The organism is Streptomyces sp. NPDC002742, from assembly GCF_042888885.1.
GTDB lineage: Bacteria > Actinomycetota > Actinomycetes > Streptomycetales > Streptomycetaceae > Streptomyces.
Map to the genome: position 1 here is coordinate 1 of NZ_JBIAQF010000029.1, position 55,695 is coordinate 55,695.

General features: G+C 68.2%; 53 protein-coding genes and 10 pseudogenes (1 of these 63 only partly in view). 41 read left to right on the top strand and 22 right to left on the bottom strand.

The features are described 5' to 3' along the window. Positions 1–171: 171 nt before the first annotated feature. The 4 genes from ACFYW8_RS36340 (at position 172) to ACFYW8_RS36355 (ending at position 3,471) form a co-directional block, all read left to right on the top strand. The gene (locus tag ACFYW8_RS36340) at positions 172–1,362 is read left to right on the top strand and encodes an ISL3 family transposase (RefSeq protein ID WP_389088776.1); all 1,191 of its coding nucleotides are present in this window, start codon (positions 172–174) and stop codon (positions 1,360–1,362) included. Positions 1,363–1,408: 46 nt separating this feature from the next. Beyond that, a complete protein-coding gene (locus ACFYW8_RS36345) occupies positions 1,409–1,660 on the top strand; it encodes a hypothetical protein (RefSeq protein WP_389088779.1) in 252 nt (83 codons plus the stop codon). 240 nt (positions 1,661–1,900) lie between these two features. After that, complete coding sequence (locus ACFYW8_RS36350; protein ID WP_389088785.1) at positions 1,901–2,344, top strand: hypothetical protein; 444 nt, start codon at positions 1,901–1,903, stop codon at positions 2,342–2,344. A 740-nt stretch (positions 2,345–3,084) separates the two neighbouring features. Next, on the top strand, positions 3,085–3,471 hold the full coding sequence (locus tag ACFYW8_RS36355; protein ID WP_389088790.1) for a barstar family protein: 387 nt from the start codon (positions 3,085–3,087) through the stop codon (positions 3,469–3,471). A gap of 1,083 nt (positions 3,472–4,554) precedes the next feature. Here the strand turns inward: ACFYW8_RS36355 and ACFYW8_RS36360 are convergent. Continuing rightward, positions 4,555–5,052: a hypothetical protein gene (locus ACFYW8_RS36360; RefSeq protein ID WP_389088795.1), complete on the bottom strand. Its 498-nt coding sequence runs from the start codon at positions 5,050–5,052 to the stop codon at positions 4,555–4,557. A 137-nt stretch (positions 5,053–5,189) separates the two neighbouring features. Between ACFYW8_RS36360 and ACFYW8_RS36365 the strand changes: the two are divergent. Both ACFYW8_RS36365 and ACFYW8_RS36370 read left to right on the top strand, forming a co-directional pair. Beyond that, positions 5,190–5,963 (top strand): annotated as a pseudogene (locus ACFYW8_RS36365) (transposase); the annotation flags it as partial. 227 nt (positions 5,964–6,190) lie between these two features. Further along, the gene (locus tag ACFYW8_RS36370) at positions 6,191–7,195 is read left to right on the top strand and encodes a hypothetical protein (RefSeq protein ID WP_389088799.1); all 1,005 of its coding nucleotides are present in this window, start codon (positions 6,191–6,193) and stop codon (positions 7,193–7,195) included. A 153-nt stretch (positions 7,196–7,348) separates the two neighbouring features. Here ACFYW8_RS36370 and ACFYW8_RS36375 read toward each other — a convergent pair whose 3' ends face one another. Continuing rightward, positions 7,349–8,128 (bottom strand): hypothetical protein, encoded by a 780-nt coding sequence (locus ACFYW8_RS36375; RefSeq protein WP_389088804.1) that lies wholly within the window; start codon positions 8,126–8,128, stop codon positions 7,349–7,351. Positions 8,129–8,454: 326 nt separating this feature from the next. Here ACFYW8_RS36375 and ACFYW8_RS36380 point away from each other — a divergent pair, with 326 nt between their 5' ends. Next, entirely contained in the window at positions 8,455–8,970 is a 516-nt protein-coding gene (locus tag ACFYW8_RS36380; protein ID WP_389088809.1) for a DinB family protein, read from the top strand. A gap of 14 nt (positions 8,971–8,984) precedes the next feature. Here the strand turns inward: ACFYW8_RS36380 and ACFYW8_RS36385 are convergent. Beyond that, positions 8,985–9,230 (bottom strand): annotated as a pseudogene (locus tag ACFYW8_RS36385) (IS5/IS1182 family transposase); the annotation flags it as partial. 113 nt (positions 9,231–9,343) lie between these two features. Next, the gene (locus ACFYW8_RS36390) at positions 9,344–9,694 is read right to left on the bottom strand and encodes a transposase (protein ID WP_389088813.1); all 351 of its coding nucleotides are present in this window, start codon (positions 9,692–9,694) and stop codon (positions 9,344–9,346) included. A gap of 385 nt (positions 9,695–10,079) precedes the next feature. On the opposite strand from ACFYW8_RS36390, the gene ACFYW8_RS36395 reads away from it, so the two are divergent. Then, positions 10,080–11,759 carry a glycoside hydrolase family 27 protein gene (locus ACFYW8_RS36395; protein ID WP_389088818.1) on the top strand — a complete coding sequence of 560 codons (1,680 nt, stop codon included), beginning with the start codon at positions 10,080–10,082 and terminating at the stop codon, positions 11,757–11,759. Positions 11,760–12,035: 276 nt separating this feature from the next. On the opposite strand, the pseudogene ACFYW8_RS36400 reads toward ACFYW8_RS36395, so the two are convergent. Beyond that, positions 12,036–12,452: pseudogene (locus ACFYW8_RS36400) on the bottom strand (IS5 family transposase); the annotation flags it as partial. Positions 12,453–13,466: 1,014 nt separating this feature from the next. Between ACFYW8_RS36400 and ACFYW8_RS36405 the strand changes: the two are divergent. From ACFYW8_RS36405 to ACFYW8_RS36450, 10 genes are all read left to right on the top strand, one after another. Continuing rightward, positions 13,467–15,329: an ABC transporter ATP-binding protein gene (locus tag ACFYW8_RS36405; protein WP_389089124.1), complete on the top strand. Its 1,863-nt coding sequence runs from the start codon at positions 13,467–13,469 to the stop codon at positions 15,327–15,329. Continuing rightward, positions 15,326–15,634, top strand: coding sequence for a hypothetical protein (locus tag ACFYW8_RS36410; protein WP_389088824.1), 309 nt, complete (start codon positions 15,326–15,328; stop codon positions 15,632–15,634). The genes ACFYW8_RS36405 and ACFYW8_RS36410 overlap by 4 nt, the downstream gene beginning before the upstream one ends. A 5-nt stretch (positions 15,635–15,639) precedes the next feature. Next, entirely contained in the window at positions 15,640–16,161 is a 522-nt protein-coding gene (locus tag ACFYW8_RS36415) for an HIT family protein (protein ID WP_389088828.1), read from the top strand. A 267-nt stretch (positions 16,162–16,428) separates the two neighbouring features. Then, positions 16,429–16,782 carry a hypothetical protein gene (locus ACFYW8_RS36420; protein ID WP_389088832.1) on the top strand — a complete coding sequence of 118 codons (354 nt, stop codon included), beginning with the start codon at positions 16,429–16,431 and terminating at the stop codon, positions 16,780–16,782. Further along, positions 16,766–17,224: a hypothetical protein gene (locus ACFYW8_RS36425; RefSeq protein WP_389088837.1), complete on the top strand. Its 459-nt coding sequence runs from the start codon at positions 16,766–16,768 to the stop codon at positions 17,222–17,224. Before ACFYW8_RS36420 ends, ACFYW8_RS36425 begins: the two co-directional genes overlap by 17 nt. Before the next feature lie 126 nt (positions 17,225–17,350). Then, entirely contained in the window at positions 17,351–17,998 is a 648-nt protein-coding gene (locus ACFYW8_RS36430) for a hypothetical protein (RefSeq protein ID WP_389088842.1), read from the top strand. Further along, positions 17,995–18,864, top strand: coding sequence for a class I SAM-dependent methyltransferase (locus ACFYW8_RS36435; RefSeq protein ID WP_389088847.1), 870 nt, complete (start codon positions 17,995–17,997; stop codon positions 18,862–18,864). The genes ACFYW8_RS36430 and ACFYW8_RS36435 overlap by 4 nt, the downstream gene beginning before the upstream one ends. Further along, positions 18,861–20,321, top strand: coding sequence for a phosphotransferase (locus ACFYW8_RS36440; protein ID WP_389088852.1), 1,461 nt, complete (start codon positions 18,861–18,863; stop codon positions 20,319–20,321). Before ACFYW8_RS36435 ends, ACFYW8_RS36440 begins: the two co-directional genes overlap by 4 nt. Next, positions 20,318–21,361 (top strand): GNAT family N-acetyltransferase, encoded by a 1,044-nt coding sequence (locus tag ACFYW8_RS36445; protein WP_389088857.1) that lies wholly within the window; start codon positions 20,318–20,320, stop codon positions 21,359–21,361. The genes ACFYW8_RS36440 and ACFYW8_RS36445 overlap by 4 nt, the downstream gene beginning before the upstream one ends. Continuing rightward, the gene (locus ACFYW8_RS36450) at positions 21,358–22,011 is read left to right on the top strand and encodes a M15 family metallopeptidase (RefSeq protein ID WP_389088861.1); all 654 of its coding nucleotides are present in this window, start codon (positions 21,358–21,360) and stop codon (positions 22,009–22,011) included. The genes ACFYW8_RS36445 and ACFYW8_RS36450 overlap by 4 nt, the downstream gene beginning before the upstream one ends. A 171-nt stretch (positions 22,012–22,182) precedes the next feature. Here the strand turns inward: ACFYW8_RS36450 and ACFYW8_RS36455 are convergent, their stop codons facing one another. Beyond that, positions 22,183–22,647, bottom strand: a complete 465-nt coding sequence (locus ACFYW8_RS36455) for a hypothetical protein (RefSeq protein ID WP_389088866.1) — start codon at positions 22,645–22,647, stop codon at positions 22,183–22,185. A gap of 223 nt (positions 22,648–22,870) precedes the next feature. On the opposite strand from ACFYW8_RS36455, the pseudogene ACFYW8_RS36460 reads away from it, so the two are divergent. Both ACFYW8_RS36460 and ACFYW8_RS36465 read left to right on the top strand, forming a co-directional pair. Further along, positions 22,871–23,061, top strand: a pseudogene (locus tag ACFYW8_RS36460) (IS701 family transposase); the annotation flags it as partial. Between the two features lie 65 nt (positions 23,062–23,126). Then, entirely contained in the window at positions 23,127–23,612 is a 486-nt protein-coding gene (locus tag ACFYW8_RS36465; protein WP_389088871.1) for a nuclear transport factor 2 family protein, read from the top strand. A gap of 140 nt (positions 23,613–23,752) precedes the next feature. Here ACFYW8_RS36465 and ACFYW8_RS36470 read toward each other — a convergent pair whose 3' ends face one another. Beyond that, the gene (locus ACFYW8_RS36470) at positions 23,753–24,565 is read right to left on the bottom strand and encodes a hypothetical protein (protein WP_389088876.1); all 813 of its coding nucleotides are present in this window, start codon (positions 24,563–24,565) and stop codon (positions 23,753–23,755) included. A 119-nt stretch (positions 24,566–24,684) separates the two neighbouring features. Here ACFYW8_RS36470 and ACFYW8_RS36475 point away from each other — a divergent pair, with 119 nt between their 5' ends. The 4 genes and pseudogenes from ACFYW8_RS36475 to ACFYW8_RS36490 form a co-directional block, all read left to right on the top strand. Further along, positions 24,685–25,227: a PadR family transcriptional regulator gene (locus ACFYW8_RS36475; protein ID WP_389088880.1), complete on the top strand. Its 543-nt coding sequence runs from the start codon at positions 24,685–24,687 to the stop codon at positions 25,225–25,227. After that, positions 25,224–26,036, top strand: coding sequence for an ABC transporter ATP-binding protein (locus tag ACFYW8_RS36480; protein ID WP_389088885.1), 813 nt, complete (start codon positions 25,224–25,226; stop codon positions 26,034–26,036). Before ACFYW8_RS36475 ends, ACFYW8_RS36480 begins: the two co-directional genes overlap by 4 nt. 2 nt (positions 26,037–26,038) lie before the next feature. After that, positions 26,039–27,814, top strand: a complete 1,776-nt coding sequence (locus ACFYW8_RS36485) for an ABC transporter permease (RefSeq protein ID WP_389088890.1) — start codon at positions 26,039–26,041, stop codon at positions 27,812–27,814. 118 nt (positions 27,815–27,932) lie between these two features. After that, a pseudogene (locus ACFYW8_RS36490) lies at positions 27,933–28,022 on the top strand (IS5/IS1182 family transposase); the annotation flags it as partial. 143 nt (positions 28,023–28,165) lie between these two features. Here the strand turns inward: ACFYW8_RS36490 and ACFYW8_RS36495 are convergent. Continuing rightward, positions 28,166–29,167, bottom strand: coding sequence for an NAD-dependent epimerase/dehydratase family protein (locus ACFYW8_RS36495; protein WP_389088894.1), 1,002 nt, complete (start codon positions 29,165–29,167; stop codon positions 28,166–28,168). A gap of 174 nt (positions 29,168–29,341) precedes the next feature. Between ACFYW8_RS36495 and ACFYW8_RS36500 the strand changes: the two genes are divergently transcribed. The 3 genes from ACFYW8_RS36500 (at position 29,342) to ACFYW8_RS36510 (ending at position 31,727) form a co-directional block, all read left to right on the top strand. Continuing rightward, positions 29,342–29,674, top strand: a complete 333-nt coding sequence (locus ACFYW8_RS36500) for a hypothetical protein (RefSeq protein ID WP_389088899.1) — start codon at positions 29,342–29,344, stop codon at positions 29,672–29,674. Positions 29,675–29,872: 198 nt separating this feature from the next. After that, entirely contained in the window at positions 29,873–30,280 is a 408-nt protein-coding gene (locus ACFYW8_RS36505; protein ID WP_389088904.1) for a hypothetical protein, read from the top strand. Between the two features lie 886 nt (positions 30,281–31,166). Beyond that, positions 31,167–31,727, top strand: a complete 561-nt coding sequence (locus ACFYW8_RS36510) for an RICIN domain-containing protein (protein ID WP_365874985.1) — start codon at positions 31,167–31,169, stop codon at positions 31,725–31,727. Positions 31,728–31,926: 199 nt separating this feature from the next. Here ACFYW8_RS36510 and ACFYW8_RS36515 read toward each other — a convergent pair whose 3' ends face one another. Further along, positions 31,927–32,361, bottom strand: coding sequence for a pentapeptide repeat-containing protein (locus ACFYW8_RS36515; protein WP_389088913.1), 435 nt, complete (start codon positions 32,359–32,361; stop codon positions 31,927–31,929). A gap of 650 nt (positions 32,362–33,011) precedes the next feature. Between ACFYW8_RS36515 and ACFYW8_RS36520 the strand changes: the two are divergent. The 5 genes and pseudogenes from ACFYW8_RS36520 to ACFYW8_RS36540 form a co-directional block, all read left to right on the top strand. After that, positions 33,012–33,155 (top strand): annotated as a pseudogene (locus ACFYW8_RS36520) (IS701 family transposase); the annotation flags it as partial. A gap of 357 nt (positions 33,156–33,512) precedes the next feature. Continuing rightward, on the top strand, positions 33,513–34,004 hold the full coding sequence (locus ACFYW8_RS36525) for a DUF2975 domain-containing protein (RefSeq protein WP_389088916.1): 492 nt from the start codon (positions 33,513–33,515) through the stop codon (positions 34,002–34,004). Further along, positions 34,004–34,225 (top strand): helix-turn-helix domain-containing protein, encoded by a 222-nt coding sequence (locus tag ACFYW8_RS36530; RefSeq protein ID WP_389088919.1) that lies wholly within the window; start codon positions 34,004–34,006, stop codon positions 34,223–34,225. Before ACFYW8_RS36525 ends, ACFYW8_RS36530 begins: the two co-directional genes overlap by 1 nt. Before the next feature lie 361 nt (positions 34,226–34,586). Next, positions 34,587–35,165, top strand: a complete 579-nt coding sequence (locus ACFYW8_RS36535) for a hypothetical protein (RefSeq protein ID WP_389088924.1) — start codon at positions 34,587–34,589, stop codon at positions 35,163–35,165. Between the two features lie 975 nt (positions 35,166–36,140). Further along, positions 36,141–37,082, top strand: coding sequence for a prohibitin family protein (locus tag ACFYW8_RS36540; protein ID WP_389088928.1), 942 nt, complete (start codon positions 36,141–36,143; stop codon positions 37,080–37,082). 369 nt (positions 37,083–37,451) lie between these two features. On the opposite strand, the pseudogene ACFYW8_RS36545 reads toward ACFYW8_RS36540, so the two are convergent. Beyond that, positions 37,452–37,814: pseudogene (locus ACFYW8_RS36545) on the bottom strand (carboxymuconolactone decarboxylase family protein); the annotation flags it as partial. On the opposite strand from ACFYW8_RS36545, the pseudogene ACFYW8_RS36550 reads away from it, so the two are divergent. Further along, a pseudogene (locus tag ACFYW8_RS36550) lies at positions 37,808–38,381 on the top strand (transposase); the annotation flags it as partial. The pseudogenes ACFYW8_RS36545 and ACFYW8_RS36550 sit on opposite strands and share 7 nt — an antisense overlap. Here the strand turns inward: ACFYW8_RS36550 and ACFYW8_RS36555 are convergent. Beyond that, a complete protein-coding gene (locus ACFYW8_RS36555) occupies positions 38,371–39,141 on the bottom strand; it encodes an MBL fold metallo-hydrolase (RefSeq protein WP_389088932.1) in 771 nt (256 codons plus the stop codon). The pseudogene ACFYW8_RS36550 and the gene ACFYW8_RS36555 overlap by 11 nt on opposite strands. A gap of 778 nt (positions 39,142–39,919) precedes the next feature. Between ACFYW8_RS36555 and ACFYW8_RS36560 the strand changes: the two genes are divergently transcribed. Continuing rightward, positions 39,920–40,480: a hypothetical protein gene (locus ACFYW8_RS36560; protein WP_389088936.1), complete on the top strand. Its 561-nt coding sequence runs from the start codon at positions 39,920–39,922 to the stop codon at positions 40,478–40,480. 295 nt (positions 40,481–40,775) lie between these two features. Here ACFYW8_RS36560 and ACFYW8_RS36565 read toward each other — a convergent pair whose 3' ends face one another. Beyond that, the gene (locus tag ACFYW8_RS36565; RefSeq protein WP_389088941.1) at positions 40,776–41,039 is read right to left on the bottom strand and encodes a hypothetical protein; all 264 of its coding nucleotides are present in this window, start codon (positions 41,037–41,039) and stop codon (positions 40,776–40,778) included. A gap of 67 nt (positions 41,040–41,106) precedes the next feature. On the opposite strand from ACFYW8_RS36565, the gene ACFYW8_RS36570 reads away from it, so the two are divergent. Next, positions 41,107–41,289: a hypothetical protein gene (locus tag ACFYW8_RS36570; protein WP_389088944.1), complete on the top strand. Its 183-nt coding sequence runs from the start codon at positions 41,107–41,109 to the stop codon at positions 41,287–41,289. Here the strand turns inward: ACFYW8_RS36570 and ACFYW8_RS36575 are convergent. From ACFYW8_RS36575 to ACFYW8_RS36590, 4 genes are all read right to left on the bottom strand, one after another. Then, the gene (locus tag ACFYW8_RS36575; RefSeq protein ID WP_389088947.1) at positions 41,270–42,004 is read right to left on the bottom strand and encodes a DUF6193 family natural product biosynthesis protein; all 735 of its coding nucleotides are present in this window, start codon (positions 42,002–42,004) and stop codon (positions 41,270–41,272) included. The genes ACFYW8_RS36570 and ACFYW8_RS36575 overlap by 20 nt on opposite strands. Positions 42,005–42,539: 535 nt before the next feature. Then, complete coding sequence (locus ACFYW8_RS36580; RefSeq protein ID WP_365874963.1) at positions 42,540–42,761, bottom strand: hypothetical protein; 222 nt, start codon at positions 42,759–42,761, stop codon at positions 42,540–42,542. A gap of 872 nt (positions 42,762–43,633) precedes the next feature. Then, the gene (locus tag ACFYW8_RS36585; protein ID WP_389088952.1) at positions 43,634–43,759 is read right to left on the bottom strand and encodes a hypothetical protein; all 126 of its coding nucleotides are present in this window, start codon (positions 43,757–43,759) and stop codon (positions 43,634–43,636) included. A gap of 299 nt (positions 43,760–44,058) precedes the next feature. Beyond that, positions 44,059–44,247: a hypothetical protein gene (locus tag ACFYW8_RS36590; protein ID WP_365874960.1), complete on the bottom strand. Its 189-nt coding sequence runs from the start codon at positions 44,245–44,247 to the stop codon at positions 44,059–44,061. Between the two features lie 607 nt (positions 44,248–44,854). Here ACFYW8_RS36590 and ACFYW8_RS36595 point away from each other — a divergent pair. The 4 genes and pseudogenes from ACFYW8_RS36595 to ACFYW8_RS36610 all read left to right on the top strand — a co-directional run. After that, positions 44,855–45,559, top strand: coding sequence for an SMI1/KNR4 family protein (locus ACFYW8_RS36595; RefSeq protein WP_389088956.1), 705 nt, complete (start codon positions 44,855–44,857; stop codon positions 45,557–45,559). A gap of 93 nt (positions 45,560–45,652) precedes the next feature. Beyond that, positions 45,653–45,947, top strand: a pseudogene (locus ACFYW8_RS36600) (IS701 family transposase); the annotation flags it as partial. A gap of 212 nt (positions 45,948–46,159) precedes the next feature. Further along, on the top strand, positions 46,160–46,951 hold the full coding sequence (locus tag ACFYW8_RS36605; protein WP_389088959.1) for a DsbA family protein: 792 nt from the start codon (positions 46,160–46,162) through the stop codon (positions 46,949–46,951). Between the two features lie 165 nt (positions 46,952–47,116). Beyond that, a pseudogene (locus ACFYW8_RS36610) lies at positions 47,117–47,309 on the top strand (aminoglycoside phosphotransferase family protein); the annotation flags it as partial. A 281-nt stretch (positions 47,310–47,590) separates the two neighbouring features. On the opposite strand, the gene ACFYW8_RS36615 reads toward ACFYW8_RS36610, so the two are convergent. Further along, positions 47,591–48,190, bottom strand: a complete 600-nt coding sequence (locus ACFYW8_RS36615; RefSeq protein ID WP_389088962.1) for a hypothetical protein — start codon at positions 48,188–48,190, stop codon at positions 47,591–47,593. A gap of 184 nt (positions 48,191–48,374) precedes the next feature. Here ACFYW8_RS36615 and ACFYW8_RS36620 point away from each other — a divergent pair, with 184 nt between their 5' ends. Then, entirely contained in the window at positions 48,375–49,016 is a 642-nt protein-coding gene (locus ACFYW8_RS36620) for a hypothetical protein (RefSeq protein WP_365880488.1), read from the top strand. Positions 49,017–49,200: 184 nt separating this feature from the next. On the opposite strand, the gene ACFYW8_RS36625 is transcribed toward ACFYW8_RS36620, so the two are convergent. The 3 genes from ACFYW8_RS36625 to ACFYW8_RS36635 all read right to left on the bottom strand — a co-directional run bounded on the left by ACFYW8_RS36625 (position 49,201) and on the right by ACFYW8_RS36635 (position 52,636). Beyond that, on the bottom strand, positions 49,201–50,001 hold the full coding sequence (locus ACFYW8_RS36625; protein ID WP_389089127.1) for an IS5 family transposase: 801 nt from the start codon (positions 49,999–50,001) through the stop codon (positions 49,201–49,203). Positions 50,002–51,242: 1,241 nt separating this feature from the next. Beyond that, positions 51,243–51,770 carry a hypothetical protein gene (locus ACFYW8_RS36630; protein ID WP_389088967.1) on the bottom strand — a complete coding sequence of 176 codons (528 nt, stop codon included), beginning with the start codon at positions 51,768–51,770 and terminating at the stop codon, positions 51,243–51,245. 452 nt (positions 51,771–52,222) lie between these two features. Continuing rightward, positions 52,223–52,636, bottom strand: coding sequence for a hypothetical protein (locus ACFYW8_RS36635; protein ID WP_389088971.1), 414 nt, complete (start codon positions 52,634–52,636; stop codon positions 52,223–52,225). A 45-nt stretch (positions 52,637–52,681) separates the two neighbouring features. Between ACFYW8_RS36635 and ACFYW8_RS36640 the strand changes: the two genes are divergently transcribed. Beyond that, a complete protein-coding gene (locus ACFYW8_RS36640) occupies positions 52,682–52,966 on the top strand; it encodes a hypothetical protein (RefSeq protein ID WP_389088974.1) in 285 nt (94 codons plus the stop codon). On the opposite strand, the gene ACFYW8_RS36645 is transcribed toward ACFYW8_RS36640, so the two are convergent. After that, entirely contained in the window at positions 52,950–54,176 is a 1,227-nt protein-coding gene (locus ACFYW8_RS36645) for a methyltransferase domain-containing protein (protein ID WP_389088977.1), read from the bottom strand. The genes ACFYW8_RS36640 and ACFYW8_RS36645 overlap by 17 nt on opposite strands. Positions 54,177–54,178: 2 nt before the next feature. Continuing rightward, on the bottom strand, positions 54,179–55,695 hold the 3' portion of the coding sequence (locus ACFYW8_RS36650) for an amino acid adenylation domain-containing protein (RefSeq protein WP_389088980.1). It continues 4,450 nt past the right edge of the window; only the last 1,517 of its 5,967 coding nucleotides appear in the window; the start codon falls outside the window, past its right edge; the stop codon is at positions 54,179–54,181.

A 55,695-nucleotide genomic window follows, 5' to 3' on the forward strand; every position in this document is an offset into this window, starting at 1 on the left:
GACGAACCGCCCCATCCCTCCCGCCTGCAGGTGGAATTCATGCCCACCAACCTCGAACCACACGATCACGTTCGGAAAGCGGAAGCCTTCTGAACGTCGTCCGGGTCGAACCCGGCTCCGTCGATCAGATCCAGTCCGCACCTGGGACACAGCCCCCGCTGACGGTAGGCGTTGAACCTGCTGAGGGCCGTGCCTGATCCTCCTGAAGGACCAGTACGCGTCCTGGGCATGGACGACTTCGCGCTGCGCAAGGGCGACTCGTACGCCACCGTCCTGGTTGACCTGGAGGCCCGCCGACCGGTCCAGGTACTGGCGGGGCGGGAAGCCGAGCCGCTCGCCGCTTGGCTGACCAGACATCCGGAGGTGGAGATCGTCTGCCGGGACCGTGCCGGTGCCTACGCCGAGGAGGCCAGGGCAGGCGCTCCCCAGGCCGTCCAGGTTGCCGACGGCTGGCACCTGTGGCGAAACCTCGCCGGGGCCGTGGAGAAGACCGTTGGATCGCACCATTCATGCATCCGATCCGCCTTCGCGACAACCACGGTCACCGAGCCGGACCCGGCCGACCGCGCGAAGCCCCTCGACCCACCGGACGGAACCCGTGACTGCTTCGGCCGTCCGCGGCGCCTGGTTGCCCGTACCAAGGAACGCTACGCGGCAGTGCAGGAACGGCTGGCCGAGGGAAAGTCCCTTGGTGTGATCGGTCGGGAACTGCGGCTGCACCACTCCACCGTGCGCCGCTTCGCCCGCGCCACGAGCATCGATGAGCTTCTGGTTAAGGCGGTCAACCGGCAGACCATCCTCGACAAGTACAAGCCTTGCCAGCACCAACGCTGGAACGAGGGCTGTCACCACATTCCCCAGCTCCACCGTGAAGTCCAAGCCCTCGGCTTCCCCGGGGACATCCAGACCGTCCGCCGTTACCTACGCCCCTCCAAAAAGCATGGACTGCCGGTGACACCTCGCCCTGCTCCGCGGCCCCGTCGCGTCGTCCACTGGAACATGACCGACCCGGATCGGCTTTCCTCCAGCGACGACCAGGAACTCAAAGAGATCCGCACCGCCTGCTCACACCTCGACGCCACGGCAAGGCACGTCCGCGACTTCGCCGCCATGCTCCACGACCGCCGCGGCGAGCTGCTGCCCGACTGGATGAACCGTGTCCTCGGTGACGACCTACCAGCACTGCATTCCCTGATCACCGGCCTGCGCCGCGACCAGGACGCCGTCATCGTGGGGCCCTCCAGCCCCTGGAGCTCGTGCCAGGTCGAAGGCCACGTCACACGAATCAAACTCCTCAAGCGCAAGGGCTACGGACGGTCCAGCCTCGAACTGCTCCGCAGACGCATACTCCTCGCGACCTGACGTTCGCCCAGGAAGCCCTGAACGCCCACAGGCTAGGTTGGCTCCCATGCCCCTCACTCCTGATGACGAGATACACACACGCGATGAGCTGGTCGCATTCGTCCGCGAGCTGCACCAGGACTATCGCCGACGAGGACATGGCTGGGAGAACCGCACCCTCGACAGCTTCCTCGAAGCCCTCGCCGCGTGGATAGCCGGCTCGGACGGTTGGTACCGGAACTTCGACAAGGAACTTCCAGCCAACGGCGACTGGACCTTCATCGCACGAGCCCTCAGCGCAGCCACCGTTTACGAGTAGGCGAACAGGGCCAATGAGCGTCGAGTCCTATCGACCATCGCTTCGCGCAGCCGCCGCCACAAGATCTTCGACAGAGCCGGTGATTCCACACCTCTGCGTTCACGATTCCCCACCGGGGCACTGACCATCGCTGGTGCTGTTGACCGCGCTCGGACCGGTGTAGGGATGCTGGGGACCGTTGATCAGGGCGACGCTGCCATCTCCTCCTCGGAGGCTCGGGCGCTCGTCTAGGGTGACACGGTGGGATTTGAGCTGCGGGAACGTTGGGGCACACAGCCGTTGTGGGCGAGATGGGTTCTCGCGGTGTACTTGATCGGTTTCACTGAGGGCACGGGCACTCACATCGCAGATCTGGTCCGTGGCGGCATCCACGCCTATGCGTCGTTACCTCAGGTCTCTCTGCAGGTGTTCTTCGTCAGCTTGGTGATCCTCGATCCGTTGGCGGCTGTGCTGGTGGGGCTTGTGCGGCGGGAAGGGATCTGGCTGGCAACTGCGGTGATGGTGTTGGACGTCAGCGCGAACTGGTGGGGCAACCGGCACTGGCTGAGGGACGACCCTGCGCAGTTGCTCTGGCTGTTGCCGATCACTGTCTTCGGCCTGTTCGTCGTTGCGCTCGCGGTCCCCTTGCACCGGGCGGTTGCCGGGGCGGCGAGCAGGTCGCCGGCGGCCCTGCCGACAGCCTGACGGCTCACGATACTCAACCGCTGCTGCGGTCTCAGGGCCGCAGGGACGGTCTCTGATATTCCCTGTTTCAGGTTGTTTGGGGCTCTATTGGGTCTTCCTTGCGAATCGGTCGTGTTCCCCATGAGCATGCCGGTGCCCGGGGTGAGGGTCCTGGCCTCTCGGAGCCGTCGCGGTCCCTTGACCGGCGAGCCGAGAGGTCGACGGACGCACCGCATGGCAAGGAGAACGTTCACCGTGGTCGACATTGCCGAGATCTACGTGCACTGGTACGCGGGCCCGTCCAAGAGGCAGGTGTCCGCCTCGTTGGGGGGACCGCAAGACGGTCAGGAAGTACCCTGCGTCGGCGGAGGCGGCCGGGATCACCCCGGGCGGCCCGCCCATGAGCAAGGCGGACTGGGCCAAGCTGCTCAAAGACTGGTTCCCGGAACTGGCCAGCCGGAGGCTGAACCAGGTGCGGTGGGAGAGATCGAGCCGCACCGCGACACCTCAAGGGCCTGCTGGAGACCACCGCGGTCACCACGATCCACCAACGACGACTTCGCCATGCGCCAGATGTCCGCCTCCCAGCCGACGACCTCTACGAACTCGTCTCCGAACGACAGGGCCGATCCCTGATCATCACCAGCATCCGGGCACCCGGCCAAGCGCACATGTTCCGGCGAGCCCGTGCAAGGCGCTGCCTGAACAGCACGGGCTCAAAATGGCGAGTCACGTCACGGAGCCGCACGTATTCTGCGGTTGTGACCGCGATATACGTGCTGGACGGCACCGAGATCAGGACGCTGGAAGACTTCTGGCGAGTCATCGGTGAGGCGATCAACGGCCCCGGTGGCTACTTCGGCAGAAATCTCGACGCTTTCGCCGACTGCCTCAGCGGCGGCTTCGGGGCGCCCGATGGTGATGACTACGTGGTTGAGTGGCGGGACCATCAGGTGTCTCGCGAGTATCTGGGCTATCCAGAGACTGCTCGCCAGTTGGAGATCCGCCTGTCGCGCTGCCACCCCACGAATCGTCCGGCGGTCAGTGCAGACCTGGCCGCAGCGCGTGAAGAGCGCGGAACTACCGTCTTCGACTGGTTGATCGAGATCTCCGAAGCTCGGGCCCCTGGCGTCCTGCGGCTTCACTGACGGTGGACGCCTCGCTCCCGGGTGCTGCGGATTGCTGACGGTGCGGCGGTCCAGGCCGAGCTCCCGGGCCACGGAGCTGTGGCTCCGACCAGAACGGGTCAGGGCCTGCACGGCCTCGAAAAGTCTTCGGGCGTACGGAGGTGTCCGCCGTTGGTAGCGCACGGTAAGCCCCGGCACTTGCTCAGCAAAGGTCACCTTCGGGCAGGTCGTGTTTTCGCAGTACAGGCGGCGTACGGACCAGTCGATACGCAGAGGCCGGCCGGCGAGCGTGACGTCGGACAGGCTCCGTACATAGCGGCTATGACACCACGCGCTGAGTTGTCCGCATCCCGTACATCCCGCTGGTTCATCGGATCTCGCGCGGGCGCGGACCGCCACCACAGCATCGGAGGTCTCGACCGAGAACACCAGCACATCAGACAACTGCGGCAACAGACTGACCAGTTCAACAGAACACAGTCACAGGCTGCCCGCCCCGTGGACCGGACGACCCTGCCGCCGAGATGATCTCCGCCTACGAAAATCTTGCCAGAGCCCCCAAGCTCCCCAAGCGCGTACGGATGAACGTCCCGAGCTATGTCACGGTCAGGAGCACGGCTGAGGAACCTGGTTGAGATCGTCAGGCCGGCCGGAGACACTCGCACGATGAGTCACAGCGCATCGCCTGGAACGGTCAAACGAAGTTGGGACGGGCCGTGGTACCGGGTTCGCGCGAAGGTCTTCGAGGCCTTGTTCCTGCCCAGCGATCTGCGTCCTCCTGGACAACTTGTCCGCCCACAGAGGCGCCGGCATCTACCGCTGGGCGAAGAAGAACAAGGCCGAGTTGTGCTTCACCTCGACGTGCGCCTCGTTGGCGAACGCGATCGAGGTGCGCTTCGGACCGCTGAGGCAGTTCGCCATCGCCAAGTCGAACTATCCCAACCACACCGTGCAGACCCGGCCCTGCACGCCGACGCACATTGATCACGACCCGATACGCACCTTAAGGCAACCTTAAGGCTTGTCCCGCAATGATCGCCGAGGGTCAACCGTTGCCCACTCTCGTCACCGACGTTGTCCCGCACGGGAGGTACACGCCGCCGCTCAAAGCTCCGGGAAGGGTGCCACCTCGTCCATCGTCCGCAACAGACTGCGTGCTGCTTCGGCCTCTTCCGGCCTCACGGACGAGGCGAGACCTTCGATGATCGGTCGGCCTGCGCGCACAGCAGCCCTGGCTGCCACCTCCCAGGCAGGTTGCTCCTGGAAGCTCGCGTTTTTCCAGCCGCTCGCTGCCGCGGCGGAGTGCCATTGCCCTGCCTGGCAGATGCTCTCCAGCAGATCCATCAGCTCCGCCTTGCACGGCACGTCTGGGGCCCCGACCAGTTCCAGAAGAAAGGGGACTGTCGGGGCCGTCGCCTTCCCGACGACGAACCCCAACGAACAGATGACGTCGCCGAGTTCATCGATCGCCATGTGGGCGGTGTCGTCGCCTCCATAGGCGATCCGCGAGAGCAGGGGCGGTATATCCCTGGCGGGGGACTGTCGCGCGCCGTGCAGTTCCTTCCAGTGCACGCCAGTGACGCCCTTCAGCAGACTTCCCACACGCTGCCACCTTCCATCGGCCCGCCCCCGCATCAGACCATCAGTGTCCTGTCGTGGCGATCTGCGTCAATCCCGGTTTGCTTTCTGTATCTGTAATCCTGGGCGACGGCACTCCTGCCGGGTGGATGACCTTTGCCATGTCGGGTGTGATCACGGCGTCGGAGCCGTCTTGGATAGCGCCGTTCGCCGGGCTGAGCCCGCGCTGCTTCACCAAGCTGGTGACCGCGTTGCGGCGTGAGGGCGCCGACGAGACGCGCCGGGGACACCCTTAGGGTCTGCCCCTTTCGGATCGCGTGCTGCTGGTGACAGCTTACTGGCGCACGAACTTGACGATGCGACAGATCGCTCCGCTCTTCGGCGTCTCCAAGTCCTCGGTCGGCCGCATCATTGACCACCTCGGCCCCCTGCTGGCCCTGCGCGCCCGGCGTCTCTTCGCGAAGGACACTGTTCTGATCGTTGACGGCACCCTGGTGCCCACGCGCGACCACACGGTCGCCGAGCAGTCGAGGAATTACCGGCATTCCACCAACCATCAGGTCGTCATCGACGCGGACAGCTGCCTGGTCGTTGTGGCCGGTGGGCCTCTGCCCGGCAACCGCAACGACTGCAAGGCGTGGGAACCGTCCGGCGCCAAGCGCGCCGTCGGCCGCACAACCGTTATGGCCGATGGCGGATATCGGGGTACCGGCCTGGTCAGTCCGCACCGCCATGAGCGCGGCCAGTAGGAACTGCCGGCCTGGAAAGAAGAGCACAACACCTCTCATCTCCAGGTCCGTGCCCGCGTCGAGCACGCCTTTGCACGCATGAAGTGCTGGAAGATCTTGCGTGACTGCCGTCTCAAGGGAAAGGGAGACGGCGTACGACACGCCATGAGTGGCGTCGCCCGGCTCCACAACCTCGCCCTCATTGGATCGGCGAGCGGGCCGGCCTCACGTCAACCGAGCGCGTCCATACCGCCCCGAAAGATCATTGCGGGACAAGCCTGGTCACGTTCAGTGGCTCGGTCCGGCGCGGCTTGAGGCTACGACCGGGACGTCGAGGCCCATCGGTGGGGCGTTTGGCGTCGTCTGAAAACCCCTTGCTCCCGGGTCCGCCTGTTTGGTGGGATGCGAGGGCTTCGACCGCGGGAGGGGGCAACTTGGCGGTGTTCGGGTGTGCGGGCTGCGGTGCGGTCCTGACGGCGGCGGTGTCGAAGGTGGCGTTGCCGATCCACCTGGCCGATACCCACTGGGAGACACTGCACCCGCCACTGCTGGAGGCCGGATCCTACGCCGTCGACCCCGCACCGTACGGGCCGCCGTGGCGGCAAATGGACGAGGTCGGGGCGCGCGCGGCAGCGGAGCGGGGGCGCTTCGCGCCGTTCGGTGCGCTGTCCGACGGACCGTCGGACACCGTCCTCCTCGCGCCCGGCGACATGCGTGGCACCGGGCTGATCATCGAGCGGGCCGGGGGCTACTGCATGGGAATCGACGGGAGGGACGGGCCGAACCTTGCCTGCCTGGCCTGCGATCTGCCGGTTGGAACGAGGATGGACGACTGCGGGTGCTGGCAGGTCGTCCGGCTCGTCCCGCAGGAGGTAGTGCGGCTGCCCGGCCCGCCGGAGCGGCCGATCATGGGTTGGGCGGAGTGGCTGGCCACCGGCGCGCTGTGGCACCGGCTCAGCGAGTACCTGGACATCCCGGCGGGCGTGGCCCTCGCCCAGGTGGTGGTGGCCGCCGGGGGCGCGCCGGTCGAGGTGGCGCCCGGGCCGGTCGCGGAGCTCCTCGGCCGGGCACTTGGCGCGCTGCTGCCCGCCGGGGAAGGTGCGAAGCGGCTGGACCTGGCAGGGCCGGGGTTTGGCGAGCCGGCCACTGACCTGGTGCTGGTCCCGGTCCATCCTCAGACCGGAGACATGTGGCAGCCGCGTGACGGGGCGGTGCCGGTACCTATGGATGCCGCGCTCTGGGCCGAGCTCGCCTTCCCGCCACACCGGACCCGGCTGCCGGTGCTCGGCGGGCTGCCAACAGGCGTGGAGCGCGACGATCCGCTGCCGCCGCACCCGTGGTACCGCCAGCCATCCAGGGAGGCGTTCCGGTACACGCTCGCGCGGATGCCCGCCGTCAGGGAACCGTGGCTGCGGGCGATCTACGACCGAGGATGCTGACCCGTCACAGGCAGTGCGGACCCAGACGTTGGGCTCGACGTAGACGGCATAGTCATGGACCAAGTCGCACCGGGGACCAGGACGCCCGCAATCTCATTTGGCGAGTCTGCGGTAGCAGATGAGGGTGCAGGCGGCGATGCTGGTCGCACCCGCTCAGCCGGCCGAAGTGTTCTGTGTCGCCTCGCGTGCCTCGGTGAGGGCTCGCTGCCTGAGGTTGCCGCCGAACAACTGAATCGTGGTGGCGGCCAGGATGTCATCCCTGCCGATGGTCCGTCTGGCCCCCCTGCGGGCGGACAGGGCCCGGAGGGAATCCTTGAGGAAGGGGGGTGGGGCCGGTTCGCCCGACATCACCAGGGTGACCGTACCGAAACGTTTGCCCCCGCCCTCGCGGACGACCATGGCCGCGTCCCGGGCAAGGTCCGTCAGGAACACGCTCGCGATTCCGTCCAGGTCGCGGACCATCGCCGGGACGGCCGTCGCCCCCTGGCTCCTCAGCAGCTTCTTGACCCCGGCCTCGAACCTGTGGGCGCCGACCACGGCACTCGGTTTGCGCGACATGCTGCGCTTACGAGAAGGCACGATGACACCCTCGGCGTCGTACAGGACACCGGTCAGGCCTTGAAACGTCGGGCTGTGGGCGTACCACTTGTCCCCCACCTCGAGCTCGACGTTCCGGTCGATCGCCGAGAGAAGGTCCCGGGGAATCAGCTTCTTCCGGGCGTTCGCCGCCGCCGCTCTCCTCGCGCCGTCGATGATCTCCGTCAGCACTGTCCGCGTCACCGACGCGGCGGCCCACGCGGCCGACCGAGAGACGTGCATCGGGGTCACGTCCCTGAACACCGCTTTGACGAGAGAAGGCTTGAACGGCGAGACATCCATGACCGAGGTGGTCTCGGGACCGCTGCGCTCAGGGCGTGCAGGCTGTGCGGTCATCGGAAAAAATGCTCCCTGCTGTCGGAGTTATCAGAGGCCCACACTTCACCACGCAGACCCGCTCTCTTCCCCCATCCTCCGTCGAAGCGGCACCCGGTCAAGGGCCTGACGGGCACATCCCGACGGCCGGGCCGATGATGACCCACCTCCCGCATGCCCTCTACCGTGGCACCTGCGTCCCCCGTCCGGCTGTACCCCGTTCTCCTCAGGGGTCTGTCCGGGGGATCTTGCCGGGCTCTGCCTGAGCACAGCCGGTGCTGTGGCACTTGACGGTGCTTCCGATCAATTGAATCGACACCGTTTCCGAGCTGCGGGATACTCCCGCGATGCTTCAACGAACCGACACGCCTCCCTCATGGGACGAACGTACGCAGCTGGCCACCTTCCTGGACTACGCCCGTGCCACCGCGCGAGCCAAGTGTGAGGGCGTGTCCGCCGAGGACGCCCGCAAGGCCCCACTCCCGAGTTCACCGTTGATGACGTTGTGCGGGCTGATCAGCCATCTGCGGTGGGTCGAGTACTACTGGTTCCAAGTGATGTTCCTGGGCGAGGAGCCTGCGGGACCGCTCACCGAGGCGACCGACGACGATCCCGACCCCGAGATGCGGACAGCAGTCGACATCCCGCTGCCCCAGCTTCTCGCCGAGTACGAGGAGCAGAGTGCCCGCTACCGTCGCCTGGTGTCCGACCACGAGCTGAACTCAACGGCCAAGCGTCCCATCAGCGACGGCCGCCACGTCGATCTCCGCTGGGTGATCCTCCACCTCATCGAGGAGACGTCCCGCCACAACGGCCACCTCGACGTCGTGCGTGAGCTCGTCGACGGGCGGACCGGCGCCTGAGACCTGTCGTGTGGTCACGAGCGGAGCCAGAGCCGGATCGAGGCGAGGGTGACGGTGCCGTGGAACACATAGGCACGCTTGTCGAACCTGGCGGCCCCAGCGCGGGAGTTCTTGAACGCCAAGACGGTCCGGTCGACTTCGTTCCTGCGCTTGTAGATCGTCTTGTCGAAGCCGGCGGGCCGTCCGCCCTTGCTGCCGCGGCGTTTGCGGTTGGCCTGCTGGTTCTTCGGCTCGCGAATGGTGTGCTTGATCTGCCTCTGCGCAGGTACTGACTTCGGCCCGTCAGGGTGACATTGGATCGTCGAGGGCCAGGCCCGTGCCGGCTATGAAGCCGTCGAGGGTGTCAGGCCGGTATTGCAGGCGCTTCAGCCGGTTACGGACGAAGGCCTCGAGTCGGTCGACGGCGACGACGGCGAGGTTGGCCAGACTGCGTTTGACGTGGGCGCCAGACCCACTCGGCGGGGTTGAGATCGGGCGAGTAGGCAGGCAGCAGGAACACCATCAGCCATACGCGCTCGTTGATCAGCTCGCGTATGGCGTGGGAGACGTGGGCGTTCAGGCGGTCCCGGACCAGCACGATCGGCGCCCTGACGAGCCGGTGGGGAGGACGTACGCGAGCGCGCCGCGCAGCCGCCCCTGCTCCGCTCCGGCCGGAGAATCGAGTTCCCGGCCGACGGCCGAGGCGCAGTCGTGGGCGGCCTCCGCGGCGCGCAGTATTCGCCATGCGGCGCGCCGCGTTCGCCGGCCCGGGCGCCCAGCCGGAAACTCCATCACAGCCAGATGCGGAGGACGGTGAGGACGGTCGGCCACAGCAGCAGCCGACCGCTGTCGCCGCTGCTCACAGCCTGGTCGACGACGACGCCGATGAACACCGGCACCAGAGTTTCGCTCCGGTTGCTGTGTACACCCTTGACGGAGCCTGTGTGGACTGCGACGGTATGGCCCGAGATTCGCACAGAATCCAAAACTTTCCACCCATACCCATCATGCGTCTTCGTCATCCCCTTCGGCTGTTCTCACACCTGACGCAGCGTCACTCAAGCCTGTCCGCGAGCCTGAGTGCCCATCGGGTAGCCCCCATCCGAAAGAAGGACAACGTGCGCCTCCACATGGCCCGCACACTCCGGACACGCCGCGCATTCCACCCCGAGTACGTCTCGGCCCGCACCGGCGGCCGCCACAACCCCGCCCGCAGACGCACCGCTACCGCGGTCGGCACCGTCCTGGCCCTGCTCATCGCTCCGGCCGCCTGGGTCCTGGGCGCCGCACCACAGGCCGGCGCGCTGCCCAACGGGCTGGCCCTGACCCCACCGATGGGCTGGAACAGCTGGAACAAGTTCGGATGCAACGTCACCGAGCAGAAGGTCGAATCCGTCGCCGACTACCTGGTCTCCTCCGGGCTGGCCGCGGCCGGCTACACCTACGTCGACATCGACGACTGCTGGATGGCCGGCAGCCGCGACTCCGCCGGCCGTCTCGCGCCGGACCCCGTCAAGTTCCCGGACGGCATCAGCGGCACCGCTGCGTACGTGCACGGCAAGGGCCTGAAGCTGGGCATCTACGAGAGCGCGGGCACGAAGACCTGCGCCGGCTACCCCGGCAGCCTCGGCCACGAGCAGACCGACGCGAACAGCTTCGCCTCCTGGGGCGTGGACCTGCTCAAGTACGACAACTGCAACGACGACGGGACCTCGGCCCAGCACCGCGACACCACCATGCGCGACGCCCTGGCCGGCAGCGGCCGCGCCATTGTGTTCAGCCTGTGCGAGTGGGGCGTGGACAACGTGTGGACGTGGGGCGCGGGCGTGGGCAACATGTGGCGCACCACCGGCGACATCAACGACAGTTACGGCTCCCTGTTGTCGATCTTTCACGCCAACGTCAAGCTGGCGCAGTACGCCGGCCCCGGTGGCTGGAATGATCCCGACATGCTGGAGGTCGGCAACGGCGGTATGTCGTTCACCGAGGACCGCAGTGAGTTCAGTCTCTGGGCCGAGATGGCGGCCCCGCTGATCACGGGCAACGACCTGCCCAACTCCACTGCCGCCACAGCGTCCATCCTCGGGGACCGGGACGTCGTCGCGGTCGACCAGGACGCGCTCGGCAAGCAGGGGGTGCAGGTATCCTCCGCCGGAGGCCTGAACGTACTGGCGAAGCCGCTGGCCGGCGGCGATGTGTCGGTGGCGCTGTTCAACGAGAACTCCGGCGCGGCCACCATCTCCACGACCGCGTCGGCGGTGGGCCTGCCCGCCTCGCCCGCCGGCTACAGCCTGGACAACCTGTGGTCGCATGTGAAGACCACCACCAGCGGTGCGATCTCGGCCACCGTGCCCGGCCACGGCACGGTCCTGTTCCGGGTGTCCACCGGCTCGGCCACCAGCACCGGCACCACGCACGCCCTCGTCGGCGCCTCCTCCGGCCGCTGCCTCGACGCGTTCGACAACCAGACCGCGCCCGGCACGAAGATCGAGATCTGGGACTGCAACGGCGGCGCCAACCAGAAGGCCACCCTGACCGCAGCCGGCGAACTGCGGCTGTACGGAGGCACGCAGTGCCTGGACGCCACCGGCGCCGCGACCACCGCGGGCACCAAGGTCGAACTGTGGACCTGCGACAGCGGCACGAACCAGCAGTGGCGCCTGAACGCCAACGGCACGATCACCGGCGTCCAGTCCGGCCTGTGCCTCGACGTCACCGGCGGCGACCAGCCTGCCGGCAACGTCAACGGCACGCAGCTGGAGCTGTGGGACTGCAACGGGGGCGCCAACCAGCAGTGGCGCCTGAGCTGAACGAACCGGGGCACACCGCGAGCCCCTTCGCACCGTTTCGGCCCACCGGCCGACCCCGCACTGACCGGGGCCGGCCGGACAGACCGTCCGGCGCGCCCCGGATCCGATGCCCACGAACACGATCTGGGCCGTCGGGCCGCGATCGGCCCGTCACGCAGTCAGGGCGCCAGTACGGGGAGTGTCTTGAATCAGACTCTGGCCCGTAGTGAAGCTCCCCTTGAACCGGACAGCTTGATACTGGGAGGAAGGTTCCGGAGGAAGCAGTCACAGGTAATGACCGCCCCGGGAGCGTCCGAGCCCCTCGTGGGGACGGTGTTGCCGGGGCGCGCGCCTTTCCCGGTCTGCGGGGGCCTCTTGCGTGCTCCGGCCGCGTGCTGGTGGGCTCGGCAGGTGGTGGAGCCACCGACACATCGACCAGTCGATGCTGCCCTGTGCATCCGCGTCGGCCAGGAAGGCGGCGAAGAGCCTGTCCCACGTGCCATCCGCTGACGAATGTCCGTGCCGCTCACACACGGTCTTCCACTTCCCGAACCGCGTAGGCAGATCCCGCCACGGCATCCCGGTCCGGTTCCGATACAGGATCCTGTTGATGATCCTGCGGAAACTGGCCCAACGACCGCCGCGCTGCCCAGCCTTGGGCAGATGGTGCTTCAACCGGGCCCACTCCCTGTCCGAAAGATCCGCCCGCCCCATGGAGGCCGCGCCGACGGGTCGCCCACCCTTGAGCCAGGCAGTTCCTCGTCACCTCGCCGCGGGCCCCTGAACGCGGACGCACGGTGACACCGGGCCGCCACAAGCCGCATGCGTACCGAACGCACCGACGCATCTCCCGGGAACGGCGCGGATGTGCGAACACGATCTGGTGCAGGCGCCCGGCGTCGAAGGTGCTGATGCTAGCCGTCGGCGGGCCCGTTCACGGGACGCCGCACCGGTCGTCACCCCGGTCAGAAGGCACTTCAAGCCACATTGTCGGGCGCCCGTTTCCGGGCTGCACCACGGCAGTTCGAGAATCCTTTCTTCCGGCTTCGCTCCAGGTCATCGACCCGCACCAGTGCGATCGGGCCTGGGGGCACCGCCGATTCGAATTGTCCGGATCACGGTGCCCTCCCCCGCTGATTGTCGGTGGCGTGGGCGAGGGTGCCGTCCACAGAGCACACCCACGCCTAGCCGAAGGAACCGGTGCCGTCGATGCCGTCCCGCAATCCCCCGCTCGGGCTGCGACCGCTCCACTGTCCCCTTGACGAGTGAATCGAACGGGCAGGTGCCTTGCGCCCGGCCGACAGCACTTGCCTTCCCCGCCCGGCTTCGAACTTGCAATCGACCAGTCGCCCGGGGCTGCCCGTATCCGCCTCGTGATCAGGGACGTTGTGCGGGTGCTCTGCTCATTCCCCGCTACCGAGGAGAATCCGTGAATCCCGTCCGCGTGCTTACCGCCCTTCACCCCGTGTTCGAGAATCCCTCCGTTCAGGCCGCCCGGGCCACCGCGTTCCGGCGTCCCGTCGACGTGCGTCGCGCCCTGTTCGCCTCCGCATCACGACCGTCATCGGGGTGGGCGGCATGAGCGAGCCCACCGATGCATCAGCCGACAGGGTCCCGGGGCCGCGCGCCACCCCCGTAGCGCCCCCAGCCGCGACGCCGCCTGCCGAACCGCGGAGCAAGCCGGACGCCCGACCCGAGACCGAGCCGGGCACCGCCCCCGAGCCACAGATGCGCTACGTCGACCTGACCGGCAGCCGCGAGGCGGCCGGCCGCTCGATCCGGATGCGTGACATGGCCCGGCGCCTGCCCCAGCTGGTGCGCCGCTCACTGGCTCTCGCCTGGCGGGTCGACCGGCGAGCGACCACCGGTCTCCTGCTGTGCCAAGCTGCGGCGGGCGTGATGCAGGCCCTCGGCCTGGTCGCCATCAGCGGTACGCTCACCGCACTTTTCACCAGCGGAGACGTCTACCACCGGCTCCTGGAAGCCTGGCCGTCCGTAGCCCTTCTGGTTGGAGCCTCCGGAGCACGCGCCCTCCTGGGGATCACCGTCAGCTGGCTGTCCTCCCGGCTCGGCCCGCTGATGTCGCGCGAGGCCGAGCAGATGCTGCTCACCGGCTGCGCCGAGGTCGAGCTGTGCGCCTACGACGAGCCCGCCTTCAACCGCGACCGCGAGGCCGCGGACCGCGGAGCTCAGGTCACTGGCGACCTGATCGACGAGGGCCAGGACCTCATCGCCTCGGGCGCCAGTTTCCTCGCCGGGGCGGTGGTCCTGGCCGGCGTGCACCCAGTCCTTCTCCCGCTCCTGGTGGCGGCCAGCCTTCCCCAGGCCCTGGCCCAGATCAGTGCCGCCCGTGTGCGCTACCTGGCGAACCTGCGCAGCAACGGCGACCAGCGCATGCTGACGGTGCTGCGCTGGCACATCTTCACCAAGGACGCCGCCGACCAGATCCGTGCCGGCACCATGGCCGGCTTCCTGTCCGGCCGGTACCGGCAGACGGTCGCCCGGATCAACCGTGAGGACCGGGCCGCGGCTGACAAGGGCGCCCGGATGTCCCTGTTCGGCGCGCTGTGCGGAGGGCTGGGATCGGCGGTGGTGTGGGCGGCGGTGGTGTGGCTGCTCGCGACCGGCCGTATCACCGTCGGGCGTGCCGGGACGGCCGTCTTCGCTCTGCAGACGGTGGGCATGTCGGTCCGCGGTCTGGTGTCCGTCGGCGCCCGCGCCGTGCGCACGGGCCTGTACATGGACGACTGGAGCGGCTTCCTGGACAAGGCCGGGGGCTTCCGTATGCGGCGGGGCCCGCACCGTCCCGAGCCGCCGACGACGATCGAGATCAGGTCGGTCACCCACCGGTACGCGGGCAAGGACCGCGACGCGCTGTCCGACGTCTCGCTCACCTTGCGCCGCGGCGAGGTCACCGCCCTCGTCGGCTTCAACGGTTCGGGGAAGTCGACACTGTCGAAGCTGGTCAGCGGTCTGTACCTGCCCACGGACGGCCAGGTGCTGTGGGACGGCGTCCCCACCGGCAACGCCGACCCACAGGCGCTGTGGCAGCAGGTCGCCCTGGTGCCACAGGACTACGCGCACTGGCCGCTGACCGTGCGGGAGAACGTGACCCAGGGACAGCCCACGGCGCGCGGCGACGCGGCGGTACGTGAGGCGTGCGAAGCGTCCGGTGCCGACGAGGTCGTCGACAAACTCGGTGCCGGCCTGGACACTCTCCTGGCCCGCGAGTGGCTCAACGGGGAGGAACTCAGCGGCGGTCAGTGGCAGCGCATCGCCCTCGCGAGGGCGTTCTTCCGCCAGGCCGGACTGCTGGTGCTGGACGAGCCGACCGCGAACCTCGACCCGCGCGCCGAGTACTCCATCTTCCAGCGGCTGCGGGGGCTCGCCCAAGACCGCGTGGTGCTCCTGGTGACCCACCGCATCACCAACGTCGCCGTCGCCGACCGGATCGTCGTCCTCGACGAAGGCACGATCGTCCAGGAGGGAACCTACGCTCAGCTCGCTCGACAGCCCGGCCTGTTCCGGCAGTTGCTGTCCTACCAGATCACGTCCGAGCCGGACGGTGAGAAGCACGGGACACACTCATGAGCCGCCGCAGCGCCACCTCGGCGAGCCCCGACGTGACGGCCACTCCCACGGCCACGGACTTCTCCGCCCCTTCCACGCTGCCCCGAGGTGATGACGTGCCGCCCACCCGTCCCCGCATCCGTGCGACCGCCGAGGCGTATCCGGCCCGGCATCAGCATGAGCGGGAGGCCGAGGACGAACCCGACTTGTGCGTGGAGTGGCCGTGGTGGGATCCGCGGGATCTCCCGGCCGGGACCGTGCCGTACACCCGCCTGGCGACCGATGGCATTCTCCGCGGGCGCCTGTACTCCGAGATGGGCTGGTGAGCCTCATGACGCTCCCGGAGCCGAGCACGGCCTCCTGGCCCGAGGACTTCCTCGCGCACCGCGCCGGCCACAACTGTCCGATGTGCGGCAACGACTGGCAGGCCGACGACATCGGGTGGGGACTGCTGCTGCACCGCGGTGAGGTGTCCCAGTCCTACCTCCGGCGATCCGGCACGGTCCGGGGCTACGTCATCGTGGTCTTCACCGCGCGGCACATCGCCGAACCCACCGAACTGCCGGAAGAGGAGGCAACTGCCTTCTGGCACGACACCCTCACCCTGGGCCGAGCCCTCGAACAGCACTACGAGCCGGTGAAGATGAACTACTTGCTGCTCGGGAATGCGATCCCGCATGCCCACTGGCACTGCGTTCCGCGACGCGAAGCCGGTACGGACCCCGCCCCGGGCGGACCGGTGCCCTTCGACATGCTCGATCAGGGCCGCCAGAACGAACAGCGACTGCAGGCGGATGCCCGAGCGCTGCGGCAACTGCTGAACCACACCGACGGGTCGGGGGTACGGCGATGAGCGCGCAGTCGGACCTGATGGTCGTGGCGGAGATCCTGCCGCGGTTCTACCGGATCACCCCCACCGTGGTCGACAGAGGTCCCGTGGGGACCGCGACCCGCAACTACGTGGCCCGGGACAGCGACGGCGGCGGGTGGTTCGTGAAGGCCTGCCCGGCGGGTGCCGTACTGGACGCGGAGCGCCAGGCGCTGGAGCTCGGCCAGTTCGCGCGGCTCGGCGGTATCCCGGTGCCGACTGTACGGCGGACCCTGGACGGCGATCTCGGCATTGATCGACTTCCGGCCGCCGGGGCACCGCAGTCCCGTGTGGGAACTCGGGCGGATCGTCCTCGACCCGCGCACGGTCCTGGCAGAGCCGCACTGGCCCACCGGCCTGGCCGACGCGATCACCGCTTACCAGGCCGCCAACCCGGCGCTGCCGGCCGAAGAACTGCTCGCCGTACCCCGGGTCGCAGCCGCATACATGGCCTGCTCGATGTATCCCCTGTCCGAGGCCGTCGACGACCCGGCCGCCGTCACCCCAGAACTACAGGCGTACGGCCGGAACCGGCAGGCGGCCGTGGTCGAGCTGCGCGAGCGCCTGGCGGAAGCAGAGGAGGTGCTTCATGACCGCCTGCACTGACCCCTCCTCACCCGGCGCCCGGCCCTCGCTGCGGCGACACCGCGACTTCCGCCGCTACCTGACCGGGCAGGCGGCCGGCGTGACCGGCAGCTCGATCAGCGCCATGGTGATCCCCGTGCTGGCGGTACTCGAGCTGGACGCGACCACCGCCGAGGTCGCCTGGCTGACCTTCCTGGGTCAACTGCCGCCCGCACTGCTGGCCGGCGGACTCGGTACCTGGATCGGCGTGCGCCCCACCCTGATCGTCGGCACCTGCCTGCTCGTCGTCCTCTACCGCTCCCCGCTGCGCAGCCTGCCGGAAATGCCCGGCCCGCCTTCTGCGCCTCCCCCTCCACCAGGCGCCCGCGCGCAGCCGGCGCCATCACCGTCGGGGACGCCCGTTCCCAATCCCACGGCCGCCAGGGATGTGCGGCACGACCGTTCTTCGGGAGGGAGCCAGTGAGCAGGGAGCTGAACACGGCCGGTGACCCGAAGTTCCGCGATGGGCTGGAGCGAACAATGAGCACTCCGGACACATGCCCTGCCGCGAACGTCCCGGCGCCGGGGCGCTCAGCGGGCCCCGTCGGCGGTGGCGCGCCGAAGGGTCAGCAAGCGGATCCGGCAGCCGCGCGGGCGGCGATGGTCGCCCGGCTCCAGCCAGCTTGCCACCGGGGGTCGGCTGCTGGCGCACGTCAGCAGCAGATCCCCGTCGTGGCCCGGCCTCGCCGTGGTCGAGCGCACCGCCGACGGGCAGATTCAGGCGGAGTTACGGGCCGTGGAGTTCGCCCACCGCGCCGGGCACGGCATGGAGCGGATCTGGCTCAGCAAGGACTTCCGGCAGCGCATCGCCACCGAGCCGGGCACCTGGACGCAGCTGAGCATGCCGGCACCGCCCGCGGACGAGGACCGGGGCCTGTGGCTGGCCGCGGACCACCTCCTCGGAGGGCTGGTACGCGACTTCGGTGCCGAGCACCTGTCCATCGGCGCACCTGGCTGCGGGTCGTGGCTGCGGGTGGAGGCCGTGGAGCGCTGTCGCTGGAACGTCACCACCCACGGTCCGCGCAACATCTGGAAGGAGATCCAGGACCTGGCCGATCGGTGGCGAGCGGCCGGCAGCCCCAGCCGCTACCACCTTGTCTTCGATCCGGACGGTGGCCAGCGGGCCGTATCAGCGGGCGGCCGTCTGTCCTGGCACCTGCCCACCCCCCGCCCGCTCGACGAGGGAGCATCCACGTGACCTGTCCCGACGATCCCTTCCCGGGCCTGCCTCCGGGCAAGGAAGCCCTGTTCGCGGCGGCAGCCGAGGAGTACGACCGCTACCGCCCAGGTGTACCGGCCGAGGCGGCCAAGCTGCTGGCCGCCACCGTCCGGGATCTTCCCGATCCCACGCTGCTGGACCTGGGCACCGGAACGGGGCAGGTCCCCCGGGCTCTGCTGAAGGCCCTCCCCTCCCTCGCGCACATCGAAGCGGTCGACTGGAGCCGGCCGATGCTCGACCAGGCCCGGGCCGCGATCACGCCCGTGCTCGGGGACTGCACCCTCAACCTCATCCAGACCTCGGCCGATGCCTACGCCCCCCTCGCTCCACTGCCCGGGGAGGACAGATGGATGCCGGACCTGGTCACCTGCTGCCGGGCCTACCACTGGATGAGCGGTCCGGGCGTTCTGGCGATGGCGCACCGGGTCGCCGCCCCGCGGGCCACGCTGGCGATCATGGGGGACGGAAGCCTCTGGACGCACGACGCCGACTGGACCCGGGCACTGCGCGACCTGATCCAGCGCTACCTGGGGCCCAGGCGTCGAGCCGGAGTGCTCGGCGACTACCCCAAACCCGTTCGCCCGTTCCGCGAGGACCTCGCCGACTCGGCGTGGAGCGACGTGACCGAGCACCGGGTCCCGGCCACGCGGTCCTGGACGCCGGAGGCGGTGCTCGGCTATCTGCGCAGCACGTCCTTCGCCGGGGCCGGCCTGTTCGGTGAGCGGCACGCGGCGTTCGAGGATGAGGCCCGGGCGCTGCTCGACGAGCTCGCGGCAGGCGGATCGCTTGTGGAGAAGGCCGTGTTCACGGTCCTGCTCGCCCGGCGTCCGGGAGGTGCGCGGTGAGCGGCGGGCAGCGGCGCACCGAGCCGGTGGACGTCCATCTGATCCTGCGTCGGGAGACCCCCGAGGGACCGGAGGTTCTGTTGTCGCGGCGGGCCGGGCAGGTGTACGCCGCCGGCCTGTGGCATCTCCCGTCGGGGCATCTCGACGGTCCGCACGAGGACGTCGTCGCCGCCCTGGTGCGCGAGGCGCGGGAGGAGACCGGTGTCGTCATCGACCCGGCCGACGTACAGGCCGCGGTGACCGTGCACCATCGCAGCCCCGGCGGTTCCTCCCGCTCTGGATACTTCTTCGAGGTCCGACGGTGGCGGGGCGAGCCCCGGATCGCCGAGCCGGACGTCTGCGATGCGATGGACTGGGCGCCCCTTGACGCTCTGCCCGCCGGAATGGTGGCGTACTGCCGTGCCGGCCTGGACGCCTACACCGCCGGCGCACACCTTGCCGTGCACTTCCAACTGCCCGGCGACGACATCGCCTTCGACCTCGACGCCAACCGACTGCGTCTCGTCCCGGACGTGACCGGCCAGGCGTTCCCCAGCCGTCCCGACGCACCGGTCGCGGAGTTCGCGGAGCAGACGGTCGGCCGGATCACCGAGTGGACGGATACGTCGTGGGCGCGCGAGGACAGCCGCGTGTGGCGGGCCCGAGGCGCGCAGGGCGGCACCTGGTACGTGAAGGTCCACCAGAGCGACAGGTTCCACGGCAGGGAAGTACGGGGGCTACGGACGTGGGCACCGGCACTGGGTAAGGCGGCGCCCCGGCTGGTGGCCGCCGACGAGAAACTGAGGACGGTGGTGCTCACCGCGGTGCCGGGCCGTCCGCTGTACGGCGCCGTCCTCACCCCGGAGCGGGAGAGGGCGGTCTTCCACCGGATCGGCGCGCTGGCCCGCCGCATCCACCAGTCCTCTCCCCCACGGCCAGCTCCTGCCGGCGGCGGCCCGGCCGTCGCCAAGGCCGACCGGCATCTGGCCGGGGCGCGGTCTCATCTGCGTCCGGGCGATGCGGAGTTCGTCCGCGAACTCGTCCGGCAGGCCGAGGACCTGCAGCCGCTGGAGTGGGTGGAGACCCACGGGGATCTCCAGCTCCGCAACATCCTCTACGCCGCCGACACGGCCATGCCCGACGCGGGATACGGAACTGACGATCCCGACGTCTTCGTGGCGGTGATCGACCTTGAGCGCAGTGAGCCAGGCCCGGCCGTACGGGATCTGGTCCGCCTGTCCGACGCCTGGGCCGGCCTCCCCGACCTGTTCGACGCGTTCCTGGCCGGATACGGCAGGTCCCTGACCGGCGCCGAGGAGGCACGGCTGGGCATCGACATGGCTCTCGATGCCGTGAGCGGGATCGCCTTCGGCGTCGCCCACGGTGATCCCGAGTTGGTCGAGCGCGGCCGACGGACACTGGCCCGGCTGCGCGCCGAGCACCACGCACCACTCCCTTCGACAGGAGAAGCCCCGTGAACGCCCACACGGCACCCGCCGCCGCGACCGAACCGCAGGATGCCGCCGGGCGACCGCCGGTCCGCGCGGCAACGCCCGCTGACGCCGAGGCCATCATCCGGATGCGCTCCGAGCACGTCCTCTCCAAGCCCTTGAGCGAGGAATGGATCCGGCGGTGCACGGACGAGCTGGCACCGCGACTGACCGAACAGGGGGACGCGCGGGCCTTCGTCATCGACACCCCGGACGGCACGATGGCCGCCTGCGCCCTCGGCCTGATCCATCCCGTGCTCCCGGCACCGGCCTACCCGCGGGACCTGGCCGCCCGCGTGCACATGGTCGCCACGCACCCGGACCTCCGGCGCCGCGGCTACGCCCGGGCCGCGGTCTCGACACTGCTCGACCACCTCTCCGACGTCGAGCACGTCACGCTGTTCGAGCTCCACGCCAGCGTGGAAGCGCAACCGCTCTACCGTGAACTGGGCTTTACGGGCAGCCCGGCGCTGATGCGGCTGACGCGTCTCGAACAACCGGCCCCCGCGAGGACCTCGGAGAGCAACCCCACCTGGCTGCCGCCCGAGCAGTACGCCGAGACGGTCCTCAAGGCCACCGCGTTCGCCTGTCTGTACTTCACCGACGAGGACGACCGGCCGCTCCAGCTGCACTCCGTCTACTCCCCCGCGCATCCCTGGCAGCTGGTCGGCGGAACGATGGACAAGGGCGAGCGGCCCTGGGAGACGGCCGTGCGCGAAGGCCGGGAGGAGACCGGGCTGACCGTGTCCGGTCCGCCCCGGCTGCTGGCCACCGTGTACGGGCTGCCCGGCGCCGAATGGCCCTACAGCACGATCGGGATGGTCTTCGACGGCGGCCGGCTCACCGCGGCACAGATCCGCGGCATCACCCTGGATCCGCAGGAGCACGACGAGGTCCGCGTCCTGCCCCTGGCCGGGTGGAAGGCACTGATGCCGCCCCGTGACTTCGCGCGCCTGAGCGCGGTGGAGGAGGCCCGCCGTACCGGCGAGGCCGCGTACTTCGGCACCTGGGACTGGGGAAACGAATGAGCGGCAGCATCGTGTTGATGTCCGACCGGAGGGTGGCCGCGATCCCCCTTCAGGACTGCGGCGAGGACCTCGTCGACGTCCGTATGAACGGCCTGAAGGTCGACGACCGCAAACGCGACGAGGCCGGGGCCTGGGCCCATGTCCGGCAAGGCGTCCTCACCCGGCTGGTGCACGCCCAGTCACTGCTGCCCACCGGGGTGCTGCTGCTGTTCGTCGAGGGCTTCCGGCCCCCGACCCTGCAGCGGCGGTACTTCGAGGAGTACTCCGACGAGCTGGCGCGCGCCCATCCAGACTGGCAGGCCGCCCGGCTCCGGGAGGCCGCCAGCCGCTTCGTCTCGCCTCCGGAGATCGCACCGCACTCCGCCGGCGCGGCCGTGGACGTGACGCTGATCGACCACCTCGGCCGCGAGTTGGACATGGGAACGCGCGTCAACGCCTCCCCGGAGGAGTCCGAGGGCGCCTGCTACACCGACGCACCCGGGCTCAGCGACCGGGCCCGCAGCAACCGGGCCGCGTTGGGCGGCGCGCTGTCCGTCGCAGGCTTGATCAACTACGGTACGGAGTGGTGGCACTGGTCGTTCGGCGACCGGTACTGGGCGCTGCAGACCAAGCAGCCGGCCGCCCTCTACGGCCCTGTCGAACTGCCGTGACGCCGAACCGCCAGCCCGCCTTTGCCTGACGAGGCAACCCCCGAAGGACTTCCAGCGCCGACCGCTCGGTACTCCAGTTGCAGATCGTGATCTGCCTCTTGTGTCGGCGAAGGTTGAGCGCGTGCCTCCCGTTGGAGGGAGCGCCTCGACCTGGCTGGGGGCGCCTCCGGGCTACCTGTTCTGGCAGGCCCTGGCTTTGAACTCCGCTATGGAAACGGTGGCGGCGGATTCCTCACCATCGTCCGAGATCTTGGTGTAGCGGACTTTTCCTGGAGTGAGCCGGTCCTGGTCGCTCAGCGTGAAGGAGACGCTGCCAGATGACCACGAGTTGTCCTTGGTCCAGCCGTAGAGGGCGTACGTGGTCTTGGTGGTGAGCGGAGTGAGAGATCTGGTCGCGGTCCAGCCGGCGGCAGGAGAATCGAGGGGCCAGGTGGCGAGACCGGGTGTGAGGGGGTGGGCGGCGGTCCACGAACCGACCTTGACCGTCTTGTCGACGTCGTCGCTGTCCACGTAGAGGGTCGCGCCATCGATGTGATGTCCGCAGACCAGCATGACGCCGAGCAGATGGCCGTCACCGGTCACGGAGATGCCGGCGACGGCATCGACGGGAACCGTGCATCCTGAGGTCGTGGCCAAGGCGACGCCGGCCACAACTGCACCGATGAAGCGACGGAACGCCGGCCGTGAAGCGGTCGACCACATGAAAGCCCCCTGCTCGGCGCGTAAGCCGTGCCCCCGGATGACACGGGGTATGCGGAACGGACGTGGCCACCGACGGTCCTCGGTGTGAGGTGGCCGCATGCAGGCCGCATGCCACAGCATAGGTCCCGCCCTCCGTAAGGACACGCTCAAGGTCCTGATGGATCGCGTCGTGGGACGGTTCACCCGCAAAGAACCACGGCGGCCGGTGCGGGAGTTCGTACTGGGGCTGTTGTCGGCCCCGCCACGCAAGAACTGCTGGACGCTGGTCGAGCACGCGGCGGTGCCACCCCGGACGGCCCGCAGCACCTGCTGGCGAGGGCGATGCGGGATGCCGACGCGGTCCGGGAACGATCCGCGCACCCTGTGCTGCTGGTCGAGACGGTCCGCCAAGACCGTTCCTGGACCAGGCGATAATGGTCAACTATCTGCCTGCGTTCATTACTTGGGGAGGTCTTGTGAGCCTGAGTCCGCGTGAGGTGTTTCACCAACTCGTTCATGGAGTCGCCGACGGGAGGTTCGACGAGTTGCCTGGCCTGTATGGCGAGGTCACCGATGTCCGGCATCCGATGGCGACGCCGGAGTCAGAGCCGTTGACGAGTCGGCGTGCGCTGCAGGAGCACTTCACGGTGCCGCCGGAGGTTCGGGAGTCCTTACCGAAGAGGCGGGTCGTCGATGTCGTCGTTCACGAGACCGCCGATCCTGAAGTGATCGTCGCCGAGTTCGCCTATGAGTTCACGTTGCCGGACGACTCCACGGCCAAGGTTCCCTGCGTCTTCGTCATGCGTGTCCGCGACGGTGAGATCATCGAATCACGCGACTATGTCGACCCGATTCGTACGTACACGGCACGTGGGGACCTCGACCGCCTCATCGCGTCGTTGCGGAAGGATGTTTCCTGAGGTCCTGACCTCGCGCCTACACCGACGAGCCTGTCCGAAGCGTCTTCAAAATCTTCAAAAGGCACGGAGCACTTCCGTCCTGGGACGACGGGACTTGTCTGCTGCTCCAGCCGCAGATCGTGATGGGGGCTGAACGGGGCTCATGCCCTCCTCCCAGGTGGAGGATGCGGCGTCGGGCGTGGGCGGTCGTGCGGGCGGGCAGGTGGTAGAGCTTCATCCGGATGGTCTCCGGTTCCGCGGCGGCGAGTTCGGGCTCGTCGTGCAGAAGGAGGAGCCGGGTCCACGCGTCGAGGTCGGCGGCGATCGTGACGGCCAGCACCCAGGCTGTGTTGAGCTGCCAGGACCTCGATGGCAGCAGCCCCGAGGCCGACCCGCTTGATCGCTTTCACCCGGTCCCCGACCTCGGCGTGATCACGGTAGAGGGCGTCGAGGAACCACACCTGCCCGGAGGCGGAAACCCCGGAAAGGCCCTGGTGGGCGGGGATGTTCGTGGCAACGATCCGGTAGCGCCAGCCGGTGTGCTTCTCGAAGGCGGTGAGCTTCTTCGCATCGCGCCGCGAGGGCTTGACCCGGCGCACGATCCGCCGGATCCCCCGTGGCCAGCCGGTCAGGTCACGGACCCCGGTCAGCTCGGTGACCTGGTAGAAGACCCACTCGCCGTCGGGACCCTTGAGCTCGTGGACCCCGCCGACGTACCAGCCGGTCAGCTCCCTCCCGCACACCTGGATCCAGGGGAACAGGCGGCGCCAGCGGTACTGGAACTGCTCGATCTCCAGGACGTTCGTCGCACCGAGGGTGATCGCGCAGGCCGGCTGGACCAGCGCCATGCCGCGGTCCCGCCAGCCTGGCCCGGTGCCCTCCGGTAACGCCGTGCTCAGCGCCGTGGACAGGCCGACGCGGTCGGCGACCTTCCGCAGCAGCACCACGCCACCGCCGGCGACACCTGAAGTCATTCTGCAGGACTTCTAGATCCAGGCTGCCCGCCGACTCCTGAGGGAGCGTCATGCCCTGCCGGTTTGACGCGGCTTTTAGCTAACCGCTATCTATTGGGAGTCGGAGGGGAGAGTGGTCCGTGCAGGACGTGTTGCTGGCGTTGCTGACGAAGGAACCGTCGCACGGGTACGACCTGCGTCGGCGGTTGGTAGCGGCGCTCGGACCGTTGGGGCAGACGCTGAACGCGGGGCAGATCTATGTGACGCTCGCCCGGCTCGAGAAGGCGGGTCTGGTGGTCCAGGAGCGTGAGGACGCGCCGGTGCGTGGCCCGCGGCGCAAGGTGTATGCGCTGACCGCGGCCGGCCAGGAGCGGGTCGTCGCGTGGATGGCCGAGAGCGTCGGGCCCAGAGCGGATGTGCCGGAGTTCCACCTGAAGCTGGTGGCTGCCGCCGAGTCCGGGCTGGCCGATCCGCTCTCACTCGTGGACGCCCGGCGGCGGGAGCTGATGCACGGCCTGGGCGAGGCCCAGCGCGCCGCCCTCGCTCATGACACGGACTCGGAGGCCTGGCTGCTGCTGGAGGGCATCGCCCTCCGTCTGCAGGCCGATCTGCGCTGGCTGGAGGTGTGCGGGCGGACCTGGTCTTCCCGCACAACACGTGGGAAAGGCAAAGGAAACGAATGACGAGAGACGGTCAGCGCAAGGGTATGGGCGACAGCCCGGTCGAGGAACGGGCCGGCCGCCGACCCGGTGAGGCAGCCGTGCCGGTGCTGCGGGCGGTCGGCCTGACGCGCACGTACGGGGACGACGAGAGCCTGGTGTGGGCCGTCGACGGGGTCGACCTCGACGTTCCCGCCGGGCAGACGCTCGCCGTGACCGGACCCAGCGGCTGCGGTAAGTCGACGCTGCTGCAGCTTCTCGGCGGTCTTGACCGGCCCACCGAGGGCGAGGTGTGGCTGGACGGGCGGAGGATCGACGGCCTCGGCGAGCGGACGCTGGCCAGGTTGCGACGCCGCACAGTCGGGTTCGTCTTCCAGGCCTACCACCTGATGGACGAGCTGACCGCGACGGAGAACGTCGAGCTGCCCGCCCTGCTCGCGGGCGCCTCACCGCGCGCCGCCCGCCTCCGTGCCGGCGAACTCCTCGAACTGGTCGGGCTCGCCGACCGGGCCCGGCATCTGCCCTCGGAGCTCTCCGGCGGGCAGCGGCAGCGGGTCGCCATCGCCCGAGCCCTGGTCAACGAGCCGCTGGTCATCCTCGCCGACGAGCCCACCGGCAACCTCGACAGCGCCGCGACCCACGACATCCTTCGGCTCTTCGACGAGCTGCGCGCCGCCGGCCAGACCCTGGTCATGGTCACCCATGACGAGCGCGTCGCTGCCACGGCGGACCGCATCGTCTCCATGCGCGACGGGACCGTGGCCGCCGATACCCGCCTGGATGCCGACGGAGGCAGCACAGGACTTGGCGCGCTGCTGAGCTGGGAAGGCTGACCATGGGACATCTGCTGCTGATATGGCGCCTGATCCTGCGCGACATGCGCCGCCGCCCGGGCGAGGCCGCCATGTTCCTGCTCGTCGTCACCGTCGCCGGCGCCAGCCTGACACTCGGCGCCGCGAGCGGCGCCGCCGTGTCCACCGGCTACGCGAAGACCCGCGCGGCCACCGCCGGCCCCGACGTCATGGCCTCGACGACGAGCCAGGACCCGTCCGGCTTCGCCGAGCGCCTCGCACACGCGCCCGGTGTCACCGGGGTCGGTGGCCCGTTCTTCGCGTTCGACACCGCCATCCGGGCACACGGCCGAACCGCGCACTCCGCGGTCGAGGGCCGCGGCAGTTCGCCGTCCCCCGTCGACCGCCCGCTGGTGACCTCCGGGACCTGGGTGCGTCCCGGCGGCGCAGTGGTCGAGCGGGGCTTCGCGCAGGAACTCGGTGTGCGCGTCGGCGACAGCGTCATCGTGAGCGGGCGCAGCATTCCGGTCGTCGGGACCGCGATGAGCGCGGCCACCAAGGTGTACCCGTGGAGCGACGCGGCGCAGGGGCCCGGCCCCTCCGACCAAGGCGGCATGGTGTGGCTCACCGCGGCCGACGCCCGCGCGGCGGCAGGCGACGCGCCGGTCGTGCACCTGATCTACCTGAAGCTGTCCGACCCCGCCGCGACCGGCGGCTTCGGCCGCTCCCCGGCCGTCCAGGCCCTGATCGGCGATGACTGGGTCAACTTCCACTACTGGCAGGACGTTCTCGGCACGGACACGGCCATGATCGAGTTCACCCGGCCCACTCTGGTCATCGGCGGCTGGCTGCTCGCCATAGCCGCGACAGTCACCCTCGCCGCGCTCGCCACCGCGCGCGCCACCCGCGACAACCGGCGTGCCGCACTGCTCAAGGCCGTCGGCGCCGGCCCTGGCACCGTCACCGCCGTCCTGCTCGCGCAATACCTGCTGCTGACGCTCCTGGCCACCGCACTCGGACTGACCGCCGGGGCGCTGGCCGCACCCCGCCTGGCCGATCCCAGCGCCGGGCTCCTCGCCACGGTGAGCCCTCCGGACACCGGCACCATCGCCGCCGCGCTCCTCCTCGCCGTCGTGGTCGCCATGACCGGTGCGGTCAACCCCGCCGTGCGCGCCGCCCGCACCAGCACCGTCCAGGCCCTGGCCGACCCGGCGCACCTGCTCACGCGCCACCCACGTCTGAACGCCGTGACGGCGTATCTGCCCACCTCGCTCCTGCTCGGCATCCGGTTGCTCGCCCGCCGGCCCGGCCGCGCCGTCCTGGCCTCCGCCGGAACGGCCGCCACCACCCTCATGGTCACCGCGCTGCTCACCTTCCACGCCGATCTCGACGCGAGGCCCGCCTTCAAGCGGTTCGGCTCCATCGACGTGCGGACCGACAAGACCGGCCAGGTGCTGCTCGCCGTCACCATCGCGCTGGTGGCACTGTCCACGCTCAACACCGTTCTCCTCGGCTGGAGCACCGCCGTCCAGGCCCGGCGCGCCCTGACCATCACCCGTACCCTCGGCGCCACACCCGGCCAGGTCGTCACGGCGCTGTGCGTCGCGCAACTCCTGCCCGCCGTGCCCGGAGTGGCGGCGGGTATCCCGACCGGACTCGTCCTGTACTGGTTCTTCGGCGCGCAGATCACGCCGCCGGGATCGTGGCTGCTCACCGCCGCACTCGTCATCCTGCTGGCCATCGCGGTGTTGACCGCGCTCCCCGCGTGGGCCCACACCCGCAACCCCGCGGGACGCGTCCTCAACGCCGAACCCGCCTGACGAGCCTTCCCTGCCGGGGCAACCGGTCAGCCCTCGTCCCCATCCTCCTCGGCGGCGCCTGGTCACGGAAGGGGCGCAGACCCTGGCCGGGGCTGACGGCCTCGATGTGGTGCCGGGCGATCGCGGCTACGACCATGACAAGTACCGCCGACTTGTCCGGGATCTCGGCGTGAAACTGCCGATCGCCCGCCGCGGCACTGAACACGGTTAGGGGTTCCAAGTGCTTCATTCGGCCGCTCCGACGCTTGGTACATTCGTCGACTGACGTCCTTGAGGGCCACGTCCAAAGAGGACGTGGCCCTCAAGGACGTGGCCTTGAGGTTTTTCGTCGTGGCGTTTTCGGTCGCGCGCCTAACCTCGCACCGCTCTACCCCACGTTTCCAGCAGTTCGCGCTCGCGCCGGCTGCTCAGGCCGGCCCGGCGGGGCCGGTTCAGACCCTGCTCCCGCTCCCAGCGCAGGGTCTGTGCCAGGAGTTCCGCCCGAGGCCGGTGCCGCAGGCCGGTTGCGGTCGCCGCCGCGCCATTGCGGGCGCTGAAGCCGACCCAGTCCGGGTCGGCCAGCCACAGCGCGAGCGACTCCGGGCCCATGGCCTGGACCACGTTCTGCCCGAGCAGCCAGTCGTTGTCCGCCTCCACCACCGGCCCGGTGTGCCCGCCGATCTCCCTCGACAGCTCGACCCATTCCCTGAAGGGCACGACCGGGCCGACCGCGTTGTACGTTCCGGTCGTTCCCCTCTCCGCACAGTCGAGCAACCATGCAGCGAGGTCTCGTGCGTCAACCACCTGCGTCGCGATGCCAGGGCAAGCCGGCACCAGCAGCGGGGCCAGCGGCTCGCGGGCCGCGCGGGCGACCCAGTACCCGCAGCGGCCGCTGTGGTCACCGGGGCCGCCGATCAGTCCCGCCCGCGCGATGAGGAGCCGGTCGCCCACGGCGGCCGCCGTGGCCTCCTCGCAGGCCACCTTGGCCTCCCCGAACTCGGCGTGGTCGACCTCGTCCCGCTCGGCCGCCGGAAGCAGTTCCGCCGACTCGTCCGCGTCCAGCTGCGCATGCGAGGCATACGCGCTGACCGACGACACGTACGACCAATGGCCCGTGCTCTCGCCGAGCGCCGCTAGGGCCCCGCGCACGAAGCCCGGCTGCCACGAGACCTCGACCACGGCGTCCCACTCCCGTCCCGGCAGGCTTTCGTACGCTGCCGGGTCACGTCTGTCCGCAGCGACCAACTCGGCGCCCTTGGCCACCTCGCCGCTCTCCCCGCGGGCCAGGCAGGTCACCCGATGCCCACGTTCCAGTGCCTGCCGCGAGACCTCGCGGCCCACCCACGCCGTTCCGCCCAGCACCAAGATCTTCATAGGGTCACTCAAACACGGACCGTGAGCATGCACGTCCCTGCTTAGCCGAGAGCAGAGAGATCCGCCGGAAGACACCGGGCCGGCCTGCGCCTAGGGTTCGTAGCCCGATCATGATGCGGCGTTCTTGAGGCGCCGCCAGCAGATGAGACTGCAGACCAACGAGACGAAGGCGTCGTGGAGTTCGAGGCGTCGCTCCCATCGCACCGCGAGGCGTTTGAACTGGTGAAGGAGGGCGAGGTCTGCTCGACGACACAGCGGAGCTTGCCCAGGCCCTTGATGTTCGAGGCGCCCTTGCAGGAGATCACCGGCATGATCCGGCGGCGGCGCAGCTCACGCCGCGCCGCCCGGGAGCCGTACGCTTTTCGCGCGGACATGGGAGCCGTCCACGCACACGCGGGTCGAGTCGAGTTTGCCTGCCGCGTTCAACTCGGCGAGCAGGAGGCGATGCAGCTGCTCGAAGACCCCCGCCCTCTGCCAGCGCTCCAGACCGCCGACACGTCGTCTTGATCTTGTTGTGGGGTTCGCCGGTTTGTGCGAGGACCCGAGCCGGGAGGTCCGCGAGGACGACGGGTGGCGTCGTCGTGGGTGGGACGACGACGCCATGTGCCTCAAGCAGTTTCCTGTTCTGCAGTCCGGATCCGGCAGCTGAGCAAAGAGTCTCCACGGCGAGCTGCCGATGTCAGTGGCGGCTGCGATGCTGTCGGCATGATCCCTTGGAGCCTGCTGGACATCGACAAAGCCCTGCGCGCCAGTTGGGCCGCCGACACCTGTTCTCCGGACGACCTCGCTCGCGCCGGCTGGCAGCCCGGCAACCCGGCGTGGGGCCAGTGTGACATCACGAGTCTGATAGTGAACGACATCTTGGGTGGCGACCTCGTGGTCGGGGAGGTCCACTGCAGCGGGGAACAGCATGGATTTCACTGGTGGAATCGACTACCCAGCGGTGTGGAGCTCGACCTGACGCGCGAGCAGTTCCAGGATGGCCAGACTGTCACCGCAGCCCGTGTCGTCAAACGCCCGCCGGGGCCTCTGCCTCGGCGCTGGGAGGAGTATCTCCTCCTGCGCGAGCGCGTCGTCAAACATCTCGGTCACCTCCCGGAATCGGCTCCCTGAGCTGCGAAGATCATGCTTCGAACGCACGTTCCGATCACGGTGGTTCGTTGCACGGGTGTCGCCTGACGCGGCTTGTTCCGGCGACCGCTCCGCAGAGCCGGACGCTCTCCTCGTGCTGGGCGGCGAACCGGGCCAGGGCTTCGGTGCGGAGCTCCGTCAGTTCGGTGACCGTCTGCTCCGACTGTGCCAGCCGTTCTTTGAGCTTGGCGTTTTCCGTCTCGAGGCGGGTGATCTGGGCTGCGCGGGATCGGGGATGTCTCCGGCCTGCTGGAGGGCTTGAAGGCGTCGCTCGAACTCGGCGCGGAGGTATGCGTAGGGGCGCGTGCCGTAAAAGGCGGTACGGCGGCCGGTCCGCAGTGGGGGTGTCGGCGAGCCTGAGGCAGAGTGCCCGGGAGGGGTCGGTGAACCGGCAGTAGTTTGCCGGTCCGAGGCGCAGACTCTGGACGCGTTCGGTGAGCAGGTTGAGCACGTGGCGGTCGATGCGCTGGATTCTGTTCTCGGTGCTGGTGGGGCTGCCGGGTCGAGCTTCTCGTCGACTGGCGAAGACAAGGTGGCCTCCCGGACCACTCGCCTTCCGGCGGTGTGGAGCCCGCCTGATACGTGGTGTGGGTGAAAGCCCGGACCACGTGAAGCGGAGGCCGGGGCGTCGCGTACGACGATGCCCCCACGACCCGACTGCCCACGCCTTGCGCTCCCACATACACCACGATCCGGGACCCGGCCGGCCCGCACGGGTCAGGCCTTGCCCGCGCCCGCGAGGCTCACGTGACTTTCTCGGTCGGTCGCAACCACAATCCATCCGTGCGATCGTGGATATGAGGCAGTGAATCGTACAGGGCCCGCCACAACCCCGGCGGAAGCACAAGTCCCCTCAGGGGAGAGCGACATGCGAAGAAGACGAACCATTTTGCTGACCGCGCTCACCGCGCTCACCGCGTTCTTCTCCTCGGTCACCGTCCTGGCTCCCGGCCAGGCCCAGGCCGACGTCTGGCACCCGTCGACCTACCTCACGAACAAGGCTTCTGGACTGGACGCGCGACTCGAATCGAACACATGCCAGAACATGCCCTGCCTCAACGGCAAGGGCTTCGTGCTGAGCGGCCGCGGTGACACTGTGAACCTGGTGGATGTCCCCGGCGGGAGTGAGATCAGGTGGTCTTCAGATAAATGCCTGGACGCCAAGGGGTCGGCCAACGGAACACCCGTCGTCCTGGCGGACTGCGACGGCACGACCAGTCAACTCTGGACGATAGAGGGCTTCTACGGCAGTGGCGCTGACCTTGGCGCGTACCTCCTGGTGCACAGGGGCAGCGGAAGGTGCCTCGATGCCGGGAACCCGGCGTTCCCGACCCCTCCGCCGACCGGTGCACGCCTCCAGATATGGGACTGCATCAGCAAGCCCAACGCTCCGTGGCACGTCAATCAGGATTGGGCCATCCACTTCTGAAGCCACAGTCCATGTCGCGATGATCGAACTCATATGCCGCACACTCAACTCACCCGCGAATCCACCCCGAACTGTCGCGACACCTGAACCTCGAACCAAACAACCCCAAGCGGAACAAACCCCCTTTAGTAATCGAGTCGCAGATCGTAGTCCTGTGCCGCGCGAGGACACCACCGACGGAGGGGGCGGAGGCTCGGCTTTACGAAATGTCGTCAACCGCGGACTGCCAACCGATGACGTCATCCTGGTGGACGTCGCGGAGGATCGCCCCGTCGAGCCGGGCTCCGGTGACGTCGGTGAGGCCGCGCGATGGTTGGCCGGTGTTCACTCGGCCGAACGTGGCGTCGGTGAGATCAACACCACGCAGATCGGCGTCGCGGAGATCGCAGCCGGACAGGTGCGCACCACGCAGTGAGGCGCCGCGCAGGTCAGCACGGCTCAGATCGCAGAACATGAACGAGCAGCCGTCCAGGTCTGCGTGACGTAGATCGGCTCCCGCGAACGAGCATCGGGTGAATCGCAACTGCGACGTCCTCGCAGAGACCAGGTCCGCGCCGGTGAAGTCCTCCCCGCTCAGGGCGGCGTAGTAAGGGAGTGTGGCCAGTCGTTGCCTGGGCTTCAGAGGCTTGGTCATGGGCGCTAGCCTGCCAGTCGGCCCGGAAGCCGGCTCGCGAATATTCCGATACAGGTCGCGAGGGTGGAGCGGCCACCGCTGATCATCCGGGTGTGAGGACCAACGATCTTGCGGAGGTCGCGGGTCACAACGCAGACCCTGCCCGCCGGCAGACGATGTTCGAGATCTCGATGGGCCGGTTTGCCGGCCGGCTCGGGCGAGTCGAACCCCGTTGCCGGGCCCCGGACTTGGTCCTGGGCCTACCGACAGTATTGCCCCGCAAGAACTGCCGGACGATCGCCGAGCGGCCGCACAGGCCAGTCCAGACGGCAAGCAGCACCTGCTCGGCTGGGCCAAGTGGGATGCCGACGCCGTGCCCGCGATGACGTGCGCGGATACCTGCTGGACCAGTTGCACGACGAGCACGCGGTGCCGGTGGTCGACCAGAGGGTCGACCAGACCGGCGCCGTGAAGAAGGGCACGCACACCGTCGGTGTCCCGCGCCAGTACACCGACACCGCCAGTGAATCGAAAACGCGCGGGTCGAGGTCCACGTCGTCCACGCGAGCCGCCGCGGACACGCGGCGGTGGACCGCGAGCCGTACATCCCGTGCTCATGGACGCACGACCCGGACCAGCGCCGGGCCGCCGGACCGGACGAGGACACCACCCAGACCGGCGTCTTCGCCGCCTACGCCACCGCCGGTGGAAGTGCCCGCGTCGACCGCGAGCGTTACCTGCCCACGTCCTGGACCGAGGGCCGCGAACGCTGCCGGGCGGCCGAAGTCCCCGACGAGCAGGAGTTCGCCACCAAGGGCGAAACCGGCCCGGCGCATGGTGCTGCGTGCCCAGCAGGCCGAACGGCTACGGGCTCAAGCCGGTCGCGGTGAGGCCGGTATCGGCGAGCTACGGCGGCACAAGAACCTGACAGCCCATCTGGAAAGGCCTTTTGACCACCTAACTCAGGGCTTCGACGTAGTCGGGTGGCGTCCGGCGCGTGTTCAAGTGAGGCCGACTTCGACAAGATCGCGGCGGTTCGCGCAACCGCCGCGTCATGGGAGGTGGCGCCGCCCCGGCAGGTGCGAAACCGCCGCCCACCCTCCGTCCCAGCCATTGCTTAACCTATCGAATCTCGATAGATTTCCATCGCAATTCGATGGAAGGACGAGGTCATGGGAAAGCTGACCGTGCGTGCGCTGCGCGCCCTGCTCGTGATGGTGCTCGCCGGCACCGTGTTCGTGCAGGCATTGATGGTGTGGACATTGGTCAGCGGGAGCGACCCCGAGGACGGGTCGCTCCCGCTGACCGCCTTCCGCGTGATCACTATCCTGGGCATGGTGTCGGTCCAGGTCGCCCTGGTCTGCGTCTGGCGGCTGGTGACGATGGTGCGGCGCGGAACCGTGTTCTCCCACGCCGCCTTCCGGTACGTGGACGGCGTGACCGGCGCGATCGTGGCGGCTGCCCTCGTATGGTTCGCGGTCACGGCCATCAACGCGCCGGGCCAGCGGGACGACCCGGGCGTCACCGTCATCATGGGCGGGATCGGCATGGCCATCCTGGGGGTCGCGCTCATCGTGCACGTGCTGCGGATGCTGCTCGCCCAGGCCGTCGCGCGCGACGTCGAAGCGGCGCAGATGCAGGCCGAGTTGGACGAGGTGATCTGATGCCGATCGCCGTCGACATCGACGTGATGCTGGCCAGGCGGAAGATGTCCGTGGGCGACCTCGCGGACCGCGTAGGGATCACTCCCGCCAACCTGGCGGTACTCAAGAACGGCCGCGCCAAGGCGGTGCGCTTCGCGACGCTCGCCGCGCTCTGCGAGGTGCTCAAGTGCCAACCGGGCGACCTGCTGCGCTGGGAGGCCGAGGACGCCGCAGCTGACTGACGTGACCTTCCAAGATCATCGAGTTCTCGACGCCCCGTGACCCTTGGCCGCGTGCCCACCCTGATGACCAGGCGCAGGGCTGGCCTTGGGCGTCCGGCGCCGAGGTCACGGCCAGCCATGGGCAGCCGTGCGCCGCCGAAGGAAGCTGCCCGGAGGAGGCCCCGGGCCGTCCGCTCACGCTCCTGGTCCCTAACGATCGGAGGTGGACGGCTTGACCGCGCCGCTCGACCCGGTGAACGTCGCCGAAGGCTTCGAAGCTCTCGGTGGATGTGGGTGAGCATGCCGCTGAGGTCGGTGGCGTTGCTTCGAGCCGCTGTCCGACATCCCCGGCCTGGACGCCGCCGCCGTCCCGGAGGGCGGGATGGTCGCGCGGCTCCGCCACCAGCAGACGAAGATCGACGCGGCGCCGAACACCATCCTCGTCAGGCCGCGACGTCGTCGAGATCATCCGGGAACAGCAGGCATGGGTGCGCGAGGACTGGCACCTGGGGATGTTCGCGAGGACATCGGGCGCCAGGAGTGGGAGATGGTGCTCGACGTTCTCATCGAGATCGGGGATGTCCACTCCGTGTCAGTGGACTTCTGGGAACTCCTCGCCGAGGCCGCTCGCCAGATGATGCTCGACCGCAGCTGCCGTTGGTGCGAGTGGCGAGCCTGGGAAGTCCAACACGGCACTGTCCGGGCAACCTTGAGCCTGGTGCGTGCGGAGGAGGGCCGACGCCGGACTGCCTTTTCCGGAGAGGGTCGACCCCGGCCGATGTGGGATACCGGCAACCGCAGTGCTGGTGGAGAACGAGAGCTGAGCATCGCAAGGCTGTGGGTGGAGTACGCGCAGGAGCTCGGCCCGGGAAAGACCGCCGACGTTCGGCTGGCTCCCCTGAGCCCCGAACAGTGGAGACTCCTGGAGTGCGGCGATGTCATCACCATGCACGAGGCCTGACCTGTAGCCGGCACGGCCACCGTGATCGAGATACTGCCGCCGTGCACTTGAGCCCGTCTGCGTAATCGTGCCCTCGTCCGGGGCCTGCAGGCACGGCTCTGCGCGTCAAGTACCGCTGATGGCAGGATGGCCTCCATGATGATCACCAGAAAGGCACATGCCGCGTAAGCGCCCGGGTGCAATCCGCGCCATGCGCGAGCGCCAACCGCCCAAGTGGGCGCGCGAACTGCCCACCATCGACCGTCTGTCGGCTGACACGAGTGCCGCGATTCACTTGATGGAACATAGCTCTCACAGCTATGAGGTCCAGCCTGGGCGGACCTCACAATTCCTCTACAGCTACCGGAATTTCTTGCGCCAGCCCGGTCGGAAGCTGAGGTTGACTGCCTCGGAGTGCCCGGCCTGTCCTGGGTGCCAGTACGACGATGTCGCGGTAGTCAGGGACGCGTTGGAAGACATAGTGGGCATGCTCCCGCTTCCGGCACGCACCGAATTGCGACGACTGCTTGCCGGTCTTGATGCCGAATTCCGAAGCAGGACAATGCACGATCCTGATCCAAGCCACTGGGTGGACTGGAGCGGGAGTCCGTACCGATGGTGGCACCGACGGCTTTACGCGGGTGTCTAGGTGTTCTGCCCTGGGAGGTTGTGGACGGGTGAGCCAGGTCTCGGCTGAGGAATCTTGAACGGGTGAGGGCCTTCCGGTTCGGTGTGGATTGCGACGTCTGCACCAACCGAAAGGCTCTCGTTCCCCACCGTAATGCACCTCTGACCGAGACCGGCCGTCTGCGTCTGGTAACTTCCCCGAGGCCGTTGCTGACGTCAGCCATCGCTCAGCGTGTGCGTTACACCGAAGTTGAGCCGGAACCCTCAGCCGTCGAAAGAGCGACCGCCCCGCAACTTCGGGCCGCTGACAGGCTTTTCGGACGCCCTCCGGTTCGGCCTGCGTGCGGCCCTGCACCGGAGATGGCTACGATGCGCCGGGGCCGCGCCCCCAGAGGCGCGGATACGTTTCCGGAGGGGGATATACCTGTGTTCACGCTGTCCATCCTGTTGCTTATAGCTGCGCTCGTGCTCGTTCTCGTCGGCCGCGGCCGCGCCGGCCACTGGAAGCTCGGGGCGGCGCTCAGCGCCGTTGCGGGCGTAATCGCAGGCACCTTCGCCTGCATCCATGTCGTGAGTGCTTATGAGGTCGGCGTGCCGGTGACCTTCGGCAGGATCGGCACGCCGCTGATCTCGGGCATCCACTTCAAGTCACCGTTCACCGACGTCACATCCTTCTCCACCCGCCCGGTGGACCTCGACCTCAACGGCAAGGACGTAGTCGAGGTCCGCTCCTCGCAGGGCGGTGTGCTCTATGCGGACGTCACCATCAAGTGGGCTGTGGCGCCGACCAAGGCGGTCGCGCTGTACCGGCTGGCGGGCAGTGAGGAAGCCGTCCAGGAGCGGCTGGTGTTGCCGGACAGCCGCGAGATCATCCGCAACGTCTTCGCGAAGCACACCAGCGAGGAAGGTTACGCATCCGCCCGCGAGCAGATCAGCTCGCAGATCGCCGACCTCGTCAAGGAGCGACTGGCACCGCGCGGCATCGACGTCACTTCCGTCAACCTGCGCAATGTGAGGCCGTCGGAGAAGCTGCAGGACCAGATCGACAAGAAGATCCAGCAGGAGCAGGCCACCGAGCGGGCCACCGAGGCGGCGCGTACGGCCACGGCGGAGGCGGAGCGCAAGCGGATCGAGGCGGAGGGCATCGCCCGCGCCAACAAGATCATCGGGCGGTCCCTGAGCGACAATGTGCTGTACAACCAGTGCCTTGAGGCATACAAGGAGGCCGCGAAGGCGCACCCCGTGTACGCGGTGCCGTGCGGTACGGACTCGGGCGGCACGCCGGTCATCGTGGACAGCGGCAAGAACTGACGCCGCCGCGGACAACGCTTTGAGGTTCCCCGCTGTGCGGGATCCCGGCGTCCCGGGCCAGGCATTGCACGCAGCCGTGTTCTCGGAACCAGCACGGCACCAGTACCGCTTGGCGGATCGGGCCCGGCGCGAGAGCCCTTTGGCGTGCCGATTTCGCGCCGGTGGGCAGCCAGTAACCGGGCGAGGAACTCCACGAAGTGGCGTAGGACGTCGAGCGCGGCAGCATAGGTGACCAACGTGAAGCCTCTGGTTCGAGCGGACCTGGCAGACCGACCAGTCCTACCAGGGGCTTCACGCCTGCCCGGCCTCGCGGCCCACCCGAAGATCATTTCGCTGGCGAAACCTCAATGGGTGAAAGCCACGCTGGGCTCAGCCCCAAGTCTTGCCGGCCGGTTCCTTGATCGTGCGGTTGATCCGGTTGAAGAAGTTGGTCAGCGCGATCTCCAAGTTGATCGCGCCGATCTGCTCCTCGGTGAAATGGGCGTTGGCCTCTTCCCAGATCTCGTCGGTGACACCCGGCGCACCATCCTGCAACCGGGTGGCGGCCTCGGCCAGCGCCAGTGCCGCGCGCTCCGCATCGGCGTAGAACGGCGCCTCAAGCCACGCCGCTACGCTGTGAAGCCGCTCATCGGTGTCACCGGCCTTCTTCCCGCCGGAGACGCTGGCGTAGACCCACGCCGAGCAGCTGTTGATCTGGCTGACGCGCAGGTGGACGAGCGTAAAGCAGCGAGGTGCTGCCGCTGCTCTACTTGCACGGCCTGTCGTCGCGGGACTTCGTGCCCGCGCTCGAGCAGTTTCTCGGTTCCTCGGCCGCCGGCCTGTCCCCGGCCACGGTGACCCGGCTGACCACGCAGTGGCAGGCCGGCCAAAGGGCGTTCGGCGAACGTGACCTGTCCGCCACGGACTACGTCTACGTCTGGGCCGACGGCATCCATCTGCGGATACGCCTGGAGGAAGCCAAGGCCGCGGTCCTGGTCGTCATGGGCGTGCGCGCGGACGGCACCGAGGAGCTGATCGCGATGGCAGACGGCAGACGGCTACCGTGAGTCGCCGGAGTCTCGGCGGGCCTGCTGCGGGACTGCCAGCGGCGCGGCATGCGCGCGCCCGTCCTTCGTCCATCGCCGCGGGGCAGGCTCCCGAGCCGCCGCCCTCGCGATGGTCCTCAAGCTCGTCGAGTCCGCCCAGACTCGTCGGCGAGTCGTGAACGCACCCCACCTCGTCGCACTCGTCCGATCCGGAGCCCGCTTCGAACGCGGCCAGCTCGTCGAACGACCCCGGAGGTTGCGGCCTAGCCGATAGAGAAGGTTGCATCGGGCGCGGCGTATTCGACGGGACCGTCGAACCGCGCCGAGGCACGCGCCACCGCTTGCTGCGGCGTGAGGAAGGGGCCGACGTGTGTGACGATCAGCCGGCCCGCCCCGGCCGTGCTGGCTGTGTCGCCGGCGTCCTCGGGCGTGTGGTGCACCGGGTCGCCCTCGACCGGTGCCTGTGCGCTCTCGGCTTCGCACAACAGCACGTCGCATCCCTCGGCCAGTTCGGTGAGGCTCGGGCACGGTGCCGTGTCTCCGGAGTACACCAGCGACTTGCCCGCCGCCTCGATGCGCACGGCGAAGGCGGGGATGCCGTGCGACACCGCCCGGCTGGTCAGCCGGAGCGGGCCAATGGCCGCTTGGTGCCCGTCGTGCAACTCGGTGACGGCGAAGGCCGATTCGAGCGGACTGCGGGCCGGAGTGTTGGAAAGGAAGTTGGCCAGCCGGTCGGCGATTCCAGGCGGACCGAAGAGAGGAATCGGCGCTACGAGGTGATTGTCCGCGTACAGGGCGCCGTAGTACGCGGTGAGCAGGTCCGCGCTGTGATCGGCATGCAGATGCGAGATCCAGATCGCATCGAGCTCATCCAGCCGCACATGCCGCTGGAGCGGGCCGAGCGTCCCACTGCCCGCGTCCACCCAGACGCGAGTTTTCCCGCTCGACACGAGATAGCCGGAGCACGGATTGTGCGCGCTCGGGTAGGGCGTCGCGGAGCCCAGGACCGTGAGGTGAAGAAGCTCGTCACTCATCCCGAAATCCTAGAACACGCGGTCCACAAGTCTTGATGATTGCTCGCATCCGGCCACCGGAGCAGCGTGGCTCATAGGCTGAGGAGTTGTCGGGAGCTCTCTCCATCGCGACTCCTCGCATGCGCGCACCAGGGAGACTTGCGCGGTGGTCTGCCCTTGTTTCAGGGAGCGGTCACGGACAGTGGGTGCCCGCCCCAGGCGGACGCCCGCGCGTTCACGACCCTTGAGCAGCTACACCACTCGGCCGGACACAATCCCCGGCACGCGCCCGGCCGATCAGATCGGCGGCGAACGACGCCGGCTTCGCCTGCCGGGTCAGGACCGAAGCCGGCGCCGAGTGATCCCGACGATCAAGTGCCTGCGCATCAGCCGCTCGAACTTCTTCGACTTCACTACCCGGCCGACCGCCGTAGGGCGGCGTGGATCCGCGGGGTCCCGTAGGCCCCAGGCGATCCGGTGGAGCACTCGGATCTCGTCCACCAGGCGTTCTTCCTCGCGCCGAGCGGGTCGGTGGGCCGATGCGGCCGCCTGGTGCGCATTGCGGGTCGGGCGTGGCACTCCCAGCACACGACACAGCAGCGCAACACCGTGATCTGCAACTTTGCCGGTCGATGCCGTCTCCGCGGCGATGCAACGGCACCGCGCGGCGGCGGCTGATGCGCTGTTGGGCAAGCGTCGGGTTCTCAAGGTCGTGAAAGTGGGGCGTGGATAGACTCGCGGCGTCGACGCGGTCGATGTTCGCTGGTTCGGCGCCGGCGGGCGGATGGGAGGCACACTGGTGTGCAAGGTGGATCACGAGGCCGCAGCAGTGACCGCGACAGCAGTTCTGACGGCGGCCTACCCACACCTGAGGTATGAGGCTTCTCCGCATCCGGCACTGGAAGGCTGCGAGGACGTGGAGTGGTTGTCCATTCCTGGCTGCCCGGTTGATGTCCCGGTCGTCCTACGCGGACTGCTCGATCCCGACGCGGCTGAGATGGCCGAACGTGCACTGGACTGGCTTGTGATGTCAGGACCAATGGCCATTAGTGCCACAATGCCGGCGGTCGTCCCGTACCTGCTGCGACTGACTGCCGATCCGTCGATCCCACGCCGGAACGAGTTGTTCGGGCTCGTGCTCGTAGCCGCCGCCCTGTCCGCACCGACAGACCCCGACAACGCGTGGGACCTGGCGGTCAGCGGCCCTGAGAAAGACCACCCAGAACGGGCCCTGTGCCGTGCGGCATTCGTTGCCGACGCGGCATGGGTGCGACGTCTGCTGGCCGACGACGAACTGCTGGCTGGCCTTCATCTGGACGAGCTCGAGAGGGCGTCCCTCGTCCATGCGGCCGGACTGTAACGCGCAAAGCACCCCGGGCAGGCAGACTGCCACTGCTGCCAGACTCCGATCCCTGATGGTCAGGCTGCGTCGGCCGTCGACTCGGAAGCCTCGGGCACTCCCGTGTGCCCGGACACTCCGGCCACATACTGCAGGGAAGTTGAGCCAGAACCCGTTGTCGTGAACAGAGCCACTTGTAGCTACAACTCAGAGGGCTGTTCGCAAGGTAATGACTACGCACCTACGGGATCTTGATGCTGCATCGCCGCCTCGTCCGTGACTACGCGGGCCGTCCGGCCAGCTCCGAGTCGCGGGTCTACTGGGCGATGACCGATGTGATAGCCCGTCGGCTCACCGGTACCAGCACCCCGAGCTGGCGCGACGCATGACCGGGACGGAGGTGCTGGGACAGCCGCTGGACAAGATAGCGGCACGCGAGCAGGCCGTCGCAGCCGAGGCCGAACAGGTCCGCACGCACATCGACGAACTGGCCGGCCGACTGGGCGAACTGGACCAGGAGGCGGAGCATCTGCGGATCACGCGGAAGACGGTGCCCGCCCTCGCGCATGATGGCCGCCACGAGCCCCCGACCCCCGTAGTGCCGGAGCATCCGGCACTACCAGCAGATCCTGACCGCGTTCGCCGAGATGCGGCAGCCGATGCGGGCCCGCGACCTGTGCCAAGCCCTGGACCTGGACCCGGACCTGGACCTGGACCTGGACATCATCCCGAAGAACATCGAGAGCACGCCGCACAAGCTCAAGCGACTCGTCGACCGCGGCATCCTGTCCGAGGCCGAGCCCGGCCTGTTCAGTCCGCCCCCGGCGTGACGGCGACAAAGTCGGAGGGCAGATGACGCAGGGTCATCGACACGGCCTCCTCCGCTGTCGTGGCCTCGGCGAGGACCTCTCCCATGTAGTGGGTGCTGAGGGTGTAGGGCTTCTGCCGATACGCATCCAGGCACAGCGGGACGATAGTGAGGCGCGGGCGAGTGCTGGTGGAGAATCGCAGCGTCCAGTGGCTGGTGAACGGGTAGAGCCCCCGCAGCGTCGGTTCGGAGTATGCGGCCTCGATGAGTGCGCGGTATTCCGGCCAGTCCATCTGGTCGGCCTCTGCGCGCAGGTGCTGCCACTCGGACTCGGCCAGTCGCTCCGGATCGTTGTCGGGTACCTCGAAGCGCCCGGTGAGGTGCACGAACGGCGCGGCACAGCGGATCTCGGCCAGCTCTACCCCGTCGCACCAGGCCTGCGCGGCACGAGCGACCTGAGCGAGGTCCTGCGTGTTGCCTTCTACGAGCGCCATGTCCTGGAACGGCTCGCAGCCGCGAATCGACCAACGGCGTTCGACCGCCCAGGCACTGATAGCCAGGACCGTCCGATGCGGAACCATGCTCGCGACCGAGGCATGAAGCAGCGGATTGGATTCGGAGGCCTCGAACGAAACGGCGAGGCCGTCCTCGTCCGCTGCGGCCTGGAGTGCCGCAGCGAGGCTGCCTTCAGTTGCGATGTCGGGATATAGGACGGCTGGATCACGGGAGGCGGCCATGAAGGAAGATTGTGCCGCAGTCTCGACCCGTGACGCAGTTCGGTTCCGAGTGCCGCTGTGGCACCAGTACACACCGCGGCGACCCCTCACTCTCGGCGAGGAGAGCCCGCTTGTTGCCAACGGCCGTCCGTAGCCTGCCATCCTCGCTCTCGACCAGGCTGGCCTACCCAATCCCAGCCTCGAAACGGACAATCACTCGCGAACAGCCCTCGGAAGGCCAGGATCGGCACCGGGAACTTCCTGTTCGGCGACCGAACTTCGACGTACCCCCGGCCACGGGAGCGCAGGTCGTTGAAGCGGCCTGCCAGATCCTTCACCTCTGAACGTCTCTCAACCGGAGAGAACAGTCCCGATTCCGGCGACGTCGCCGCCCACACCACGCTCGTCCAGCCCCGCTTCCCCACACAGGTCAGCGCCCACGATCCAGGGCCACGCTCCCACGCTCCACCACGACACGACTACTGGGACTGGGTCGCACGATCGTGTCACGAGCTCAATGCGGAGCTTCAGTGTTCTCCGTGCAGCGCTCTGGGGTTTACGCCTTGGCTGGGGCGCTACCGGGCTCCTTTACGAGGCGATCGCCGACCGCGATCGACTTCCACAGCCCGCGGTCAATGCGCACTTTGAGGAAGTAGCCGTCCGCACGCCTCACCTTGACGAAGTGGTACATGTTCGCGCCGTCGAGCATGCCCCGCGACTTGTCCTCAACAATGCCTTCCCAGGCGTCGTCCGGTCCTGGTTTGTGAGATTTGAACATGCCGCAAGCCTACGGAAGCCAACGAGCGTGGTGCAGTGTCAAGAGGCACAAATACTGCAGTACATGTGTCACACGAGGGAGCCTCACAAATGTCCTGAGCAGCGCAACGACGACGGCGCTCTTCGGCAGGCCCAGGCGGACCCCTGGACCGTCAATCTCGCCGCAGCCCGCGTCCCACACCCGCAAAGGCCACCTCCACACCCGCAGCGTCTAGCCAACAGCGGATCCGACGATCAAGCATGTCGCCCTGGCGCTGAATGAGATCAACGAGGACCACGACGGCGCCGGCCATGAGACCGAAGAGCGCGATGGGTTGTGCCTGTACGCCAATCAGGCCTTGAGGGCACACGGCATCGATGTGACCGCTCAGGCATCGAGGCGGGGCATCAACCGCACCGAGATCACGGTGACTGGCGGGACTGGTAGCCGCCGACGTGCTGCAACGAAGTACAGCATCCCAACAATCGCCAGCACCCGACAGCGGCCCTCAGAACCCTCCCAACACCCCCTGCATGACCTCCCCCCCATCTCCACAGAGCTAGGGATCAGAAGGTCACGCTCACAGCGGTCCCGCGCCACAGCCGCACCAGAACGAGCAGGGAACCAGGGGAAACCACAGTTCCTCCACGGGCACCGAAGCGGCCCGTGATTCCCTCGTTTCACCGGGTAAATAACCAAGTCAGCCGGTGATGATCACAGCTTCCCAAACTGAGATTCCGGCCAGTACAAGGACAACGGACTCCCCCGCCTCGGCCAGGTCGCCGCGATCTCAATGACCTCCCGGCCAGTTCGGGACGAAGGCGACACCCGTCCGCAGCCTGGCAGATTCGGCGGTGCGGGCCGAGCCTCGCGCGGCCCGCACCGGATGACGCCTATCGGCAACCGAACGGGCGTTCCTGGACTCGCACTCCGATGATGATCAGGATGACGCAGATGACAGCCTGCACCGGGTGCTGGCTCACTGGCGGGATCAAGGACAGCATGATGGTGTAGTACATGCGGGACCTCCCTTTGGGGAGTCGGTGACAGGCCCTGCTGACTTCGACCGGACGCAGGGCCTGTCCTGACACCGACCAGATTCCGGCGTCACTGCCTCTCTGTCACGTGGACCACGAAGCCAACTACAGAGCGGTAGAGGAAAACTACGATCCGAGATTCAGGGCAATCGGTGAACAATCCGGCATAAGTTGTGAATCTGAGTGCTATTTGTGAGCCTCAATATACCCACCGCGATAAACATGCCAACCAGGTTGGCCAACACGGTTGGCTCGCCTACCGAGTAACCTGATCCGCGCGTTCACGCATCACGGTTCATCTTTCGCAGGGTCTCGCGGCTCCAACCAGACATACGCGCCAGTTCGCTCTGCCGGATGCCGGCCGCCGCGGCATCCCGCACCGATGTCCTGAGGGCCTCTGTCGCCCGGTCCAGGCGCCGCTGCGCCTCCAGACGTCGGCCGACCTCTCGTCGTACCCGGTGCTCCAGCACGCTCCGCAATGTGAATACGGCGGGACGCGTACCGGATCTCTGAGGTGTGACGAGAACCCGCAGCTCCTGGGACTGCGGACTGACCAGGGAAGTCACGGTCTCCTGGTGCTGCTCCAGGTATAGGTCAAGGGCCTGAACGGCAGCGTCCGCCGACTGCCGTCCGTAGACCCAGTCCGGACTGAGCCTCTGCGATTGCCACGCCTCAACTCCACGCCTCTGAACATCGATCGTGTACGCCGGCGACTGTTGACGCACCCCGTCCATCCCCACCCCCAGTTGACTGACCCTCAGCATTCGTGCGACGACTCGACTGACAGCATTCTGCGGCAGGCGATCCACGACGTGCCGAGCATCCGCAGGACTGGGTGACGGCATGCCACCCCCGTGTCAGGTCACGCGGGGAATTCGGGCGTCACCCTGACGGGCCGTGACCCGAGGCATCCGCGGGCGCGGACCGCGCTGGCCGACGGCGCCCGCCACCAGCTCGACCTGATCGGGTAGTACTACGGGGGAAGATCGTGATCTTCGTAGCCGGGCTGCCGTGACGGCTGCGAGGCGCCGGGGCCAAGCCGACGCCGTAGTCGGTTGACCGGTTATCTTGCCGGGCATGCATGCAGTGAACTGGGACGAGGCGCGGGATCGGACCGTCGCTCTGTACGCGCGGCTTGGCATGGGTCTCGGCAGACCAGGTCTCCCGGAAGTCCTGAGCGAGACGCAGGTGCGCCAGGCGGAGGAACAGTTCGGCGTGGAGTTCCCCGAAGACTACCGCCAGTACCTGCTGCATGTCAGCGCGGGCGGGCGGGTACGGAAGCTGCAGTTCAACGGCTCACGGTGGGATTGGGACGGCGCCCGGCCTGAGGACCACGACAGGCTTCATGTCCCCTTTCCCGACCATGACAGCGCCCTGGCGGAGAGTGAGGACGCGTGGGACAGGCAGCCGAAGAGGGAGGACCACATCTCCGATGCGGCCTACGAAACTGCTCATAACGCGTGGCAGGAGACGGCGTACGCGATCGAAGCCGCTCGGGCCACCGGGGCCGTCTTTCTCAACGACGACGGCTGCGGCTTCTACACGCTTCTCGTGGTCAGCGGACCCATGCGAGGAACCATGTGGTTCGACGGGCGTGCGACGTGCGATCGCCTGAACCCGCTGCTCAACGATGACCGGCAAGCCGCGACATTCGCGGAGTGGTACCTGGACTGGCTCGCCCACGAGGAGTCGCTGACGACGCCCGAACAGCGTCGTACGGCTTTCCAGAGTTGGCACGTGGGCGTAGGCAGGCCCATCTGGTTCCGCTGGTTCGACTCGTAGAGTCCATCATCGGTGTGCGAAGACTGACGATCTCGCGGTGGCCGCGGGTGCCGGCGCAGACCCTGCCCGTCGGCAGGAGGGCATTTCGAGGGCCTGACGAGACGGATCGCAGGTCGGTTCCCGCGTGTTGAACCCCGCCGTCGCGTCCGGCAGTTGGTGCTCGGTCTACTGTCGGACCTCCCGCCGAAGAACCGCTGGACGATCGCGGAGTGGGCCGGGGACACCACCCCGGACGGCATGCAGCACCTGCTGGGCCGGGCCGAGCGGAACGCCGACGCCGCCCAACGCCCAGGTCGCGGCCTACCTCGTCTACGCAGGAGAGCGGGGACACGCGGCGGTGGACCGGGAACTCTACGTCCCACTTCGTGACCGGCCTCGCGCATGCGGGCACGAAACGAGCTGAGGTCGCGAGGTCGGCGCGGATCCACCCCGTTACTGAGTTTTCCGGGCGTGATGTCCTACAGAACATCCTCTGGACGGCTAACGATTCCCACCGGAACACACCAGAAACCGGTGGCACCAGGTGAACAGGACGAAGAACCCCACGGCCACGGTCCTACAGCAGATGGCTTACCCTCCCCTTCCAGGACCACAGGGGGCATGATGCGCTTGAAGCGTGCAGGTAGACAACTGACGGCAGCCGTGTTGACAGGCGTTCTCGGGGCGGCCGTGGTGAGCTGCGGGCCTCGGCACCACCCGGTCGCCCAGGCCGGCGGCGGGCAACAAACAGCGGGCAAGGTCAGCGACGGGCAACAAAGCCCCGCCAAGGCCGATTACCCGGGGTTGGCTGCCGTGCCTGAGCAGGTGCAACCGGACGGCACAAGTATTTTGGTGGGCGACCCCGAGGCTCAGGTGACCGTGCACCTATACGAAGACCCACGCTGCCCGTACTGCAAGGAATTCGAGACTTCGGGCGGCGGCCCGGTCCTGACCAAATGGGTCCTGCGGCGCAAGGTAAAGGTCGAGTACACGATGGCGTCGTTCCTGGACCCACGGCTGGGAGGAAACGGTTCGAAGAAGGCGGTCAACGCGCTGCGCGCGGCGGTGGAGACGGGGAAGTTCGCCGAATACCACGCCGTCCTCTACCAGAACCAGCCTTCCGAGGAGGTCGACGGCTTCACCGACGCACGCCTGCTGCAACTGGCGAGCAAGGTGAAGGGGTTGCGGAGCCCGTCCTTCGACACTGCCGTGAAGTCCATGAAATACCGGGACTTCGTGGATTCCACCGAGAAGGTGTTCGCTGCCGCTGGGCATTACAACGGGCACGCCGGGCCGGGCACACCTACTGCCGAAGTGGACGGGTACCGGATCCCAGTCGAGTACAGCGGGCTCCTCTACAAGGCGGACCTCTTCGAGAAGTACATGGCAAGGGTGATCGGTGCGGCGACCTGAGGGGCGATCTGCCGGGGGCTCAGGACTCCTAACAAAAGTGCTGGGCTTGGCCTTGTCAGCGGTCGGTGCCGTGCACGAGGCCGCCGGGCAGCGGGATGCAGTCAGCCGCGCAATCGCACGCGATAAACCCGGCGACGTCGACGGTCATCCGGGATATCGGTCGCCATGGAGGAGGTCAAGGTCGTAGGCGCCCATTCCGAGCGCGCAACCCTGCCCGTCGGCGACGTGTTCCTGAAAGTGGACGCCGATCAGGCACGCATCGACGTCCAGGTCGAGGCGATGACTTTGGCGCCGGTCCCGACCCCCGGAAGTCCTGTGGCACAAGTCGCCCGTGCTCGCGATCGCCGCGGCCCCGGGGTGTGATTGAGCGAGGTGGTTGGCACTTGGGCGCGACATCTGTCACTCCTGCGGCGCCTACAACGTGCGCAGTGAGCTGTGAGCTGTGAGACGACAGTTGGCGCTTTGTCACGAGGACTGAGACCGCCGTGGGTGACAGAAAGCTCGAAAAGTCGGCGTATTTTAGGCCGGTCGTCACGACAGCGAGCGGGACCGGATCAACCGAGACGACGCCGACCATCCACACTCCCGCGACCAGCGGGTGAGATTGCCGGCGCCCCGGCGCCGCTCAGTCACAGCCCCCTATGGCTGAGTGGGTCCGGCTGACGGGACGCGTTGTCGGCGCAGGAGCAGCCCTGCGGGCCGCCACAGGGCGAAGGCCAGGCCGAGGCCGAGCGGGATCTGCAGGAACTGCTGGATCACCGGGGGCCCGGGCTTGTCCCCCCGCCTGAGCGGGGCAATGCCCTGCGGATCGACGGTCACCGTGTAAGTGCCGCCTACCACCCACTTCCAGCCCATGAGCCCGTTCTCCTCGATCGGAGCCAGTGGTGGGCCGTCGAGGACGGTGACCGTGTAGAGGTGGGCGCTGTCACCCATGCCGTCGCCGGCGGACCACTGAATCTGTCGGACCCTGACGTGTTCGGTACGCCCGTGCTGGTGCAGTACCTGCTGATCCAGCTCCTTGTTCTGCAGGAACAGCACCCCGAGGAGGCACACCGCACACAGCAGCCACCGGATGTCCAAGTACCAGCACGCGCCAAAGAACACGCAGCCGAGGAGGATCACCAGCGCGCACAGCACGTCGATCCACCGGGCGTGCGCGACGACGGCTGTGCGCACGATCGCCCACAGCGCCAACGCTGCGCCGGTGCTCGCGGCGCCCACCAGCACCCGCCAAGCCACGCCTGTCCGCCCTGTGCCTGCTTCCTCCGCGCTCACCCTCACCCCTGCTCTCGACGAAACCGCCGGCCTGATGGTGCACGCGTTCAATGTATGGATCGTTCAACGATCCTTCAATAGGATGGTTCAACATTGAGTCGTCTGCTTCGCGGACGCGGAACCGCAACCAACCGAAGGGCTGCAGGAGATGAGCTGGTATCAGTTCGAACAGGTCGACGACCTCGGGCAGATCCTGTTCTGCGACGACCCCGCGCTGCAGCTCGAGTGCGTGCTGGGGGGCCTGGAGACCGCGGAAGGCACAATCACCATCGATCCCGCACAGACACCCCGCATGCCCACTGCCCTCTTCGAGTTCAGGCATGCCGTGGGCGTGGGCTACTTCGGGTACGTCGTGCCGAAGGGAGCCTCGCTCGACGAGATACCCGAGGAACCGCAGCTCGAAGGCGCCATCCTGTTCGGCATGAGGCGCCTACCGCCCGAGGTCTTCTGCGACCTGCCCTCGATCCCCGGATGGGAGCTGCACGAGATACCCGATGAACAGCCAAAACTGGAGGAGTGCTACGGATACACCTACTCCCGGCTGGAACTGCGGACGCCCGACGGTGAGATCTACTCCCGGACCTGGGTCCCGCACGACCCCGAGTGGGAGGCCGCCGCCCTGCGTCACGGCTACGTCGTGTGCCTGTGCGGCGTGGAACTGGGGATCCGCGCACCGTACGCGATGACCGACGCCCAGCACACCCCGGTCATGCGCTACGAGTCCTTCCGCCGCGGATGCGCGCTGGGCCTGACCGTCGGCGGGCTCGTCGCCTACGTCGACCACCGCTGACTCGAAACACCTAGCCGGCACGCTTCGAGTACGAACTGGGCCGCGACGCGGCGTGCGAGCGGGCCCGGCGGACGATGTGAGGTCGACGTACCGAAATCCCGGCTGTGAGGCTGTGCGGGCTCGACTGCTACGAGTGCGTTCTGACGCATCGAGCAGGCCGTCTCCTCAAGCACATCGCCTGCCCTCACTCCCAGCAAAGTGCGGTGCGCAGTCGTCGCCAGCAGATGACGGCGCAGCCGAGGGTGACGAACGCGTGGTGGATGTCATCGCGGATCTCCCAGCGGGTACGCAGGCGCCGGAACCAGTGCAGCAGCGCGATCGCCCCTTCCACGACCCAGCGGTAGACGCCCAGGCCGGAGCCGTGCCCGACGCCGCGCCGGGCGATGTGCGGGGTGATCTGGAACCGGCGAACCTTGTCCAGGTAGACCTCGTGGTCATAGCCACGGTCGGCGTAGAGGTGCTTGGGGCGGCGCAGTGGCCGGCCGCGGTTGCCGCGGATCGGCGGGACGGCCTGGATCAGCGGGATCAGTTGGGTGACGTCGTTGCGGTTGCCGCCGGTGGTGATCGTCGCGAGCGGGATGCCGTGCGCATCGACGATCAGGTGGTGCTTGCTGCCGGTCTTGCCCCGGTCCACCGGGGACGGACCGGTAGCCGGCCCGCCCTTCATCGCGCGGATGTGGCTGGAGTCGACCGCAGCCCGGGAGAAGTCCAGCAGGTCTGCGGCCCGCAGCTCGCAGAGCAGCAGCTCGTGCAGGCGCTGCCAGACCCCGGCCTCATTCCAGTCCCGCAGCCGTCGCCAGCAGGTCATCCCCGAGCCGAAACCCAGCTCCTGGGGCAGAAACTCCCAGCGGATCCCGGTGTACAGCACGAACAGGATCCCGCACAGCACCTTGCGACTATCCAGACGCTTACGACCTGGACGCCGCGGATTGCGCGGGACGACCGGCAGTAGCGGCTCGATGCGCGCCCACAACTCGTCTTCGATCTCCCAGGGCCTGGCAGCGGTCTTCCGGGTCTCGACTGGCTCGCACCCCCTTCGGTCAGCATCAACGAAAACTGACACGCCGTCATTCCCGGAGATCCACAAGCCGCCTTTTGTTATGAGTCGTTAGTGTCCCAGCAGATCATGACCCAGTCGGCCGTGCCCTTTCCTCACCGCCATGCTCGGTAGCCTCCGCGGAGCCGAAGCCGCCCTGCGATTCCGCGCCCTCGTCTCCAACGGTGGTCTTGACACCTACTGGCGCGCTCCACACTGGCGTGTTCGAGATGGCCCAGGCTCCCTGACAACTCCTGCCGCTGGAGCTGGGGTTCGGCTCGGGGCAGACCTGCTGGCGCCAGCTGGGCCGGTGGCGGAAAGGGAGTCTTCGACCGACTGCACCGGTCCTGCTCGCACAGCTGAACGCGCCGGCGAACTCGCCTGTCACGTGCATGCGTGGACCGCTCTCACCTCCCCGCGGAAAAAAAGGGGGGTGCGGCGCCCATCATCACCAGCGTCGATGTCTTTCCCGTACCGGCACCTGCCACCAAGGCAAGATCATGGCCGGCAGCAAAGCTGTCTCGTGCTGCCGCCTGTTCCTCGGTCGCCTTCACTGCCACCGCGTCGTCCCTTTCCGCAAGCCTTCACTCCGTCTGCCAGTCGGCCTCGGCCGGACCGGCTTTCGGCTGGTGAGCAGCATGACAGCGTGCACTGACACCTTGTCAGCGTGCTGGGAACAGAGGTTTGGAGTTTCGAATAGGTGACCGGAAAGTACGGTGTCTTCGGCCTCGCCATACGCATTCCCGGTTGCCTGCGTCGAACGGAGATACCCGTGCCCAGTGGCATCACCATCGGTGCGACCCGCTACCCCACCAAGGAAGCCGTCCGGAACGTCTGCCGCGGCATCGTCCAGCGATACGGCGTAGGGGGGGTGCCCGTCGCAGGTGAGGCGACGTGGTCGTTCCTGAACCGGGTGGCCGCCGCCTTCGGGCTGCAGGCTGCCGATCTGACCCCCTGGTGGCGCTGGGCGAACCCCGTCCCCCGCCACCACGAGGAACGCCCGGACCCGACGTACCAGCCGACCGCGCCCCGGACCGGGATGGGGATGGGCGGGGGTGGGCGGGGGTGGGCGCTGTGGCGCCATCGCCGGAGTTGTCGCCCGCACCATCCGAAGGTAATTGGCTTAGAAAAGTCGCGATCACCCGAGGAGCATCCTGCCGCCCGCAGCATGGGCTTCGTACGGCCAGCAGTCAGCGGGGCGCCTTGAAGTGCAGGTAGTTCTTCTTCACCTCTTCGAAGTGGCTGCGAAGGTCCGACTCCGTCAGCTTGGACTCATACCGATCTCCGTCGCTCGTGTAGAACTTCTCCTCTCCCACTTCGTAGTAGGTGTCCTCGCCGGCGGGTACATCGCGGTACTCGGTGTAGTACAGGCACTTCCCCGCGGCATCGCCGTACCGGGAAGAGAGAATCTCTCCCTCTGATCCCCAGCCGGTTGCAAGGACTCGCTTGTCCTCGCCCAGGAGCTTGCGCTTGCCGGCGCTCTCCTTGGGACGACATACGCCGTGGCCTTCGTCCGTGAACAGCGCTGTGCCTGCGACGACGTAGGTGCGGGCCACGAACGGCGACCTGTCGACCCACGGCTCCCACGTGAAGAGCACCGCCCCGGCAATAGCAAGGACCAGGCCCCCTGCAGCGATCAACGTGATGCGCCGCCTGCGCTGCACGATCACGTCGGCTCCGGAGGCCTTCACAAGGGATATAGGCGCGAGCTGTGGCATGGCCGAATCATGCACCCAATTGATCAACGAGCAGCCGAAGTTCTCGCAACCCGTGCAGCGGGACCAGGCACTATTGCCGCCCAGGACACACAGGTCCGGGGCTTGCTGTGTCAGCGCTCGCGGGGCACGTGACTGTGCGAGTGAATGCTGAACTGGCAGGCGCGCAGGCCTGGGTGTCCGCAGATCGCCGCGCGCGGGCCTGCTCCGTGAGTTCGGTCGCCGCCGCTCCTGCTCCCCGAACCCCCGTGCCCCGCACGCACGCACGCCGCGCGCTACTCCCCCGCAGACCGCGCCCGGATCTCCGCTGGCGAGCGAAACCCTGACCCCCTGCGCTCGGCAGCCCTGACCACCAGCCCAGCCCTTCGATAAGCAGCCCACTCGTCATTTGCCCGGCCCTTCCTCGCGAACACTGGCTCCACGGAGATCAAACCGGCATGTGACTGCTCGAGCCGTCAGCCGGCCTGTGACTTGAACCGCCATACGGCGTGCTCCAGCCCGCCGGGTTCGTGCCCGAGAAGCGCGGCGGCCTCTTCGTAAGCGGCGCGCAGCTCTTCGTATCGCAGATTCGCGACACCGGCATCCGCCGCGAAGGAACGCAGGTGTACGTCTACTGCAACCTGCGACCGGCCGACGAGGTTACCGATGTAGTCGACACTCTTCGGACCGACTCCTTTCACCGTGCGCAGGGCGGCACGATGGTCCTGGTGGTCGAGCCAGGCATGGAGGTCGTCCCGGGTATCGACGGCTCGGGCGACCAGCAATCCGGTGATGGCGTGGGCCGTCGCGACTCTGCTTTGGGCGTTGAAATTCATAGCGTCGGCTAGGTCTTCCGTGGCGATCCGTGCCTGAAAGCCCTGCTCGACCACCCACCGCTTCGGCTGACAGGGCACTCGTGGCCATCGAGTCGCCCGATGGACGCGTCCGTCTCGGCCCGCGACGCCCTCGAACTGCCGCCAGAGCACCGGGAGCACGAGGCAGCGCGGGCGAGAGTCTCCGACGCATACGACGCGATGCTCGCGGCCCACTCCTCACACTTCCACCTGACCACCTGGGCCATGAGCGGGGATTCCATCACGGCGATGAAGCTCGCCACCGCCTGCCGGCGCGAGGGCATCGCCATACGCAGCGTCCGTTTCCTCACGGCGGACACCCTCGCGGACGCGCTCCCCCGGCCGGAGGTCAACGTCGCGCGCTGAGCAGGAACATCTGGCCCGCGATCGTCGGATCCTGTGCCGCGCGGTCCCGGTCGAGCTCCGCGAGCCTGGCCAGGTGGTCCGCGTCCGTCCCTGCCGCGCCGGCCCCCGTGACCTGCCAGTCGGGGAACGTACAGAAAGGCGTGGTGCGCACATCCCCGAAGCCCGCCGCGGCGCACTCGGCGCGCAGGTCCTCCGGGTCGCTCAACCGGCCCCGCAGCTGGGCCATTTCCGTCGGGGAGTAGAAGGACAGGAACGTCTGGAAGCGGCAAGCGGGGTCCCATGCGCTCACGACAAGGAGCCCGCCGGGCCGCAGCGTCCGGAACGACTCGGCGAGGAAGCGCTCGCGCTGGGCCCCGGACAGGTGGTTGACCGTCCCCATCATGCAGGTGACGAGGTCGAAGGAGCCGTCCCTGAACGGCATCTCCGTGCCGTCCGCGACAGCGAAGCGGCGCGCCCACTGATCGTCCACGCAGACACGGATTCCGGCGTCGCTGAGATCGATGCCGTACGACCGCACCCCGTACCGGTCGAGGACCTGCGGGTAGCGCAAGGTGCCGCTGCCGACGTCGAGCGAGGTGGCGACGGCGGAGACATCCCCGATGGCCGTGAGCAACTGGACCAGTTCAAGGCGCTTCTTGGCGCTGTCGTGCAGTCCGGTGTGGTCGAACTGGACGTAGAACAGCGCGTCGTAGGCGGCGATCCGCGAGTCGGAGTTCCCGAGCAGACCGCGTGCTTCCAGGTCCCTGACGAGGACGGAGGGAGAATGGGGAGAATCCTGCCGGACTGTATCCGGTGCGGTCGACGGCGAGTCGGCTCGCGTCCGGCAGTACTCATGGTGCTTCCAGGCGTCCTGGTACGTCGCGTCCCAGGCGAGCAGCGTCTCGAAGCGATCGGCCGCCTCGGCATACCTGCCCTGCTCCTGCAACGCCCGCGCACTCTCGTACAGCAGACGCTTGTCGTCATCTCCGGGACCGCTCAGTGCCGCCTGCTGAAAGACAATGGCCGCGGCCGATTCCGCCCCGATGCGCTGGAAGCACTCACCGGTCAAGTACAGGGCCGCGGCGCGAAGTGGAGCGTTCTGGGCAGCGGCCTGGAGCTTGCCGATCGCCGCGCGGTGCTGGCCCGCGTCGACCAGCGCCCGTCCGGCGTCGAACGCGGCCCTGGCATCATCGAGCAGCTCCAGAGGCTCGTCCTCTGTCGGCGTCTTCATCATCAGGCGGGCCCCGTCCCCAGGTCATCGGGCAGTTCGGCCAGGTCGGCAGGATCGGTCAGATCCTTGAGGGCGTGTGCGAAGTCGTCGAGCAGCTTGGTGACGGTCGACTCCTCGAAGAGTTCGGTGCTGTACTCCAGGAACCCGGTGATCTCGCCGTCCACGTCGGACGGGCTGACTCCGTCCCGCACGTCCTGGCTCTCCTGGAGGATCAGCGCCACGTCGGACCTGGTGGTGTCGAGACCGGCGGGGACGGGTTCGATGTGCAGTCCCGGAAGCTCGACGCCGGACCGTCCCGGCGTGTTGTTCAGCACCAGCTTGGTCTGGAAGAGCGGGCTGTGGCGGCGGCTGCGGGGCGGATTGAGGGCCTGAACGACCCTTTCGAAGGGCACGTCCTGGTGGCTGAGCGCTTCGAGCACCGTGCCGTGGACCCGCGCGAGGAGCTCCCGCCGGGTCGGCCCTCCGGACAGGTCGACGCGGAGCGTCAGTTGGTTGACGAAGAAGCCGAGCATCTCCTGTGTCTCGGCGGCGGTGCGGCCCGCGACATCGGTGCCGACGGTCACCTCCCGCTCGCCCGTGTGGGCGCACAGGGCCACGCCGAGCGCGGTGAGCAGCACGGCGAACGGAGTGACACCGGACGTCCGGCACAGCCGCCGGATCTCCCCCACGGTCTGCGCCGGGATGGAGACCGGGAGCAGCCGGCCGCTGCCGGTGGGCCGGGCGGGCCATGGGTGGTCCGTGGACAGGAGGGGCAGCTCGACGATACCGGCCAGCTTGCTCTTCCAGTACGCCAGTTGGTCGTCCAGGTGGCCCTCGTCGAGCAGCCGCCGCTGCCATACGGCGTAGTCGGCGTACTGGACCGACGGCGCGGCGAGGTCGGGCTCACGCCCCGCCGCGAACGCCTCGTAGAACGCGGCGAAGTCGGCGTTGAAGAGTCCCAACGACCAGCCGTCGTGGACAATGTGATGCAGCGACAGGAGCAGCGTGTGGTCCTGCGGGTCGAGGCGCACCAGGTGGGCGCGGAGGACCGGTCCCTCGGCCAGGTCGAAGGGGCGGCGGTACTCCTCCCGCACCATGCGGGCCAGTTCCGCTTCCCGGTCCGCCTGCGGCAGGCCGGTGAGGTCGACCAGTGGGAGCGGCACCGGCTGCGGCGGCCGGATCTCCTGCCCGGGCACTCCGTCGGGCGCGGTGATCAGGGTCCGCAGGACCTCGTGCCGGGCGACGAGGGCGTCGAGCGTCCGGGACAGCGCCCCGATGTCGAGCGGGCCGCGGATCCGGTCGAAGACCGGCACGTTGTAGCGGGGGTCTCCCGGGTTCAACTGGTCCATGAACCAGAGGCGTTCCTGCGCGTACGAGGCGGGAAGCGCCCCTGCGCGGGGCACGGCGGTCAGCTGCGGCGGGGCGTCGGCCGCAGGCTCCCGCAGCGTGTCGACGCAGGCGGCGAGCTCGGCGAGGGTCCGGTGGTTGAACGGGGCACGCGCGGGCAGGGCGACGTTCAGGCGCTTGCGCAGGCGGAAGA

What these genes read in the sequence shown, in the direction of transcription:
- ACFYW8_RS36345 (WP_389088779.1), top strand. Translation starts at nt 1,409, where the DNA reads ATGCCCCTCACTCCTGATGACGAGATACACACACGCGATGAGCTGGTC.
- ACFYW8_RS36375 (WP_389088804.1), bottom strand. Translation starts at nt 8,128, where the DNA reads ATGACCGCACAGCCTGCACGCCCTGAGCGCAGCGGTCCCGAGACCACC.
- ACFYW8_RS36380 (WP_389088809.1), top strand. Translation starts at nt 8,455, where the DNA reads ATGCTTCAACGAACCGACACGCCTCCCTCATGGGACGAACGTACGCAG.
- ACFYW8_RS36390 (WP_389088813.1), bottom strand. Translation starts at nt 9,694, where the DNA reads ATGGCGAATACTGCGCGCCGCGGAGGCCGCCCACGACTGCGCCTCGGC.
- ACFYW8_RS36395 (WP_389088818.1), top strand. Translation starts at nt 10,080, where the DNA reads ATGGCCCGCACACTCCGGACACGCCGCGCATTCCACCCCGAGTACGTC.
- ACFYW8_RS36405 (WP_389089124.1), top strand. Translation starts at nt 13,467, where the DNA reads ATGCGCTACGTCGACCTGACCGGCAGCCGCGAGGCGGCCGGCCGCTCG.
- ACFYW8_RS36410 (WP_389088824.1), top strand. Translation starts at nt 15,326, where the DNA reads ATGAGCCGCCGCAGCGCCACCTCGGCGAGCCCCGACGTGACGGCCACT.
- ACFYW8_RS36415 (WP_389088828.1), top strand. Translation starts at nt 15,640, where the DNA reads ATGACGCTCCCGGAGCCGAGCACGGCCTCCTGGCCCGAGGACTTCCTC.
- ACFYW8_RS36425 (WP_389088837.1), top strand. Translation starts at nt 16,766, where the DNA reads ATGACCGCCTGCACTGACCCCTCCTCACCCGGCGCCCGGCCCTCGCTG.
- ACFYW8_RS36450 (WP_389088861.1), top strand. Translation starts at nt 21,358, where the DNA reads ATGAGCGGCAGCATCGTGTTGATGTCCGACCGGAGGGTGGCCGCGATC.
- ACFYW8_RS36465 (WP_389088871.1), top strand. Translation starts at nt 23,127, where the DNA reads ATGGTCAACTATCTGCCTGCGTTCATTACTTGGGGAGGTCTTGTGAGC.
- ACFYW8_RS36470 (WP_389088876.1), bottom strand. Translation starts at nt 24,565, where the DNA reads ATGACTTCAGGTGTCGCCGGCGGTGGCGTGGTGCTGCTGCGGAAGGTC.
- ACFYW8_RS36480 (WP_389088885.1), top strand. Translation starts at nt 25,224, where the DNA reads ATGACGAGAGACGGTCAGCGCAAGGGTATGGGCGACAGCCCGGTCGAG.
- ACFYW8_RS36485 (WP_389088890.1), top strand. Translation starts at nt 26,039, where the DNA reads ATGGGACATCTGCTGCTGATATGGCGCCTGATCCTGCGCGACATGCGC.
- ACFYW8_RS36495 (WP_389088894.1), bottom strand. Translation starts at nt 29,167, where the DNA reads ATGAAGATCTTGGTGCTGGGCGGAACGGCGTGGGTGGGCCGCGAGGTC.
- ACFYW8_RS36505 (WP_389088904.1), top strand. Translation starts at nt 29,873, where the DNA reads ATGATCCCTTGGAGCCTGCTGGACATCGACAAAGCCCTGCGCGCCAGT.
- ACFYW8_RS36510 (WP_365874985.1), top strand. Translation starts at nt 31,167, where the DNA reads ATGCGAAGAAGACGAACCATTTTGCTGACCGCGCTCACCGCGCTCACC.
- ACFYW8_RS36515 (WP_389088913.1), bottom strand. Translation starts at nt 32,361, where the DNA reads ATGACCAAGCCTCTGAAGCCCAGGCAACGACTGGCCACACTCCCTTAC.
- ACFYW8_RS36525 (WP_389088916.1), top strand. Translation starts at nt 33,513, where the DNA reads ATGGGAAAGCTGACCGTGCGTGCGCTGCGCGCCCTGCTCGTGATGGTG.
- ACFYW8_RS36530 (WP_389088919.1), top strand. Translation starts at nt 34,004, where the DNA reads ATGCCGATCGCCGTCGACATCGACGTGATGCTGGCCAGGCGGAAGATG.
- ACFYW8_RS36535 (WP_389088924.1), top strand. Translation starts at nt 34,587, where the DNA reads ATGGTCGCGCGGCTCCGCCACCAGCAGACGAAGATCGACGCGGCGCCG.
- ACFYW8_RS36540 (WP_389088928.1), top strand. Translation starts at nt 36,141, where the DNA reads ATGCGCCGGGGCCGCGCCCCCAGAGGCGCGGATACGTTTCCGGAGGGG.
- ACFYW8_RS36555 (WP_389088932.1), bottom strand. Translation starts at nt 39,141, where the DNA reads ATGAGTGACGAGCTTCTTCACCTCACGGTCCTGGGCTCCGCGACGCCC.
- ACFYW8_RS36570 (WP_389088944.1), top strand. Translation starts at nt 41,107, where the DNA reads ATGCGGCAGCCGATGCGGGCCCGCGACCTGTGCCAAGCCCTGGACCTG.
- ACFYW8_RS36575 (WP_389088947.1), bottom strand. Translation starts at nt 42,004, where the DNA reads ATGGCCGCCTCCCGTGATCCAGCCGTCCTATATCCCGACATCGCAACT.
- ACFYW8_RS36580 (WP_365874963.1), bottom strand. Translation starts at nt 42,761, where the DNA reads ATGTTCAAATCTCACAAACCAGGACCGGACGACGCCTGGGAAGGCATT.
- ACFYW8_RS36585 (WP_389088952.1), bottom strand. Translation starts at nt 43,759, where the DNA reads ATGTACTACACCATCATGCTGTCCTTGATCCCGCCAGTGAGCCAGCAC.
- ACFYW8_RS36595 (WP_389088956.1), top strand. Translation starts at nt 44,855, where the DNA reads ATGCATGCAGTGAACTGGGACGAGGCGCGGGATCGGACCGTCGCTCTG.
- ACFYW8_RS36605 (WP_389088959.1), top strand. Translation starts at nt 46,160, where the DNA reads ATGATGCGCTTGAAGCGTGCAGGTAGACAACTGACGGCAGCCGTGTTG.
- ACFYW8_RS36620 (WP_365880488.1), top strand. Translation starts at nt 48,375, where the DNA reads ATGAGCTGGTATCAGTTCGAACAGGTCGACGACCTCGGGCAGATCCTG.
- ACFYW8_RS36630 (WP_389088967.1), bottom strand. Translation starts at nt 51,770, where the DNA reads ATGCCACAGCTCGCGCCTATATCCCTTGTGAAGGCCTCCGGAGCCGAC.
- ACFYW8_RS36640 (WP_389088974.1), top strand. Translation starts at nt 52,682, where the DNA reads ATGGACGCGTCCGTCTCGGCCCGCGACGCCCTCGAACTGCCGCCAGAG.
- ACFYW8_RS36645 (WP_389088977.1), bottom strand. Translation starts at nt 54,176, where the DNA reads ATGAAGACGCCGACAGAGGACGAGCCTCTGGAGCTGCTCGATGATGCC.